The sequence below is a fragment of the Actinosynnema sp. NPDC049800 genome (genome assembly GCF_040656635.1).
Taxonomy (GTDB): domain Bacteria; phylum Actinomycetota; class Actinomycetes; order Mycobacteriales; family Pseudonocardiaceae; genus Actinosynnema.
Genome location: NZ_JBFAMT010000029.1, coordinates 57672 through 105034, shown reverse-complemented (window position 1 = coordinate 105034; position 47363 = coordinate 57672). Strand labels below are relative to the sequence as shown.

The 47363-nt window shown below is 71.1% G+C and carries 48 protein-coding genes, 3 tRNA genes, 1 rRNA gene and 1 other RNA gene (1 of these 53 only partly in view); 34 read left to right on the top strand and 19 right to left on the bottom strand.

Translation table 11 applies throughout. The features are described from left to right. Positions 1–97: ribosomal RNA gene (gene rrf / locus AB0I91_RS27985) — 5S ribosomal RNA — on the top strand; the annotation flags it as partial. A 69-nt stretch (positions 98–166) separates the two neighbouring features. Then, positions 167–1030 carry a GNAT family N-acetyltransferase gene (locus AB0I91_RS27980; protein ID WP_499639590.1) on the top strand — a complete coding sequence of 288 codons (864 nt, stop codon included), beginning with the start codon at positions 167–169 and terminating at the stop codon, positions 1028–1030. Here AB0I91_RS27980 and AB0I91_RS27975 read toward each other — a convergent pair. The 4 genes from AB0I91_RS27975 to AB0I91_RS27960 are packed head-to-tail and all read right to left on the bottom strand — an operon-like array spanning position 1011 to position 2922. Continuing rightward, complete coding sequence (locus tag AB0I91_RS27975; RefSeq protein ID WP_053717423.1) at positions 1011–1217, bottom strand: helix-turn-helix domain-containing protein; 207 nt, start codon at positions 1215–1217, stop codon at positions 1011–1013. The two genes, AB0I91_RS27980 and AB0I91_RS27975, sit on opposite strands and share 20 nt — an antisense overlap. Next, the gene (locus AB0I91_RS27970; RefSeq protein WP_499639588.1) at positions 1214–1822 is read right to left on the bottom strand and encodes a hypothetical protein; all 609 of its coding nucleotides are present in this window, start codon (positions 1820–1822) and stop codon (positions 1214–1216) included. Before AB0I91_RS27970 ends, AB0I91_RS27975 begins: the two co-directional genes overlap by 4 nt. 2 nt (positions 1823–1824) lie before the next feature. Then, positions 1825–2427 (bottom strand): hypothetical protein, encoded by a 603-nt coding sequence (locus AB0I91_RS27965; RefSeq protein WP_498784745.1) that lies wholly within the window; start codon positions 2425–2427, stop codon positions 1825–1827. A gap of 30 nt (positions 2428–2457) precedes the next feature. Further along, the gene (locus AB0I91_RS27960; protein ID WP_053717420.1) at positions 2458–2922 is read right to left on the bottom strand and encodes an Lrp/AsnC family transcriptional regulator; all 465 of its coding nucleotides are present in this window, start codon (positions 2920–2922) and stop codon (positions 2458–2460) included. A 79-nt stretch (positions 2923–3001) separates the two neighbouring features. On the opposite strand from AB0I91_RS27960, the gene AB0I91_RS27955 reads away from it, so the two are divergent. The 6 genes from AB0I91_RS27955 to AB0I91_RS27930 all read left to right on the top strand — a co-directional run bounded on the left by AB0I91_RS27955 (position 3002) and on the right by AB0I91_RS27930 (position 9636). Then, positions 3002–3478 (top strand): rhodanese-like domain-containing protein, encoded by a 477-nt coding sequence (locus AB0I91_RS27955; RefSeq protein ID WP_498784747.1) that lies wholly within the window; start codon positions 3002–3004, stop codon positions 3476–3478. Positions 3479–3493: 15 nt separating this feature from the next. Further along, on the top strand, positions 3494–4231 hold the full coding sequence (locus tag AB0I91_RS27950; RefSeq protein WP_499639585.1) for a type 1 glutamine amidotransferase: 738 nt from the start codon (positions 3494–3496) through the stop codon (positions 4229–4231). Between the two features lie 126 nt (positions 4232–4357). Continuing rightward, positions 4358–5491 (top strand): inorganic phosphate transporter, encoded by a 1134-nt coding sequence (locus AB0I91_RS27945; RefSeq protein ID WP_498784751.1) that lies wholly within the window; start codon positions 4358–4360, stop codon positions 5489–5491. Next, the gene (locus AB0I91_RS27940) at positions 5488–5712 is read left to right on the top strand and encodes a hypothetical protein (protein WP_498784753.1); all 225 of its coding nucleotides are present in this window, start codon (positions 5488–5490) and stop codon (positions 5710–5712) included. Before AB0I91_RS27945 ends, AB0I91_RS27940 begins: the two co-directional genes overlap by 4 nt. 39 nt (positions 5713–5751) lie before the next feature. After that, entirely contained in the window at positions 5752–8694 is a 2943-nt protein-coding gene (locus AB0I91_RS27935) for a bifunctional [glutamine synthetase] adenylyltransferase/[glutamine synthetase]-adenylyl-L-tyrosine phosphorylase (RefSeq protein WP_499639583.1), read from the top strand. 12 nt (positions 8695–8706) lie between these two features. Next, positions 8707–9636, top strand: coding sequence for an NADP-dependent oxidoreductase (locus tag AB0I91_RS27930; protein ID WP_498784757.1), 930 nt, complete (start codon positions 8707–8709; stop codon positions 9634–9636). A 45-nt stretch (positions 9637–9681) separates the two neighbouring features. Here AB0I91_RS27930 and AB0I91_RS27925 read toward each other — a convergent pair whose 3' ends face one another. After that, entirely contained in the window at positions 9682–9897 is a 216-nt protein-coding gene (locus AB0I91_RS27925; protein ID WP_053717413.1) for a hypothetical protein, read from the bottom strand. 189 nt (positions 9898–10086) lie between these two features. On the opposite strand from AB0I91_RS27925, the gene AB0I91_RS27920 reads away from it, so the two are divergent. Together AB0I91_RS27920 and AB0I91_RS27915 are read left to right on the top strand one after the other, a co-directional pair. Further along, positions 10087–10716: a hypothetical protein gene (locus AB0I91_RS27920; RefSeq protein WP_498784759.1), complete on the top strand. Its 630-nt coding sequence runs from the start codon at positions 10087–10089 to the stop codon at positions 10714–10716. Beyond that, entirely contained in the window at positions 10717–11130 is a 414-nt protein-coding gene (locus tag AB0I91_RS27915; protein WP_498784761.1) for a YkvA family protein, read from the top strand. It abuts the gene before it with no gap. Between the two features lie 280 nt (positions 11131–11410). Here the strand turns inward: AB0I91_RS27915 and glnA are convergent, their stop codons facing one another. Further along, a complete protein-coding gene (gene glnA / locus AB0I91_RS27910) occupies positions 11411–12835 on the bottom strand; it encodes a type I glutamate--ammonia ligase (RefSeq protein WP_498784764.1) in 1425 nt (474 codons plus the stop codon). A gap of 194 nt (positions 12836–13029) precedes the next feature. Between glnA and AB0I91_RS27905 the strand changes: the two genes are divergently transcribed. Further along, positions 13030–13503: an RDD family protein gene (locus AB0I91_RS27905; protein WP_498784766.1), complete on the top strand. Its 474-nt coding sequence runs from the start codon at positions 13030–13032 to the stop codon at positions 13501–13503. A gap of 134 nt (positions 13504–13637) precedes the next feature. On the opposite strand, the gene AB0I91_RS27900 is transcribed toward AB0I91_RS27905, so the two are convergent. Then, on the bottom strand, positions 13638–14378 hold the full coding sequence (locus AB0I91_RS27900) for a DUF4191 domain-containing protein (protein ID WP_498784768.1): 741 nt from the start codon (positions 14376–14378) through the stop codon (positions 13638–13640). A 72-nt stretch (positions 14379–14450) separates the two neighbouring features. Between AB0I91_RS27900 and AB0I91_RS27895 the strand changes: the two genes are divergently transcribed. The 4 genes from AB0I91_RS27895 to AB0I91_RS27880 all read left to right on the top strand — a co-directional run bounded on the left by AB0I91_RS27895 (position 14451) and on the right by AB0I91_RS27880 (position 19074). Next, the gene (locus AB0I91_RS27895; RefSeq protein WP_498784770.1) at positions 14451–16508 is read left to right on the top strand and encodes an ATP-dependent DNA helicase UvrD2; all 2058 of its coding nucleotides are present in this window, start codon (positions 14451–14453) and stop codon (positions 16506–16508) included. A gap of 712 nt (positions 16509–17220) precedes the next feature. After that, positions 17221–17619 (top strand): WhiB family transcriptional regulator, encoded by a 399-nt coding sequence (locus tag AB0I91_RS27890; RefSeq protein ID WP_498784772.1) that lies wholly within the window; start codon positions 17221–17223, stop codon positions 17617–17619. Then, a complete protein-coding gene (locus AB0I91_RS27885) occupies positions 17616–17840 on the top strand; it encodes a hypothetical protein (protein ID WP_498784774.1) in 225 nt (74 codons plus the stop codon). The genes AB0I91_RS27890 and AB0I91_RS27885 overlap by 4 nt, the downstream gene beginning before the upstream one ends. 382 nt (positions 17841–18222) lie before the next feature. Continuing rightward, positions 18223–19074 (top strand): class I SAM-dependent methyltransferase, encoded by an 852-nt coding sequence (locus tag AB0I91_RS27880; protein WP_499639581.1) that lies wholly within the window; start codon positions 18223–18225, stop codon positions 19072–19074. A gap of 665 nt (positions 19075–19739) precedes the next feature. Here the strand turns inward: AB0I91_RS27880 and AB0I91_RS27875 are convergent. The 4 genes from AB0I91_RS27875 to AB0I91_RS27860 all read right to left on the bottom strand — a co-directional run bounded on the left by AB0I91_RS27875 (position 19740) and on the right by AB0I91_RS27860 (position 23070). Next, positions 19740–20294 (bottom strand): hypothetical protein, encoded by a 555-nt coding sequence (locus AB0I91_RS27875; protein ID WP_498784780.1) that lies wholly within the window; start codon positions 20292–20294, stop codon positions 19740–19742. 81 nt (positions 20295–20375) lie between these two features. Next, positions 20376–21686: an ABC1 kinase family protein gene (locus AB0I91_RS27870; RefSeq protein WP_499639579.1), complete on the bottom strand. Its 1311-nt coding sequence runs from the start codon at positions 21684–21686 to the stop codon at positions 20376–20378. Positions 21687–21772: 86 nt separating this feature from the next. Further along, entirely contained in the window at positions 21773–22783 is a 1011-nt protein-coding gene (locus AB0I91_RS27865; RefSeq protein WP_499613952.1) for a thiamine biosynthesis protein ThiF, read from the bottom strand. 131 nt (positions 22784–22914) lie between these two features. Beyond that, positions 22915–23070 (bottom strand): DUF5679 domain-containing protein, encoded by a 156-nt coding sequence (locus tag AB0I91_RS27860; protein ID WP_015098458.1) that lies wholly within the window; start codon positions 23068–23070, stop codon positions 22915–22917. 203 nt (positions 23071–23273) lie between these two features. On the opposite strand from AB0I91_RS27860, the gene AB0I91_RS27855 reads away from it, so the two are divergent. Then, positions 23274–23801 carry a M48 metallopeptidase family protein gene (locus tag AB0I91_RS27855; protein ID WP_230572832.1) on the top strand — a complete coding sequence of 176 codons (528 nt, stop codon included), beginning with the start codon at positions 23274–23276 and terminating at the stop codon, positions 23799–23801. A 58-nt stretch (positions 23802–23859) separates the two neighbouring features. Here the strand turns inward: AB0I91_RS27855 and AB0I91_RS27850 are convergent, their stop codons facing one another. After that, a complete protein-coding gene (locus AB0I91_RS27850) occupies positions 23860–25206 on the bottom strand; it encodes a zinc-dependent metalloprotease (RefSeq protein WP_498784787.1) in 1347 nt (448 codons plus the stop codon). A gap of 81 nt (positions 25207–25287) precedes the next feature. Between AB0I91_RS27850 and AB0I91_RS27845 the strand changes: the two genes are divergently transcribed. Continuing rightward, positions 25288–26373, top strand: coding sequence for a YlbL family protein (locus AB0I91_RS27845; protein ID WP_498784789.1), 1086 nt, complete (start codon positions 25288–25290; stop codon positions 26371–26373). Between the two features lie 168 nt (positions 26374–26541). Here the strand turns inward: AB0I91_RS27845 and AB0I91_RS27840 are convergent, their stop codons facing one another. Beyond that, positions 26542–27084: a PPA1309 family protein gene (locus AB0I91_RS27840; protein ID WP_498784791.1), complete on the bottom strand. Its 543-nt coding sequence runs from the start codon at positions 27082–27084 to the stop codon at positions 26542–26544. Between the two features lie 105 nt (positions 27085–27189). Between AB0I91_RS27840 and AB0I91_RS27835 the strand changes: the two genes are divergently transcribed. The 3 genes from AB0I91_RS27835 (at position 27190) to AB0I91_RS27825 (ending at position 30685) form a co-directional block, all read left to right on the top strand. Then, the gene (locus AB0I91_RS27835) at positions 27190–30171 is read left to right on the top strand and encodes a UPF0182 family protein (protein ID WP_499613957.1); all 2982 of its coding nucleotides are present in this window, start codon (positions 27190–27192) and stop codon (positions 30169–30171) included. Positions 30172–30265: 94 nt separating this feature from the next. Continuing rightward, positions 30266–30339: transfer RNA gene (locus tag AB0I91_RS27830), tRNA-Met, on the top strand. Positions 30340–30611: 272 nt separating this feature from the next. Next, positions 30612–30685: transfer RNA gene (locus AB0I91_RS27825), tRNA-Met, on the top strand. A gap of 54 nt (positions 30686–30739) precedes the next feature. Here AB0I91_RS27825 and AB0I91_RS27820 read toward each other — a convergent pair. Further along, complete coding sequence (locus tag AB0I91_RS27820) at positions 30740–30937, bottom strand: hypothetical protein (RefSeq protein ID WP_053717392.1); 198 nt, start codon at positions 30935–30937, stop codon at positions 30740–30742. A 378-nt stretch (positions 30938–31315) separates the two neighbouring features. On the opposite strand from AB0I91_RS27820, the gene AB0I91_RS27815 reads away from it, so the two are divergent. From AB0I91_RS27815 to AB0I91_RS27790, 6 genes are all read left to right on the top strand, one after another. Then, entirely contained in the window at positions 31316–31816 is a 501-nt protein-coding gene (locus AB0I91_RS27815; protein ID WP_077004179.1) for a PadR family transcriptional regulator, read from the top strand. Positions 31817–31867: 51 nt separating this feature from the next. Further along, positions 31868–32968, top strand: a complete 1101-nt coding sequence (gene prfB, locus AB0I91_RS27810) for a peptide chain release factor 2 (protein ID WP_498784796.1) — start codon at positions 31868–31870, stop codon at positions 32966–32968. 67 nt (positions 32969–33035) lie between these two features. Continuing rightward, on the top strand, positions 33036–33725 hold the full coding sequence (gene ftsE, locus AB0I91_RS27805) for a cell division ATP-binding protein FtsE (RefSeq protein ID WP_230572826.1): 690 nt from the start codon (positions 33036–33038) through the stop codon (positions 33723–33725). Positions 33726–33778: 53 nt separating this feature from the next. Continuing rightward, complete coding sequence (gene ftsX, locus AB0I91_RS27800; protein WP_123743905.1) at positions 33779–34681, top strand: permease-like cell division protein FtsX; 903 nt, start codon at positions 33779–33781, stop codon at positions 34679–34681. A 30-nt stretch (positions 34682–34711) separates the two neighbouring features. After that, positions 34712–35188 (top strand): SsrA-binding protein SmpB, encoded by a 477-nt coding sequence (smpB, locus tag AB0I91_RS27795; protein ID WP_498784798.1) that lies wholly within the window; start codon positions 34712–34714, stop codon positions 35186–35188. Positions 35189–35196: 8 nt separating this feature from the next. Then, on the top strand, positions 35197–36042 hold the full coding sequence (locus tag AB0I91_RS27790; protein ID WP_499639577.1) for an amidohydrolase family protein: 846 nt from the start codon (positions 35197–35199) through the stop codon (positions 36040–36042). On the opposite strand, the gene AB0I91_RS27785 is transcribed toward AB0I91_RS27790, so the two are convergent. Both AB0I91_RS27785 and AB0I91_RS27780 read right to left on the bottom strand, forming a co-directional pair. Continuing rightward, positions 36029–36673 carry a response regulator transcription factor gene (locus AB0I91_RS27785; protein WP_499613965.1) on the bottom strand — a complete coding sequence of 215 codons (645 nt, stop codon included), beginning with the start codon at positions 36671–36673 and terminating at the stop codon, positions 36029–36031. The genes AB0I91_RS27790 and AB0I91_RS27785 overlap by 14 nt on opposite strands. Continuing rightward, entirely contained in the window at positions 36661–37908 is a 1248-nt protein-coding gene (locus tag AB0I91_RS27780; protein ID WP_499639575.1) for a sensor histidine kinase, read from the bottom strand. Before AB0I91_RS27780 ends, AB0I91_RS27785 begins: the two co-directional genes overlap by 13 nt. A gap of 167 nt (positions 37909–38075) precedes the next feature. Between AB0I91_RS27780 and ssrA the strand changes: the two genes are divergently transcribed. Further along, positions 38076–38448: a transfer-messenger RNA gene (ssrA, locus tag AB0I91_RS27775) on the top strand. Positions 38449–38579: 131 nt separating this feature from the next. Here ssrA and AB0I91_RS27770 read toward each other — a convergent pair. Genes AB0I91_RS27770 through hrpB form a run of 3 tightly spaced genes read right to left on the bottom strand, consistent with a single transcriptional unit; the run spans position 38580 to position 42008 of the window. Further along, on the bottom strand, positions 38580–39191 hold the full coding sequence (locus AB0I91_RS27770; RefSeq protein ID WP_498784804.1) for an alpha/beta fold hydrolase: 612 nt from the start codon (positions 39189–39191) through the stop codon (positions 38580–38582). Continuing rightward, positions 39188–39613, bottom strand: coding sequence for a hypothetical protein (locus tag AB0I91_RS27765; RefSeq protein ID WP_499639573.1), 426 nt, complete (start codon positions 39611–39613; stop codon positions 39188–39190). Before AB0I91_RS27765 ends, AB0I91_RS27770 begins: the two co-directional genes overlap by 4 nt. A gap of 55 nt (positions 39614–39668) precedes the next feature. Then, positions 39669–42008, bottom strand: a complete 2340-nt coding sequence (gene hrpB, locus AB0I91_RS27760) for an ATP-dependent helicase HrpB (RefSeq protein ID WP_499639571.1) — start codon at positions 42006–42008, stop codon at positions 39669–39671. A gap of 29 nt (positions 42009–42037) precedes the next feature. Here hrpB and AB0I91_RS27755 point away from each other — a divergent pair, with 29 nt between their 5' ends. The 7 genes from AB0I91_RS27755 to AB0I91_RS27725 all read left to right on the top strand — a co-directional run. After that, entirely contained in the window at positions 42038–43138 is a 1101-nt protein-coding gene (locus AB0I91_RS27755) for a glycosyltransferase (protein ID WP_499613974.1), read from the top strand. A gap of 4 nt (positions 43139–43142) precedes the next feature. Continuing rightward, positions 43143–43955, top strand: coding sequence for a GNAT family N-acetyltransferase (locus AB0I91_RS27750; protein ID WP_498786866.1), 813 nt, complete (start codon positions 43143–43145; stop codon positions 43953–43955). A gap of 61 nt (positions 43956–44016) precedes the next feature. Further along, entirely contained in the window at positions 44017–45333 is a 1317-nt protein-coding gene (locus tag AB0I91_RS27745; RefSeq protein ID WP_498786867.1) for an MFS transporter, read from the top strand. Positions 45334–45400: 67 nt separating this feature from the next. Then, positions 45401–46168 (top strand): DsbA family protein, encoded by a 768-nt coding sequence (locus AB0I91_RS27740; protein WP_498786868.1) that lies wholly within the window; start codon positions 45401–45403, stop codon positions 46166–46168. A gap of 130 nt (positions 46169–46298) precedes the next feature. Continuing rightward, a tRNA-Ala gene (locus AB0I91_RS27735) sits at positions 46299–46371 on the top strand. Between the two features lie 280 nt (positions 46372–46651). Then, positions 46652–47023, top strand: a complete 372-nt coding sequence (locus tag AB0I91_RS27730; protein ID WP_499639568.1) for a hypothetical protein — start codon at positions 46652–46654, stop codon at positions 47021–47023. A gap of 34 nt (positions 47024–47057) precedes the next feature. After that, on the top strand, positions 47058–47363 hold the 5' end (the start) of the coding sequence (locus AB0I91_RS27725) for a WXG100 family type VII secretion target (protein ID WP_499639566.1). 330 nt of this gene lie beyond the right edge of the window; only the first 306 of its 636 coding nucleotides appear in the window; it begins with the start codon at positions 47058–47060; its stop codon lies off the right edge, out of view.

Sequence of the window (47363 nt, the reverse complement as noted above, 5' to 3'; positions counted from 1 at the left end):
GGGAACACCCGGTCCCATTCCGAACCCGGTAGTTAAGCCTTCCAGCGCCGATGGTACTGCACTCGTGAGGGTGTGGGAGAGTAGGACGCCGCCGAGCATACTTCACCCTCAGGGGCACTCGTTTACTCGAGTGCCCCTGAGGGTTTTTTGCGTTACCGTCCGTTTCGTGGCCGAGGTGACGAGACACGACGACCTGGCGGAGTTCTGGGCGTTGACGGGCGACTTCTTCAACGCCGACCCGGTGTTCCACACGATCCCGATCGCGGCGGTCGACCGCAGGCTCAACCACGCCGACCCGGAGGACGAGCCACCGCTGCTGGTCAGCGTTTCCGAGGACGGCGTCCTGGTGGCCGCGGCACTGCGCACGCCGCCGTGGCCGCTGACCTTGAGCGGTGTGGCGCCGGAGTGGGCGGAGGTCGTCGCGGACGCGCTGGCCGGCGACGTGGAGCTGCCCGGCGTCAACGGGCCGCGGGAGTCGGTGGAGGCCTTCGTCGTCGCCTGGGCCGCCCGCACGGGCTGCAACGCGCGGGAGCACATGGCGCTCCGCCTGTACGAGCTGGGCGACCTGGTCACGCCCGAGGTCCCCGGCGCCGCGCGCCTGGCGACCCTGGACGACCTCGAACTGCTCAGCCACTGGCGCACGGAGTTCGCCGTCGAGGCGACCGAGCAGGCCCGGGACGAGGGGAGCGACGACCGCTCCCGGTTGATGCTGCGCGTCAGCCTGGCGGCCGGGCACGGTCACCTGATCTGGCACGTCGGCGACACCCCGGTGGCGTGGGCGGCGGCGAACGCGCCGGCGTCCGGCATGTCCCGCATCGGCCCCGTCTACACCCCGCCCGAGCACCGCAGGCACGGTTACGGCGCGGCGGTCACGGCCGCCTGCGCGTCGTGGGCGCGGAAGAACGGCGCCGAGCACGTGGTCCTCTACACAGACCTGGCGAACCCGACGTCGAACTCGATCTACCAGCGGATCGGGTTCCGGCCGGTGGTCGACTCGGCGGAGTTCGTGTTCACCCCGGCCGGTGACTGAGCAGGTCGCCCGGCTGGCAGTCCAACGCCTCGCACAGGGCGGTCAGCGTGCTGAACCGGATCGCCCTGGCCCGGCCGTTCTTGAGGATCGACAGGTTGACCACGGTCACGCCGACTCGGTCCGCCAACTCGGTCAAGGTCATCCCGCGCTCGGCCAGCAGCCGGTCGAGGTGCACCTGGATGCTCACACGGTTCCCTCCAGGTCCGCGCGCATCTCCGCGCTCGTGCGCATGATCTTGCCAAGCGTCAGCAGGCCCACGCCGGTGACCACCGCCCACCACGGCACGGACCAGTCGAACAGGAACTCGACCAGGGGCACGTCGAACGTGACGGCCTGCCTCAGCAACAGCAGGCGCACGACGGCTTCGGCCGACGTCACGACCGGCATGGCCACGAGCGTGAACCACCCGAGTCGGCGCAGCCGGTCCGCGGTCGCCGCCGTGTGGACGCCCTCGGACGCCGCGCGTTCCAGCAGCCTCATCAGCAGGAAGAACAGCACGGCGTAGGCGAACCACGTCAGGGCGCCGTCGAGGACACCGAGCACCCGCTCGGGAAGGCCGGGGTCGTGCAGGCAGTAGCGAAGCTCCGACGGGTAGTTGGCCACACCCTCGCGCAGCGCTCCTTCACCCAGGTACCGCGCGCCGAACCCGCTGGCGATCGCGGCCGAGGAGAAGCACAGGTCGCGGACGGTGTTGCCGACCTCGGTCGTCACCCCGAGCAGGAAGCCCACCGCGGCGACCGACCACATGAGGCGCACGACCTTGGTGAACGGCCTCAGCACGTCCTGCTCCACGATCAGACCGTCCCTTCGAGGTCCGCGCGCATCTCCGCGCCGTCCCGCACGATCTTCGCCAGCGACAGCAGCGCGATGCCCGTGATGACCGCGAACCACGGCGCCTCCCACTCGCCGAAGAACGACGCGAAGCCCGCGTCGAACGTCACGGCGGCGTGCACGAGCGTGGTCCGCGCGATCGACTCGACCATCGCCGCCGCCGGCAGCACCCACAGCAGGTAGTGGCCGAAGCGCCGCACGTCGGCCGCCGTGGCCGGGGTGTAGATGCCGTGGAGCGCGGCACGCCGCAGCAGCAACAGGAGCAGCAGGAGCGCGCCGACCCTGGTGACGGCGGTCGGCGCCTCGGACAGGAAGTCGAGCACGTGCTGCCACGGCACGGGGTCGTCCACGCACAGCGTGACCCGGTCGACGTCGTCCAGCCGGACTCCCGCGACCAGGTCGCGGCCCTCCGCGTCGTGCGGCCAGTACTTGGCGGTGAAGCACACCGGGTCGAACAAGCCGATCGTCAGCCGGATCGCGGTGGTGAGGCCGAACGCCCCCAGGCTCAGCGCGAACACCGCGGACACCACGCCGGTCAACGGCTCCAACGCGTTCCCCCTCGACATGAGATGCCCCCCGCATATCGTTTATCGATGCTATCGAGAAACGATACCCTCCAGCACGTCCCGCGTCACGGGCCGGTTGCGGGCGTGGGAGGAGAACACCAGGGACGTGGTCGTGTCGCCGTACCGCTGGGCCTGCTCCACGAACTCCTCGAGCTCCACCATCGACCGGCACACCACGCGCAGCAGCCAGCAGTCGTCACCGGTCACGTGGTCGGCGTCGCGCACCTGCGCGAGCGTCACCACCCGTTCCCGGAACCGGGGCGTGTCCAGGCTGCGCACCCGCACCCGCACGATGGCCTCGATCGGCAGCCCGAGCCGCTGCGGGTCGACCACCGCGACGTACCCGGTGACGATCCCGGCCTGCTCCAGCCGGCGCACGCGCTCGGTCGTCGCGGGCGCGGACAGGGAGACCCGCTTGGCCAGCTCGGTGAACGTCATCCGGCCGTCCCGCTGGAGCAGGTCCAACAACTTCCAATCCAGATCGTCCAGTTCCACCGTGGAATCGTAAGCGGAACCCGCGCCACGCCTGGAGTTCCGCATGGGACAGAACACGCTGGTCAGCCACGATTTACCCATGACCAACACGCTCCGCTTCCCCGCCGCCGACCCCGCTGCCGCCGCCGCGTTCTTCGCCGCGGAACTGGCCTTCGAGGCCGACCCGGACGACGTGGTCCGGGACCTGAAGGCAGGCACGACCGAGGGCTTCCAGCTCGTCGAGACCCGCAGTCCCGAGGCGTTCGCCCGGGTCCGCATCCCCGGCGCGATCAACCTCCCGCACTGGGACGTGGACGAGACAACCACCGCCGACTGGGACCGCGACCTCGTCTACGTCTGCTACTGCGAGAGCTTCGAGTGCAACGCCGCCACCAAGGGCGCGCTCAAGCTGTCGCGGCTCGGGTTCAAGGTGAAGCGACTGGCCGGCGGCATCACGACCTGGCACGCGTCGGGCTACCCGGTGGAAGGTGACGCGGTCGAGGGTGACGCGGTCGGGGCCGGCGCTGCGGCGGGTGACGGCGGCACGAGCCTGCACGGAATCTCCTGCGACTGCTGATCTACCCTCGGACGGGTGACGCGCCTGCTCGTGCTGCAACCCGACCGCGACGACCCGCCCGCCCGCCTCGGCGAGTGGCTGACCACCGCCGGGGCGGTGCTGGACGTGGTGAAACCGTACGAGGAACCGGTGCCGGGGACGCTCGACGGCTACCAGGGCGTGGTCTGCCTGGGCGGCGCGATGGGCGCGCTGGACGACGTCGCGCACCCGTGGCTCGCGGACGTGCGCAAGCTGCTGTCCCACGCGGTGTCGAAGCGGGTGCCGCTGCTCGCGATCTGCCTCGGCGCGCAGCTGCTGGCCGCGGCCACCGGCGGGCAGGTGCGGCGCAGCCCGCAGGGGCACGACGTCGGCGTGCGGCTGGTGGCCAAGCGGGACGCGGCGAGCGGCGACCCGTTGTTCGACGAGCTGCCGTGGACGCCGGACGTGCTCCAGTTCCACGAGGACGAGGTCGGCCTGCTGCCGCCGACGGCGTTGTTGCTCGCGTCCTCCCCGAAGTGCGCGAACGAGGCGTTCCGGGTCGGTGACCGCGCCTACGGCGTGCAGTTCCACATCGAGACCACGCCGGACATGGTTCTGGGTTGGGCCGAGGGGTACCCCGAGGCGGTGGTGAACGTGCGGCCGGAGGTGCTCGACCCGGACCGTCTCGCGGCCGGTCACGAGGACATTCAGGAGGTGTGGCAACCGTTTGCCGAACGATTCGTGCGCCTGGCCGCCGGTGAGCTGACGATCCACCGGAGCCTGCCGCTGGTGTGATGAACCTCCACCGATGTGAGCGTTCATCGTTCGGACAGGTAGCGTTCACCTCGTCGTCGTGAGTGTTCATCGGCCAGACGGGTAGCGTTTACCTTCGACTGTGTCGATTCAGTTGGAGGAATCAGCGTGGATGCCTCGCTCCTCGTCATCATCGTGGTCATCACGGCTCTGGTCTTCGACTTCACCAACGGCTTCCACGACACCGCGAACTCGATGGCGACCTCCATCGCCACCGGCGCGCTGCGGCCACGCACGGCCGTCGCCTTCTCCGCGGTGTTGAACCTGGTGGGAGCGCTGTTGTCGGTCGAGGTGGCCAAGACGATCTCCGGCGGGATCGTCGACGACGCCAGAATCACCCCTGCGATCGTCTTCGGCGGGCTGATCGGCGCGATCATGTGGAACCTCGTGACCTGGTACGTCGGGCTGCCGTCGAGCTCGTCGCACGCCCTGTTCGGCGGCCTGATCGGCGCGGCCTGGGTCGCCTCGGGCGCGGACGCGGTGCACTTCGCGAAGGTCGTGGACAAGGTCGTCGCGCCCGCGATCGCCGCGCCGCTGGTGGCGGGGATCGTGGCGCTGGTGGCGACCTACCTGACCTACCGGCTGACCAAGAGGGCGCGGAAGTCCGTGACGGACCGGGGTTTCAAGGCGGGCCAGATCGCGTCGGCCGCGCTCATGTCGCTGGCGCACGGCACGAACGACGCGCAGAAGACGATGGGCATCATCACGCTCACGCTGATCACCGCCGGGACGCTCGCGCCGGGTTCGGAACCGCCCCTCTGGGTGATCCTGAGCGCGGCGATCGCCATCGCGCTGGGCACCTACCTGGGCGGTTGGCGGATCACGAAGACCCTCGGCTCGGGCCTGACCACCATCGAGGCGCCGCAGGGCTTCGCCGCGCAGACCAGCGCGGCGACCGTGATCATGGCGTCCTCGCACCTCGGGTTCGCGCTGTCCACGACGCACGTCGCGTCCGGCGGCATCATGGGCTCCGGCCTGGGCCGCCAGCGCGACGGCGTGCGGTGGGGCGTGGCGGGTCGGATGGCGGCGGCCTGGGGGCTGACGCTGCCGGCGGCGGGCCTGGTCGGCGCGCTCGCGGGCAAGGTCGCGTCGCTCGGCACGGCGGGCGTGGTGGCCGTGGCGGTGGTCGGCATGGGCGTGGCGCTGGTGATCTGGCTGCTGTCGCGCCGCGAGCCGGTGCGGCCCGAGCACGTGGTGGACGAGATCGCGGCACAGGCCGAGACGCACAAGGTGGCGGCGTGAAGATCGACTGGGCGGCGTTGGGCGCCGTGTTCGGGGTGAGCCTCGCGGTGGTGCTGGGGCTGGTCCTGCTGTTCTCCGGCGGGCTGCGCGCGCTGTCGGCGCGGGAGGCGGCGCAGGAGCGGCAGGCGTCCACGGCGGCGCCGACGGTCGTGGCGGTGGCGTGCCTGCTGGCGTGCGTGACCGTAGTGTTGTTCGGCATCTACTTGATCGTGGCGGGCTGACGCTTTTTCCGGCGTCCCGGCGGGCTACGGTGTTCGTCGATGACCGATCCAGCCCGCCTGCCCACGTCCCCCGCGCGGTTCGGCCTGACCGAGGCGCGCGGCGGTGAGCACCTGCGCGCCGCCGGGTGGTGGGAGGGGCGGCGGCCGAGCGAGGGCAACGAGCCGATCCTGGTGGCGTTGTCCCGCAGCCCGGACCCGGACCTGGCGTTGCTCGGGGTCGACCGGCTGCGCGTCGCGCTCGGTGACCGCTGGCCCGAGCTGGACCAGGCGCTGCGGGACGTCGAGGCGTTGCGCGGGCGGCTGCTCGCGGTGCTGGGCTCGTCCACCGCGCTGTCGGACTTCCTGGTCGCCAACCCGGACCGCTGGCACGACCTGGTAGACGCCGAGCCGGTGGACGCGGGGTCGTTCGTGCCCGCCCTCCTCGCCGCGGTCGAAGGGCTGACCGGCGCGGACGCGGTGCGCGCGCTGCGGCTCGGCTACCGGGCGCTGCTGTGCCGGATCGCCGCCGACGACCTGGCGCACGTGGTCGAGCCCGACCAGCCGTACGTCAACTACGACGACGTGGCCAGCCTGCTGTCGGACCTGGCGGTGGCCGCGTTGCGGGCCGCGCTGGACGTCGCCGGGCGGCAGGTGCCGCGGTCGGACGAGTGCCGGCTCGCGGTGATCGCGATGGGCAAGTGCGGCGCGCGTGAGCTGAACTACGTCAGCGACGTCGACGTGGTGTTCGTCGGCGAGGGCGACCTGGCCGTCGCGACCCGGTTGGCCGGCGCCGTGATGCAGATCGCGGGCCAGGCGTGCTTCGAGGTGGACGCGGCGCTGCGGCCGGAGGGCAAGGCGGGCGCGCTGGTGCGCACGCTGGACGGCCACGCCACCTACTACCAGCGGTGGGCGCGGACGTGGGAGTTCCAGGCGCTGCTGAAGGCCAGGCCGGTGGCCGGCGACGAGGAGCTCGGCCTGCGGTACATGGACGTGGTGCGGCCCCTGGTGTGGACGGCCGCCGAACGGGAGAACTTCGTGCCCGACGTGCAGGCCATGCGCCGCCGCGTGGAGGACCACGTGCCGGTGAGCCTGACCGACCGGGAGCTGAAGCTGGGCCGCGGCGGGCTGCGTGACGTCGAGTTCGCCGTGCAGCTGCTGCAACTCGTGCACGGTCGCGGTGACGAGGAGCTGCGCATCACCACGACCACCCAGGCGTTGACGGCGTTGGGGCGCGGCGGGTACGTCGGCCGCGCGGACGCCGCCGACTTCGGCCGCGCCTACCGGTTCCTGCGCACGTTGGAGCACCGGTTGCAGCTGCAGCGGCTGCTGCGCACGCACCTGTTCCCGGCCGACGACGACGTGGTCGCGCTGCGCTGGCTGGCTCGTGCGTCGGGGTTGCAGGCCGAGGGCGGGCTGTCGGAGAGCCAGGTGCTGCTCGCCGAGTTCCGCAAGCGCGCCAACCAGGTGCGCCGGCTGCACGAGAAGCTGTTCTACCGGCCGCTGCTGGAGGCCGTCGCGAAGGTGCCGACCGAGGGGCTGCGGTTGACCACGTCGCAGGCCGCGGCGCGACTGGCCGCTCTGGGGTATGCCGCGCCGGACGGCGCGTTGAAGCACATCGAGGCGCTGACCAGGGGCGTTTCCCGGCGGGCGCGGATCCAGACGGCGCTGCTGCCGGTGCTGCTGGACCTGTTCGCCACCACCCCGGACCCCGACCGCGGGCTGCTGGCGTACCGGAAGGTGTCGGAGGCGTTGGCCGAGACGCCCTGGTACCTGCGGCTGCTGCGGGACGAGGGCACGGTGGTCGACCGGCTGGCCGCGCTGCTGGGCACGTCGAAGCTCGTGCCGGACCTGCTGGTGCGCGCGCCCGAGGTGCTGCCGCTGCTGGCCGACACCGACGCGCTCGTCGGCCGCGACCCGATGACCATCGGCAACCCGCTGCGCAGCGCCGTGTCCCGGTACAGCGACCTGGGACGCGCGGTCACCGCCGCCCGGTCCCTGCGCCGCCAGGAGCTGCTGCGGGTGGCGTCGGCGGACCTGCTCGGGCTGGTGCCGCTGCGGACGGTGTGCGTGTCGCTGTCCGAGGTGTGGGTGGCGGTGTTGCAGGGGGCGTTGGACGCGGTGGTGCGGTCGGCCGGTGAGCGGTTGGCGTCGATCGCGGTCATCGGCATGGGCCGGCTCGGCGGGCGCGAGCTGGGGTACGGCTCGGACGCCGACGTGCTGTTCGTGTGCGAGCCCGCCGAGGGCGTGAGCGACCCCGACGCCGCCCGGTACGCGTCGTCGGTGGTGGAGCAGGTGCGGCGGCTGCTCAGCGCGCCCAGCCAGGACCCGCCGTTGCAGGTGGACACCGACCTGCGGCCGGAGGGCAGGCAGGGGCCCCTGGTGCGCACGCTCGACTCCTACCGGGCCTACTACGCGCAGTGGGCCGAGCTGTGGGAGGCGCAGGCGCTGCTGCGAGCGCGGTTCATCGGCGGCGACGCGGACCTCGGCGCGCGGTTCATCGAGATGATCGACCCGGTGCGCTACCCCGAGCACGGGCTGGACGCCGCCGCGGTGCGGGAGATCCGGCGCATCAAGGCACGCGTCGAGGCCGAGCGGCTGCCGCGCGGCGCCGACCCGTCCACGCACACCAAGCTGGGGCGGGGCGGGCTCGCGGACGTCGAGTGGACCGTGCAGCTGCTCCAGTTGCAGCACGCGTGCGAGGTGCCCGGCCTGCGCACGCCGTCGACCGTGCGCGGGCTGCGCGCGGCGACCGAGGCGGGCCTGGTGTCGGAGGACGACTCGTCGGCCCTGATGGACGCGTGGGTGATGGCGACCGAGGCGCGCAACGCCGTCGTGCTGGTGAAGGGCAAGGCCGGTGACCAGCTGCCCACGGCCGGGCGCGACCTGGCCGCGGTGGCGTCGGCGATGGGGCACGCGGGCGACCCGGGCGGGTTCCTGGACTCCTACCGGCGCACGACGCGTCGCGCGCGGGCCGTGATCGAGCGCATCTTCTACGGTTCCTGAACACTGGGGTTCGTGAAAGCGATCGCGCAGACCGAATTCGGAGATGCCGAAGTCCTCGTGGTGCGGGAGCTGCCTGACCCGCCGATCGCGCTGGACCAGGTGCTGGTCGAGGTGCGTGCCGCCGGGGTGAACCCGGTCGACCGGCTGGTGCGCATGGGGTACGTGGCGAGTTCGACGCCGTGCCACTTCCCCCTCGTGCCGGGCTGGGACATGGCCGGGGTGGTGCGCGCCGTCGGGCCCGCGGTGGACGGGTTCGCCGTCGGCGACGAGGTGTTCGGCTACCAGCGCAAGGACCACGTGCAGCACGGGACGTACGCGGAGCTGATCGCCGCCACCGAGCGCGGGTTGGCGCACAAACCGGCGTCGCTGTCGTTCGTGGAGGCGGGCGCGCTCTCGCTCACCGGGCTCACGGCGTTGCAGTCGTTGCGCAAGGTCGGGGTGTCGTCGGGTGACACGGTGCTCGTGCACGCCGCCGCGGGCGGTGTCGGGCACCTGGCCGTGCAGGTGGCGCGGATCCTCGGCGCGGCAAGGGTGATCGGCACGGCGTCGCCGCGCAACCACGGGTTCCTGCGGTCGTTGGGCGCGGAGCCGGTGGCCTACGGGGACGCGCTCGTGGACAACGTGGCCGAGCTCGTCGGCGGCGACGGGCTGGTCGACGTGGCGTTCGACTGCGTCGGCGGCGCGGCGCTCAACGACTCGCCCGCGCTGGTGCGCGACCCGGCCCGGATCGTGTCCATTGTGGATACCAACGTGCTGGAGCTCGGCGGCCGGTACTCCTACGCCAAGCCCGTGCGGGAGGACCTGGACTGGCTGGCCGGGCAGGCGGGCTCGGGCGCGCTGAAGGTGGAGGTGCAGCAGACGTTCCCGCTGGCGCAGGCCGCCGAGGCGCACCGGCTGCTGGAGGGCAAGCACGTGCGCGGCAAGGTCGTGCTGACGGTGTGACGTGTGGTGGAGGGCCCCCGTCGAGGGCGGGGGCCCTCCGGCTGCCTACTCCTCGTCGACGGTCGGGACCGTGGTGAGCAGTTCGACGATCCACTCCTCGACGAGCGTGTCGTCGGATTCCTCGTCCTGGACGAGGCGGTTCGACACCCGGACGCCGAGACCGAGCACGTCGGCGGCGCCGATCGCCTCGATCGCCTCGGCGGCGGAGTCGAAGATGTTGGTGGACAGCACCTGGGCGGGGGTTGCGACGTCATCAGACACGGCGCGACCTTAACCGCCCTCCCCGATCGGGGTAGGAGCAGCCCTGGTGTCGACGGCGTGTTGATCGGGGGCTACACACCGTCGATCTAGGGCCGCCACGCATTGACTATTGGTGTTCCTTATGTCGAGACTAGCGACACTCCTGGGGGAGATTCACGTTCGCACGCGTGCGCCCGGACGAAGGACGTCATGGACGACGAGACCCACCGCAAGAAGAGCAGCGCGGCTTTGAAGATCAGCTTGGTCATGCTCGGCGTGCTGGTCCTGCTCGGGGTGATCCAGGCGGTCACCGCCGGCACGGTCGGCGTCGGCGCGTTGAGCGTCACTCTGCGCGAAACTTCTTCGACCACGCCCACCTCCACCTCTCCCACCTCGGAGGACACCGTCGGCGGCCTGGACGGCGCGGTGGGCACGACCTCGGAGGAAGAAGCGCCGCCCAGCGTGGACACCAAGGTGCTCACGGGGTCGTGGAAGCAGGCGCGCGGCCTGCTCACCGTGGAGATCACGAAGGTGGAGAACTCCGGTGGCCGCCTCAAGGTGTTCGCCACCGCGATCAACGCCAGCAACGCGAAGATGGACCTGCCCCTCGCGTCCATCTCGGCGGTCGACGACGCGCAGCGCGACTACGCCGCGTCGGTGTCCACCAGCCGGTGGCCGGTGTCGATCGCGAAGAACTCCAGCATCAACGGGTACCTGGAGCTGGACCGGAAGGCCGGCGCCGACAGCACGTCGTTCTCGCTGACGTTCGCGGGGATCATCGGCCAGCTCGCGCCGACCGGCGGTGCGGTGACCGTGACCGGGATCCCGATCCCCGAGTAGGTGGACGTCCTCGTCGGTGTGCTGGTCGGGCTGGTCGGCCTGTGGCTGGTGCTGCTCCTCGGTCTGTTCCTGGTCCGGCCCCGCGGCGTGGCGCTGCGGTTGGTGCTGCGGCTGCTGCCGGACGTGCTGCGGTTGGTGACGCGCCTGGCCCGTGACCCGCGGGTGCCGCGGTCGGCGCGCGTGCGGCTGTGGCTGCTGCTGGGGTACCTGGCGCTGCCGTTCGACCTGGTGCCCGACTTCATCCCGGTGCTGGGGTACGCGGACGACGCGATCGTGGTGTGCTGGGTGCTGCGTTCGGTGATCCGTGCGACCGCGTTCGACCTGGTGGAAGCCCACTGGCCCGGTACCGCGGACGGGCTGGCGGTGGTGCGCCGGTTGGCCGGCGTCGGGCCGGGCGGGGCGAGCAGGGGGTAACGCGGTCGGTACGCTGCGCGCCTTTCCGTGCCGACCGGTGACCGTACGACGGGACGAGGCTGAGAGTCCGATGCCGGCGAGCGGAGGGCCGTTCAGGCACCTCGACTCCGAGGCGAGTGAGCCGCCCCTGGTGCGGCCCCGCTCGTCCACGCCGTCCTCGACCTGACCTGCTCGTGGAAGGCCGAAGGCCCGGTGACCGTGGTGGTCACCGGGCCTTCGGCCTGTGGAGGTGTGAGTGGGGCTTCAACCGGCGGAACTGCTGGTCAGAGCCCCGCGCCGATCACACGTCGTAGTAGAGCGCGAACTCGTAGGGGTTCGGGCGCAGGCGCAGCGGGTCGATCTCCTGCTCCCGCTTGAACGAGATCCAGGTGTCGATGACGTCCGGCGTGAAGACGCCGCCCTCCAGGAGGAACTCGTGGTCCGCCTCGAGGCTGTCCAGCACCGCGTCCAGGGACGCCGGCACCTGCTTGACGTCGCGGGCCTCCTCGGGCGGCAGCTCGTAGAGGTCCTTGTCGATCGGGGCCGGCGGCTCGATCTTGTTCTTCACGCCGTCCAGGCCGGCCATGACCATGGCCGAGAAGGCCAGGTACGGGTTGCCCGACGAGTCGGGGCAGCGGAACTCGATGCGCTTGGCCTTGGGGTTGTTGCCGGTGATCGGGATGCGCACGCACGCCGACCGGTTGCGCTGGGAGTAGACCAGCGACACCGGGGCCTCGTAGCCCGGGACCAGGCGGTGGTAGGAGTTCACCGTCGGGTTGGTGAACGCCAGCAGCGACGGCGCGTGGTGCAGGATGCCGCCGATGTAGTGCCGCGCCGTGTCCGACAGGCCCGCGTAGCCGGACTCGTCGTGGAACAGCGGCTGGCCGTCCTTCCACAGCGACTGGTGGGTGTGCATGCCCGAGCCGTTGTCGCCGAACAGCGGCTTCGGCATGAACGTCACGGTCTTGCCGGCCTGCCACGCGGTGTTCTTGATGATGTACTTGAACAGCATCAGGTCGTCCGCGGCGTGCAGCAGCGTGTTGAACTTGTAGTTGATCTCGGACTGCCCGGCGGTGCCCACCTCGTGGTGCGCGCGCTCGACGGAGAAGCCCTGGGCCTGCATGTTGAGGACCATCTTGTCGCGCAGGTCCGCGTAGTGGTCGGTCGGCGAGACGGGGAAGTAGCCGCCCTTGTACTTGACCTTGTAGCCGCGGTTGCCGCCCTCTTCCTCACGGCCGGTGTTCCAGGCGCCGGAGATCGAGTCGATCTCGTGGAAGGAGGCGTTCGCGGTGGTGTCGAAGCGGATCGAGTCGAAGATGTAGAACTCCGCCTCGGCGCCGAAGTACGCGGTGTCCGCGATGCCCGACTCGGTGATGTACTGCTCGGCCTTGCGCGCGATGTTGCGCGGGTCGCGGCTGTAGGCCTCACGCGTGAACGGGTCGTGCACGAAGAAGTTGACGATCAGCGTCTTCTCGATCCGGAACGGGTCGAGGCGCGCGGTGTAGAGGTCGGGCAGCAGCAGCATGTCCGACTCGTGGATCGACTGGAAGCCGCGCACCGACGAGCCGTCGAACGCGAGGCCCTCGGCGATGGCGTCGGCGTCGAACGCGCTGGCCGGGAGCGTGAAGTGCTGCATCACGCCGGGCAGGTCGCTGAAGCGGACGTCGACGAACTTCACGCCCTCGTCGGAGATGAACTTCAGGACCTCGTCGGGATTCTTGAACACCCTCGTCGACTCCTCTGCTGCGGTGGGGGCGTGGTTGTACGCCGCTGCGTGGTGCGGCCTGCCATCGTGGCGAAACTAAGACCGTGGTGTTGCCCAGCCGTCACCCGCGTGTTTCGCCAGTGTTAACGGGCCTCCCAGGTCGGGCAACCCGACCGCCGCTCCTCACCCGCTGAGCACGGCCTTACTCTGGTGGGGTGAGCAAGTGGACCGGTTCGTGGCTGTCAGGACCCCGCTCGGCGCTGGAACCCGGCGCCGACTCCGGAGACGGTACCGGGCAGCGGTGGCGGGGTGAACGCCTCGGCCTGCCCCAGTCCGGTCCGGGCTCCGTCGCGTCCACGGGCCGCCGCGCGATTGCCATCCTGGTCGACTTCGCCCTCTCGGGCGGCGTGGCGGGCCTGTTCACCATGCCCGACCTGCCGCAGAACTGGAGCCTGCTGGCCTGGTTCGCCATCACCGTCGTCGCGGTCGGCCTCTTCGGCTTCACCCCTGGTCACGCGCTGTTCGGGCTGCGGGTCGTGCGGATGGACGGCACGCAGAGCGTCGGCCTGCCGCGGGCCGCGCTGCGGACGGTGTTGATCTTCCCCATCATCCCGGCGGTGGTGTGGGACGCCGACGGCCGGGGCCTGCACGACAAGGCCGCGGGCACCGTCGTCCTCAGGGCCCGCTGACCGTTGAGAGGGCCCGACGGCGGTCGGGTGCCGGTTCGCGTTACCGGGCGCGAAGGGGGCCGCTCATGCGGCAGGCCCGTCCCGGACGACTGCCGGAACGGGCCTGAGCTGCGGAAACGCGCGTCGGTGGCGGCTCAGCGACGACGCATGGCGCGCTGCACGTTGCGCATCTTGGCACCCTGGGGCATCGGGCCCTTGGGCAGCGCCGCGCCGCGACTGGCCAGCGCGGCCAGCCGGTTGTCGATCGTGTCGACCTGGGCGGTCGAGATGTTGCGCGGCAGCTTCATCAGGTGGCTCTGCAGCTTGCGCAGCGGCACCTGGCCGTCCTCGGTGCCCACGACGACGTCGTAGATCGGCGTCTCGCCGATCACCCGCGCCACCCGCTTCTTCTCCTGGGCGAGCAGGTTCTTGACCCGGTGCGGCGCGCCCTCGGCGACCAGCACCACGCCCGGCCGGCCGAGCACCCGGTGCACCATGTCGCCGCTCGTGGTGCCCGCCACGGCCTGCGTGACGCGCCACTTGCCGCGCAGGTTGTCCAGCGCCCACGCCGCCGCGCCCGGCTGGCCGTCCGCCTTCGCGTACACGGTGCGCTGCACCCGGCGGCCGAACACGATGACCGCGAGCAGCGCGCCCACCGCGATGCCCATGGGCAGCAGCACCCACTGCATGTCCCAGATGAGGCCGATCAGGAACGCCGCGGCCGTCGCGCCGAGCAGGCACGCCAGCATCAACGGCACGAGCGCCTTGTCCTCGCGGCGCTGCATCTTGAACGCCTCGAAGATCTGGCTGCGCTTCGCCTTCGATGCCGCGCGCCGAGCCTTCGCCGCTTCCTTGGAGGCCGCCTTGGCAGCCGCCTTGTCCTGCTTACCAGCCATACCCACCAGGATACGGCGCGCCGCCGCGCCCCATGACGGGAGTACTCGCTGACCTCTGCGAGGATGCAGCGCATGGACGGGCTGCTGGAGGGACTCGACCCGGAACAGCGCGCCGCGGTGGAAGCTCCGCGCGGTCCGGTCTGCGTGCTCGCGGGCGCCGGCACCGGCAAGACCCGCACCATCACGCACCGCATTGCCCACCTTGTCCAGCGCGGGCACGTTTCCGCCGGTCAAGTCCTCGCCGTCACGTTCACCGCACGTGCCGCGGGCGAGATGCGGACCCGGTTGCGCGCGCTCGGCGTGCACGGCGCGCAGGCGCGCACGTTCCACGCCGCCGCCCTGCGCCAGCTCCGCTACTTCTGGCCGCGCGTGGTCGGCGGCGAGCAGTGGCAGCTGATCGACCGCAACAAGCTGCGGCTGGTCGCGCAGGCCGCCAACCGCGTCGGCCTGTCCACCGAGTCGGACTCGCTGCGCGACCTCGCGGGCGAGATCGAGTGGGCCAAGGCGTCGCTGGTCGCGCCCGACGGCTACCCGAACGCCGCCGGCCGCACGAGCCGCGACACGCCCGCGCCCGCCGAGCAGGTCGCGCAGGTCTACCGGACCTACGAAGAGCTGAAGAACCAGGCGCAGCTGCTCGACTTCGACGACCTCCTGCTGCACACCGCGGCGGCGCTGGAGGAGCACGGCGAGGTCGCCGAGGAGTTCCGCGACCGGTACCGGTGCTTCGTGGTGGACGAGTACCAGGACGTCACGCCGTTGCAGCAGCGCGTGCTCGACGCGTGGCTCGGTCAGCGCGACGACCTGACCGTGGTCGGTGACGCGAACCAGACCATCTACTCGTTCGCGGGCGCCTCGCCGCGTCCGCTGCTGGACTTCCCGCGCCGGTTCCCCGAGGCCGTCGTGGTGCGGCTGGAGCGCGACTACCGGTCGACCCCACAGGTCGTTGGCCTGGCCAACGAAGTGATCAAGTGGGCGCGCGACCGCCCCTCCGGGTCGAGGCTGCGGCTGATCGGGCAGCGCCCGGACGGGCCGAAGCCGACGTTCACCGAGTTCGACGACGAGACGCTGGAGGCCGCGGCCGTCGCGCGGCGGGTGAAGGCGCTGCTGGACGAGGGCGTGGCGGCCAGCGAGATCGCCGTCCTCTACCGCGTCAACGCCCAGTCGGAGGTCTTCGAGCAGGCGTTGGCCGAGGTCGGCGTGCCTTATCAGGTGCGTGGCGGAGAGCGGTTCTTCCAGCGCGCCGAGGTGCGGCAGGCGATGGTGGCGTTGCGCTCGGCGGCGGCGCACGAGCCGACCGGCGAGCTGCCGAAGGTCGTGCGCGAGGTGCTGGCCGGCATCGGCCTGACCGACGAGCCGCCCGCCGGCGGGACGGCGCGGGAGAAGTGGGAGTCGCTGCTCGCGCTGGTCGAACTGGCCGAGGAGCTGGTCACCGCGGTGGACTCGGCGGACCTGCCGAAGTTCGTGGCCGAGTTGGAGCTGCGGGCCGAGGCCCAGCACCCGCCGACCGTGGAGGGCGTGACGCTGGCGTCCCTGCACGCGGCGAAGGGCCTGGAGTGGGACGCGGTGTTCCTGGTCGGGCTGGTCGAGGGCACGTTGCCGATCCAGCACGCCGACGGTGACGACGCGGCGATCGAGGAAGAGCGCCGGCTGCTGTACGTGGGCGTGACGCGGGCCCGTGAGCACCTGTGGCTGTCGTGGGCGTTGGCGCGGGCCGCGGGCGGGCGTCGGTACCGGCGGCGCAGCCGGTTCCTCTACGGGCTCGTGCCGGAGGACCACCCGGCGTCGCGCACGGCCGTGAAGCGGGAGCCGCTGCAGAAGCGGCCCAAGCCGCAGTGCCGGGTGTGCGGGTCGGCGTTGGTGGACGCGCGGGCGATCAAGCTGAGCCGCTGCGCCTCGTGCCCGTCCGACCTGGACGAGGAGCTGCTGGCCAAGCTGCGGGCGTGGCGGGCGGACCGGGCCCGTGAGCTCAAGGTGCCCGCTTACGTGGTGTTCACCGACGCGACGCTGGTCGCGATCGCCGAGCAGCGGCCCGAGGACGTCGCCGGGCTGGTGTCGATCTCGGGCATCGGCGCGGCCAAGCTCGACCGGTTCGGTGACGACGTGCTGGCCCTCGTGCGCGGCGGGCGTTGACCTTCGCGTTCGTCCCGCGTCGACCTCTTCGCTGCGCTCGCCGCCATGGCCGGGTCGAGGCCGTGCCGACCCGTCGTCGGCCCGTCGTCGAGCTGGCGTTGATCTCGCGATGATCCGCGGCCGGTGACCGCGCCAGGCCCGCCTGCGGGCGGTCTGGTCCGTACGGGTGGTCGGCCGCTAGCGCTCTGTGCAGGGCAAACGCTGAATTTTCACTCAATCGACAGGTATTTGGAAAAACCTGTTGCACGCGTCCTGCGCGGGGTCATAACCTGCTCAGGCCGGGCGCGAAGCGCCCGCTGGGGATTCAAGAGCTAGCAGTCGAGTACGAGCCACCCGAGGAGGTGACCGGTCGTGAACACTCCCACGTGCTTCGAGACGCCCGGTTACCTGATGACCGGGGTGGTCTTGGCTTCAGGCGCTGCTCGTGTCGCGGGGGAGAAGTCTGCCCGCGATCGCCACGCCCTCAAGTGGGGCGCTGAGCGAGTTCAGCTGATCCAGGTGCCGACGCCGCACGCGTCGACCGTTATCCCGACTCAGAACGTTGCGCCGTCCGCGCACGAGCGAAGTACCTGACCACCTTGTAGTCAGGCCACCAAGCTCACGAAGGCCGCGGACCCGTAACCGGATCCGCGGCCTTCGTGCTGTCCCGACCCGTTTTGCGGTTCGAACGACAAACAAACCCCATGCAAGACCCTTGACAGGAGTCCACCTGATGTTGACCGCGACCGTCCCCATAAACGGGACGTTGTCCACCGAGCCGGAGCTCTCCGGGGCGGGTGTCGCCAACTTGATCGACACCGCGCCGGACGCCGGCTTGGAACTTCCTTGCCGTACCAACAACCCCGACCTGTGGTTCGCCGACGCGCCGGCGGAGCTGGAGGAGGCGAAGAGGTTCTGCGCCACCTGCCCCGTCATCGCGGAGTGCCTGGCCGGTGCGCTTGCTCGTCACGAGCCCTGGGGGGTCTGGGGCGGCGAGATCTTCGAGCGCGGAACCGTGATCGCGCGGAAGCGTCCCCGTGGGCGCCCCCGCAAGGACGCGGCACCTGTTGTACCCGCGGCACCCGCCGCGACCGTTGTCCGGGGGGCTAACGACCAGGAGGCCGCCGCGTGACCACGTACCGATCCACCGCAGACGAATCCATGCTGATCGAGGTCAATCCCAAGGGGAACCCCATGCTGCTCGAAGAAAATCTCGCCAGATCCCGAATGCATGACGCGGAGATATTCGCGCGACAGCATCGGCTGGCCCACCGTCTCGTCGCCGCCCGCAGGTGGGGGCGACTGGCCGGTTGGGCCCAGCGCAGGGCTGCCATGAAGGCCCGCGCGATCTGATGCTCGGAGAGGCCCGCCCTACCCGTCGTGCGACGGGGGGCGGGCCTCGCCGCATCCGCACCCGCGCTCGCGCCCGCATCCGCGCCCGCGCCCGGACCCGCGCCCGCATCCGCGCCCGGACCCGGACCCGGACCCGGGCCCGGGCCCGGAAGGGAGTACTTCGAGACCGAGCCACAGACCACCTCCTCGCCGCCCCGGCGACCGTGGCTCCGGCGACCACGGGCCCGGCGACCGCGAGCCCAGGCCTCCGACCGCGCGGAGGGGGATTTTCGATAGGAGGGTTCGGCTCGGCGTCGGTACCGTTCGACGTGTGGCAGCTCACTCTCACAACCATGCCCGTTCCCATGCCCACACTCATGACGGGATCGACTGGTCGTCCCGGTTGAACTTCCTGCGGCAGGCCGACGAGTTGGACGCCGAAGCGCGGCGCGTCGTCGCGCGCAGACTCGTCCGCACGCTGCCCGACAAGCCGACCGTCCTGGATGTCGGGTCCGGCGCGGGCGGGATGAGCGTGGCGCTGGTCGAGGCCCTGTCGGCGCGTGGCGGCGGGACGGTCGTGCTGGTCGACGCCGTGCCCGAACTGCTGGACGCGGCCACCAGCGCCGCCCGGTCGGCGGCCAACTACGAGACCGACACGACCACGGCGACGGTGCGCGTCCGGCCGGTGCTCGCCGACCTGGCCACCGAACGGCCGGTGGAGATCGCCGGGCCCGCGCAGTTGGTGTGGGCTTCGAACGTCGTGCATCACCTCCCTGATCAGCGCGCGGCTGTGGTGGGGTTGATCGAGGCGGTCGCGCCCGGTGGGTGGTTGGCGCTCGCCGAGGGTGGGTTGAGTGGCAAGTTCCTCCCGTTCGACTTGGGCATCGGTGAGCCGGGCTTGCAGGAACGACTGACCGCCGCGCGCGACCAGTGGTTCGTGCGGATGCGGGAGAACACGGCGGGCGCCGTTCGCATGCACGGTGGCTGGAACCTCGTGCTCTCCGAGGCCGGTCTGGTGGACGTGACCGCGTTCAGCTACCTAATCGACCACCCGGCGCCGCCCAAGCAGGCGGTGCGCGATTGGGCGGTCAACCAGCTGGTGTGGTTCAACGAGGTCGCCGGCGACGCGCTCCACCCCGCCGACCGCCGCACGGTGAAGCAACTGCTCGACCCTCAGGACCCCGCGTTCCTAGGGCTGCGCGACGACGTGTTCCTGCTGATCGCCAACACCGTGTACCTGGGCCGCAAGCCGTGACCGACACGTGCGCCCGCTGTGGACGGACGCGTTCGTCGGTCACGGACCCGGCCCAGCTCTTGGCGTGGGTGCGGGAGCGGGAGCGCGGCGTCGACCAGTGGTTGTGCCACGCCTGTGCGCGGACGCACGTCCGGGACATCGAAGGCAAGCTCCCGTCCGACTACTGGGGCGTCGGGTAGGGCACCGGGTAGGGCGGCGGCGGCAGCGGTCGGAGCCCGGCTGCCTCCGCTGGGTCGGCGGCGTGCTGCTGCGGCGGTAGGGGCCGGGGTGCGATCGGTGCATCGAGTGGTCGGGATTGGAGTTGGTCGGCGTGGGTTCGGTGCTGGGCCGGGGGGTGGGGCGGCTCAGGCTGGTTGCTGCCGCTAGGTAGGGCGGTGTGCTTGGTGGCGGGTGCGGGCACCGGGTGAGGTGCGCGGTGCGGGTGCGCGGTGCGGGGTGTGCGGTGTGGGGTGTGGGGTGCGAGGGAAGAGCAGGGGAGGACGGGTCGTCGCACGATTTTGGGCTGCGGGGGTGGGGCGGCTCAGGTTGGTTGCTGCGGCTCGGTAGAGCGGCGTGCTTGGTGACAGGTGTGGGGAGTGGGTGAGGTGCGGTAGGTGGTGCGCGGTGGGTGGTGCGCGGGAAGGAACGGCGGGGAAGGGAAGGGGTGGTTGGTGGGTGGTGGGTGGTTAGCGGAGGAGGGTGGAGAGGAGTTTCAGGGTGGCTCTGGGGGTGGCGGTGCCGCGTTTGCTGCCCGCGTCCAGTTCCCTGGTCAGGCCGGTGAGCGTGCACATCCCGGAGCGGACGGCGGTGGCCAGTAGGTGGTGTTGGCGCAGGGGGTCCGGTTCGTGGCGGGCGGCGTCCAGGACGGCTCTCGTCGGCTCGGCGACGGGCAGGCCGGCTTCCACCACCACCTTCGGTGGGCGGGTGGTGCGTTCCAGCAGCACGTGGTCGGCGCACGAACGGCGGGTGGTGGCTGGTTGCAGCAGGTGTATGCGGGGTGGGGGAGGCAGGGTGTGCAGGCCGTGGGCGTGCAGGGCGTCGAAGCCGGTGACCACGGCCTTCGGCCCGGCGTAAGCCAGCGCGGCCTGCAGTCGCTGGGCACGGGTCGGTGGGCTCGCGCCGAGCAGCACCACGCCCGGCAGGATGCGCTGCCACGGCCCGCCGGGGCGGCACTTGAGGTCGATGACGTAGCCCGGCACGCCGGCTGCCCGCAGGTCCGCTGCCTTGATCACTTGGTCCATGGGGTCGATCTTCCGGTGGTTCCGGAGGGCTTGCCACGGGGTGTTCGTGATCTGTGGATAAGTCGGAGACCTGTGGACAACTCAGTCGTCGAAGCCCGGCTGCCACTGGGCGACGATGGCTCTGGCCTGCACGTTCGCGTCCAGCTGGCAGAGGATGCCGGTCGCGCCCAGCGTCACCCTGTGGATAAGTAGGTACTGCGGCGGGAGGTTCAGGGACCGTCCCGTCTGCGAATCCGGGCTGCGGAGGTCGCCGACGCGCTCCGCCTGCTGCCGCAACCACCGCCGGGTGAAGTGGAACGTCTCCGTCCGCAGCGGCTCGACGAACGGCCCCAAATAGTTCAGCACGTCCTCGGCGTGCAGTTCGGTCCCGGGACGGATGAACCGCTCCGACCGCAGCAGCTCCACCAGGTCCGCCGACCGCCCGTCCAGCGCCAGCCTGGTCATCAGGCCCAACGTCTTGGGCAACCCGTCGGGCAGCCGCGCCACCGCGCCGAAGTCGAGCACGCGCAACCGGCCGTCCGCGCCCAGCATGAAGTTGCCGGGGTGCGGGTCGGCGTGCAGCAGCCCGGACCGGCTCGGCGCGGAGAAGTGGAACTCCGACAGCAGCTGCCCGGCCAGGTCGCGCTCGTCGCGCTCACCCTCACGGATGATCTTCGACAGCGGCGTGCCCTCGGTCCACTCGGTGACCATCACCTTCGGCGAGCTGGCCACCACCCGCGGCACGAGCACGCGGTCGTCGCCGTCGAACGCCTTCGCGAAGACCCGCTGGTTGTCCGCCTCGGTCCGGTAGTCCAACTCCTCCAGGTACCGGTCCCGCAGCTCCTCCAACAGCGGCTTGACCTCGGCGCCGGGCATCACCGCCTGCAACACCCGGCTGAACCGCAGCAACGTGCTGAGGTCGCTCTGCAACGCCTCGTCCGCCCCCGGGTACTGCACCTTCACCGCCACGTCGCGGCCGTCGTGCCACACCGCCCGGTGCACCTGACCGATGCTCGCCGACGCCGCGGGCGAGTCGTCGAACGACGTGAACCGCTTCGCCCACCCCGCGCCGAGCTGCTCGGCCAGCACGCGGTGCACGGTGCGCGCGGGCATCGGCGGCGCGGCCGTCTGCAACTTGGTCAACGCCTCGCGGTACGGCTCGGCCAGCTCGTCCGGCACCGCCGCCTCGAACACGCTCAGGGCCTGGCCGAACTTCATCGCGCCGCCCTTGAGCTGCCCGAGCACGGCGAACACCTGCTCCGCGGTCTTCGCGGACACCTCGGCGCTGACCTCCTCGGAGCTGCGGCCTGCCAGGCGCTTGCCCCAGCCGCCCACCACCCGGCCCGCCACCCCGAGCGGGAGGCTGGCCAGCTTGGCGGTGCGCTGCACGGCCTTGCGCGGGATCTCGCTCACCCGGTGATTCTCCTCCCGCCCGTTCACGTGGTCGCAGTGGTGCACGCCCCTGCCACAAAACCTACACAGCCCTACCTGAGGGTGGATCACGTCGCGGAACGGCACTCGCAGCGCGGGTGCACCGGCGCGATCCGGTGCTCGACCACCCCGGCGAACGCGTCCACCTCCAGGGTCGCGTCCCAGGTGGGCGGCCTGGTCGCGGCCGGCTCGGTCCGGTCGAGCGCCAGCAGCGCCTGCCCGACCGCCACCCCGGCGGTCGCCGTGACGGTGGCCAGGTCGGCGTGCTGGGCGCGGTCGACCAGCTGCGCGGCGATCATCGGCCACGCCGGGTCCTCGTCGGCCGCGTGCCGGTCCGCGCACCTCAGGCAGCTGCTGCGACCCGGCACGACCAGCGGTCCGACCACGCCGAGCCCTTCCCGGACCCGCACGGCCAGGTGCGGTGTGCCGTCCGCGACGAGCCGGTGCAGCACCTCCGGGGCGGGCACCAACGCGTCGGCCAGCACCACGAGGTCCACGGCACGCCCCACCGGGCGCACGGTCCCGCACGCCCGCCGCACGGCGTCCTGGGCGGCCTCGGCACGCGGTCGGCCGACGTCCGCTTCGACGTACCCCGATCCGGTGTCCTCCGGCCCGACCCGACCCCGCGCGACCACCCGAACGTGTGCCACTCCGGAGGCGCCCAGAAGCGCGGCGACGGTGACCGCGAGCCGTCCCTCGCCGTGCACCACGACGGATCGGGCGGCCCGGTCGGCGGGCAGTCGAACGGCACGACGACGGGTCCGCAGCGCCCACCCGGTCACCTCGGCGGCCAGCCGCGGGTGCGGCACGGGCACGGTGTCCTCGACCAGCCCGGCCTGCGCCAGGCCGTGCAGCACGCCGGCGAACTCGGCTGCCTGCCGACCGTGACCGGCGAGGCGTTCCCGCAGGTCGGTGAGGGTGTGTCGACCGTTGAGGCCGAGCAGGAGGGAGGCCATCGGCTCCGGCACGTCCTCGACCAGCATGGCGTGCCGCGGGTCCGTGCCGATCTGCACCACGTCGTCCCGGCGGCGCAGCAGCGGCAGGCCGGGCAGGACCCTGGGGCGGTTGGGGAGATCCACACCGGCAGCCTGCCCGTGACGGCCGGTCCGGCAAAACGCCTGTCCACAGGCTTGCCGGTTGTCCACAGAGGCCGTGAATGGCCTTGACGAGCGGCCGGACGCCCGCGAGGGGCCCGGCCGCCCGTCCTCGATCAGACCTTCGCCTTGCCGAGGATCCGGGTCACCGTGGTTCCGCAGACCGGGCACTTGCCCTTGGCCATCCTGCGGTTGTTGCTCTCGTGCACCTCGCCCGTGAAGTCGCGCTTCTCACGGCACTTGACGCAGTAGCCGTTGTAGGTCTCGGCCACGGCTTCCTCCTCGCTTCGAGAGTGCGGAGCGATCTGCGCCACACTCGGGGGTTGCGCTGAACGCTACCTCCGGGAACGCCCCTCCGCTGCACGCCGCGTCGAGCGTGTCCAGCCGCCTTTCGGTGGAACCTGCTGGTCCGTCCTTCCACAGACCGCCGCTTGGCCGCCGCGGATTGTCGGTCCCTGGCCTTACCGTGAACGCCATGCCCGAACCGCAGGTGGAGGTGCGGCGCAGCGCCCGGCGCCGTCGCATGGTGAGCGCGTACCGCGAGGGGGACACGGTCGTGGTCCTGCTGCCGGCTCGCATGAGCAAGAGCGAGGAGAAGCACTGGGTGGCGGAGATGCTCAGCCGCCTGCAGCGCAGCGAGACCCGCAGGCGCTCGCCGACGCGCACGTCGGACGCCGCCCTGCTGGCCCGGTGCGAGGAGCTGGCGGACAGGTACCTGGACGGCGTGCAGCCGAGCAGCGTGCGGTGGGTGCCGCCGATGCGCACGAGGTGGGCGTCGTGCACGCCGAGCGAGGGCACGATCAGGATCAGCGAACGGCTGCGGGACGTGCCCGCGTGGGTGCTCGACTACGTGCTGGTGCACGAGCTGGCGCACCTGGAGGTGCCGGGGCACGGCAAGGACTTCTGGCTGCTCGTGCACAGGTACCCGAAGGCGGAACGCGCCATCGGGTACCTGGAGGGCCTCTCGGCCGCGGCCGGGCTGGGCATCACCGAGGAGGATTGAGACCCGGCCGGACCCGGGGAGGTCGTCGACGGGCGCGACCTCGCGGGGAGACCGGCTGTCAGGCGTCCTTGGGCTTGTCCTGGTCGTCCTCGGGCGCGTCGTCGCCCTTGGCCTGCTCACCGGACGCGCCCTCGTCGCGCAGGGTGCGCTCCAGCTCCGCCATCGGGTCCTCCAGCGCCTTGCGCGTCTGGCCGAACCGCTCGGCGAACTCCATCGGGTCGTCCAGGTCCTCGGCCGTCGGCACCAGGTCGGGGTGCTCCCAGACGCTGTCGCGCTGCTCGACACCGTGCTGGTCGGTGAGCAGCTTCCACAGCGCCGCCGCCGAGCGGTGCCGGCGTGGCCGCAGCTCCAGGCCGACCAGCGTGGCGAACGTCTGCTCCGCCGGCCCGCCGGACGCCCGCCGCCTGCGCAGCGTCTCCCGCAGCGCGTCGGCGCCGGGCAGCCGCTCGCCGACCGCCTCGTTCACCACCACGTCCACCCAGCCCTCGACCAGGGCCAGCAACGTCTCCAGGCGGGTCAGCGCGGCCTTCTGCTCGGGCGTGGTCTGGGGTTCGAGCATCCCCGACTTCATCGCCTCTTCGATGCTCGCCGGGTTCGCCGGGTCGATCTGGCCGGCCAGCTGCTCCAGCGCCGAGGTGTCGACGGTGATGCCGCGGGCGAACTCCTCCACCGTGTCCAGCAGCCGCTGCCGCAACCACGGCACGTGGCTGAACAGCCGCTGGTGCGCCGCCTCGCGCGCGGCCAGGAACACCAGCACCTCGCTGGTCGGCCGCTCCAGGCCCTCGGTGAACTTCTCGATGTTGTCCGGCAGCAGCGCCGCCGTGCCCTCCGGCCCGAGCGGCAGCCCCACGTCGGTCGACGTCAGCACCTCCGCGCCGAGCTGCGCCAGCGCGCCGCCCAGCTGCGAGCCGAACGCCATGCCGCCCATCTGGCCGAGCATCGACAGCAGCGGTCCGGCCGCCTCCTTGGCCTCGGCCGGCATCGCGTCGACCCAGGCGCCGGACACGCGCTGGGCCACCGGGTCGCACAGCCGCTGCCACGTCGGCAACGTGCGCTCCACCCAGTCGCGCGCGCTCCAGCTCTGGGACGTGCGCGCGCCCGCGGGCAGCGACGTCACGGGGTCGAGCCACATCTCCGCCAGGTGCACGGCGTCGGCCACCGCGCCGCTCTGGTCGGGGCCGAAGCCGGTGCCGCCCTTGCCGGCGAGCTGCTGGAGCGCGATCTGCTTCGCGAGGTCGTAGTTGACCGGCCCGGACGACGTGCCCGCGTTGCTGAACATCGCACCGAGCTGGCTCAGCATCGCGCCGAGCTGGTTGAAGTCGAAGGGGTTCTCCCCTTGGTCCCCGGGTTTGCGGTTGCGGTCGTCGGGGTCCTGCGGGCTGAACCCGAAGGGCAGGTCACTCATGGGTCCACGGTACGCGGCACGGCAGCCCCGCGTGGGACCGGTTCGCCGGCAGCGTGACGCCGTGGTCGTACCCTGTCTGGCGTGACCGAAGGCACCGACACCGTCGTGGACCAGGCACCACCCCCACCGCACGCGCCGCGACGCGGCCTGACCCGGCGGACGTGGACCCTCGTGGTCAGCCTCACGGTCGTGCTGGCGCTCGGCCTGCTCGGCGGATTCGCCCGCGTGCCGTACGTCGCCCTCGGCCCCGGACCGACCTACGACACGTTGGGCCAGGTCAACGGGGGTGACGTGGTGTCGGTCGAAGGTCAGGAGACCTTCCCGACCGGCGGCAACCTCACCATGACCACGGTGTCGCTCACCGACGACGTGTCGCTGTTCGGCGCGCTCGGCCTGTGGATCAGCGGCCGGTACGCGCTGGCGCCGCGCGAGGAGTTCTTCCGGCCCGGCGAGTCCGAGCAGCAGGTCCGCGACCAGAACGTGAAGGCGTTCCAGGACTCGCAGAGCAGCGCCGAGGTGGCCGCGCTGAGCTACCTGGACTACCCGATGAAGGTCGTCGCCGCCGAGATCACCAACGACACCGCGGCCGCCACCGTGCTGGAGCCGAACGACCGGCTGCTGGAGGTCAACGGCAAGCAGGTCTCCAGCGCCGACGACGTGCGCGCGGCGCTGGAGAGCACCAAGCCGGGCGACCGGATCACGCTGACCTTCGAACGCGGGTCCGAGCGCAAGACCGCCACCGTCACCCTCGGCCGCACGGAGGGCCGTGAGACCGGCTTCCTCGGCGTGCTGCCGCTGGACCGCGCGGACGTGCCGTTCGAGATCAAGATCAGCCTGTCCGACGTCGGCGGGCCGTCCGCGGGCCTGCTGTTCGCGCTGTCGATCGTCGACAAGCTCACGCCGGGCGAGCTGAACGGCGGCAAGTCCGTCGCGGGCACCGGCGAGATCAACGACCGGGGCGAGGTCGGCCGCATCGGCGGCATCGGGTTCAAGATGGTCGCCGCCCGCGAAGGCGGCGCCACCGTGTTCCTCGTGCCCGCGGGCAACTGCGACGAGGCGAAGCAGCACGCCCCGGAGGGCCTGCGGCTGGTCAAGGTCGAGAAGCTGGACGACGCCGTGCGGTCGCTCGAATCGCTGAGCAAGGGCGGCGACGCGCCCAGTTGTTAGGCCGCTGCTCCGCAGACGGCGGCGAGGTCGCCTGGAAGTCGACCGCTCGCGCCTGATTTCCGACGATCGAAAAGCGTGATCGCCGGAAGATGAGTCGCGAACGATCGACGCGACCTCGCGGGTCAGGGGGTGCTGGTCAGGGGCGGAGGCCGTCGAGCAGCGGCAATGTCACTGCCGCAGTGTTTCGAGCAGTGCTCGCGTCAGGTTCGGGGCCAGTTCGGGGTGGGCCACGACCTCCTCGGGCACCTCCACGCTGCCCCGGAGCCGCAGCACGCAAGCCGCCGAGCCGTCCCGCAGCACCGCCGCCACCAGTCGCGCCTCCCGCCGCTGGGGGTGCTCGGCGGCGAACTTGCGCGCCTGCTCGTCGTCCAGCTCCTGCTCGGTCAGCTGGGCCTCGGCGTCCGGCGGCAGCACGACGATCTCCTGCGCCAACGCGCACCCGTGCACGACGTCGGGCCACACGATGCCCGCCAGCGCCCGGTCCAGCTCGTCGTCGGGCAGCGAGTCCTGCGCGATCGGCGTCAACGGCGAGGCGTCGGGGTCGAGCTGGCCCGCCAGCTCCGGCTGCCGCACCAGCAGCTCGGCCGTCGGTACCAGCGCGAACAGCTGGGTCGGCTGGTTCCACCCGGCGGTGGACACGAACTCCTCGACCTCGCGGGCGACCTCGGGCAGCACCACGGGTGGCGTTTCACTGGCTGACACGTGCGCCATGGTCGCATCTGGGTAAAGACAAGACCGAACGGGGAACCCCGGGCGGCCTCCGTAGAGTTGGACAGAACGTACGAACGCCACTACCGCGATCCAGGAGCGTGCCCCGTGGCCACACGGCCCCCGGTCGGACTGCCCAGGCTGTCCCGTCGCAGCCGGATTCTGCTCATCGTCGGTGCGGTGGTCCTGGTCGGTCTGATCACCGGCTCAAGGCTGCTCGGCACCTACGTCAACTGGCTCTGGTTCGGCGAGGTCGGCTTCCGCAGCGTCTACGGCACGGTGCTCGCGACCCGGTTCGGGTTGTTCTTCGCCGTGGGTCTGCTGGTCGGCGGTCTCGTCGCGATCAACCTGATCATCGCCTACCGGTCCCGGCCGGTCTTCGTGCCGGTGTCCGGGCCCGACGACCCGGTGGCCCGCTACCGCGCCGTCGTCAGCAGGCGGATGAAGCTGTTCGCCATCGGCCTGCCGGTGCTGGTCGGCCTCATCGCCGGCACCTCGGCGCAGGGCAACTGGCAAGAGCTCCAGCTGTTCCTCAACGCCACCTCGTTCGGCGTGAACGACCCCGAGTTCGGCCACGACATCGGCTTCTACGCGTTCGAGCTGCCGTTCTACACGTGGGTGCTGTCGTGGCTGTTCATCGCCACGGCGGTCGCGTTCGTGGCCGCGGTCGTGGCGCACTACCTGTTCGGCGGCATCCGGCTGGCGGGCCGCGGCGGCCAGCTCTCCGGGCCCGCGCGGACCCACCTGGCCATCGTGGCCGGCGTGTTCATCCTGCTCAAGGCGGTCGCGTACTTCTTCGACCGGTACACGCTGCTGTTCTCCGACCGCAACGACAAGTTCGACGGCGCGAGCTACACCGACCTCAACGCGGTGCTGCCCGCCAAGCTGATCCTGCTGTTCATCGCGGTCTTCTGCGCCATCGCGTTCTTCGCGGGCGCGGTGTTGCGCAACCTCCAGCTGCCGGCGATCGCGACCGTGCTGCTGGTGCTGTCCTCCATCCTGGTCGGCGCCGCGTGGCCCGCCGTGCTGGAGCAGTTCTCGGTGCGGCCGAACGCCATCGAGAAGGAAGCCGAACCCATCGGCCGCAACATCGAAGCCACCCGGCAGGCCTTCGGGTTGACCGCGGACAAGGTGGAGAGCAAGCCGTACGCGGGCAAGCAGAACGTCTCGCTGGACGAGCTGAAGAACGACCAGGCGACGGTGGGCAACGTGCGGCTGCTCGACCCGGCCGTCATCTCCAAGACGTTCACCCAGTTCCAGCAGCTGCGGCCGTTCTACGCGTTCCCGGAGAAGCTGGATGTCGACCGGTACACAAAGGACCAGCAGCTCCAGGACTACATCGTGGCGGTCCGCGAGCTCAACACCGCGGGCATCCCGCAGGGCCAGCGCGACTGGATCAACCAGCACCTCATCTACACCCACGGCAACGGCATGGTGTTCGCCGAGGCCAGCAAGGTGAACTCGACCGCGGACGACGACGGTGACGGCGGCTACCCGGTGTTCGAGGTGGCGCAGGTCGGCCAGGACGGCAAGGTCCAGCCCGGCCCGTTCGGCGTCGAGCAGCCGCGCACCTACTTCGGTGAGCTGGGCAGCCCGGCCGACTACGCCATCGTCGGCGGCCGCGGCGAGGGCGCGCCCGGCGAGTACGACACCGACGGCTCGTCCTACACCTACACCGGCAAGGGCGGCGTCCGCATCGGCGGCCTGTTCAACAAGATGGTCTTCGCCGCCGCCTACGGCGAGCGGAACATCCTGTTCAACTCGGCCATCGGCGACGACTCGCGGATCATCTTCAACCGCCACCCGCGCGACCGCGTCGAGGCCGTGGCGCCGTGGCTGACCGTGGACGGCGACCCGTACCCGGCCGTGGTGGACGGCCGCATCACGTGGATCGTCGACGGCTACACCACGCTCGACAACTACCCGTACGCGCGCCGCACGGCGCTGGGCGACGCCACGAACGACTCGCTGCCGGGCGTCGCGCAGCAGCCGAACCGGGAGATCAGCTACATCCGCAACTCGGTCAAGGCCACTGTGGACGCCTACGACGGCACGGTGACGCTGTACGAGATGGACGCGCAGGACCCGGTGCTGAAGGCCTGGATGGGCGTCTTCCCGGGCACGGTGAAGGCCAACAGCGAGATGTCGCAGTCGCTGAAGGAGCACCTGCGCTACCCCGAGGACCTGTTCAAGGTCCAGCGGGAGATGCTGTCGGAGTACCACGTGGACAACCCGCGCGACTTCTACTCCGGCGTCTCGTTCTGGGACGTGCCGTCCGACCCGACCATCGACAACGCCACCACCGTCGAGGCGCAGCAGCAGGGCGTGCAGCAGCAGCGGGACCGGCAGCCGCCGTTCTACGTGCTGGCGGGCGACCCGACCGGCGACGCGAACAAGGTGAGCTTCCAGCTGACCAGCGCCCTGGTGCGGTTGAACCGGGAGTTCATGGCGTCGTACGTGACGGTCAGATCAGACCCGGACAACTACGGCAAGATGAGCGTCCTGACGTTGAACAACGAGGTCAAGGGCCCGCAGCAGATCCAGACCACCTTCCTGACCAACGGCGAGGTCAGCGGTGAGCTGAACCTGCTCGCCCAGCGGCAGACGAAGGTCGTCTACGGCAACCTGCTGACCCTTCCGGTGGGCGGCGGCCTGCTCTACGTGGAGCCCATCTACATCGAACGGGCCAGTCAGAACACCCAGTTCCCGCAGTTGTTCAAGGTCCTGGTGAGCTTCGGCGACAAGGTGGGCTACGCGCCGACGTTGGCCGAGGCGATGGAGGAGGTCCTGTCCGGCTCGTCGGCCCAGGTGCCGCCCACGGACCCGAACGGCCAGCCGCCGACCTCCACCCCGACCACGGCGCCGACGGCGCCGAACGACGGTCAGGGCGGCACGGAGCTGCAGCAGGCCGTGCGGGACATCCAGTCGGCCCTGTCGCGCATCAAGGCGGCGCAGTCCAGCGGTGACTTCGTCGAGCTCGGCAACGCCTACAAGGCGCTCGACGACGCGACGAAGAGGTTCAACACGGCCGCGGGCACGTCGACGACCCAGCCGTCGACGACCCAGCCGTCACCGACACCGACCGGCTGACCTGCACTGATATCGCCATCGGGTGGCCTGGGACACGTTCCGGGCCACCCGATTTGCATTCCGGTTAACCCCAGGCGTACAGTTCTAAATGCAGCGCGGGGTGGAGCAGCTCGGTAGCTCGCTGGGCTCATAACCCAGAGGTCGCAGGTTCAAATCCTGTCCCCGCTACAAAGTGGGAAAGCCGTGTTCACGGAGAACGTGAACGCGGCTTTTTCGCATTTATACCAGGTGCCCGGCCCCCGGACCCCGGGCAGGAGGGCTTCGCCCCCTGCACCCCCGACCGGGGGCGTTGCCCCTGGACCCCCGGCGGTGCCGGTAGTGCGGGTGGTGGCGGTTCGAGTGGGTCGCGAGCGTGAGAACCGGTCGGGACCTGGGGATATGTGGGTTAAGGGGCCCCGGTGAAAAGGGGTTTTCGGGGCGTGTATAGTTGTACTTAGCAGCGCGGGGTGGAGCAGCTCGGTAGCTCGCTGGGCTCATAACCCAGAGGTCGCAGGTTCAAATCCTGTCCCCGCTACTACCTGAAAGGCCCCCGGAGTCACGACTCCGGGGGCCTTTCGCTTGCGCGTGCTCAGGTCATGTTCTCGGCCCAGTACTGGGCGCACGTGAGGGAGCACACCCGGCCTTCGCCGCTGACCGTGCGGTGCCTGCGGATCTGCTTGCCGCACACCATGCACTCGTCCTTGCCCGCCTGCTCCGGGATCGTGCCGGACGCCCAGGCGCGGGCGTTGCGGACTACCTTCGTTCCCGTCGTCCATTTGATGCCCACAGCTGACCTCCCAGTCGTACGAACACCCGTGGTAATGGTCCCACCACCCGACGTGTTTGCCACGTCGAGAGCCGGACATCACCGGGTTGTGCTATCGCCCGATGGGGCCGCCGGGGCGGGGTGGCAGCGGCGCGTGACGCCGCGCTGCCGTTCGAGTGAACGCAAAAGTGCGGTTTCCCTTGCGCCTCAATGGATTTCCACTTCGCGTGGACAGGCCGGGTCAAGAGGCCGAACGCGTGGCGTTGATCAGCGGGCGGTTACGCAGCGATGTTTGCGTTGCTCCGCTTGGCCCAACTCCACTAGCCCGTGATCAGCCACAGTGGACAGAACGGCTGACCATTGTGGACAGCGACCGGTGAGCGTGGCACCGTTGGTGGTGTGTCGGACCTGAATGCGACGGCGGCGGCCCTGCTCGGGCTGCTGCACGACGGACCCAAGACCGGTGGCCAGCTCGTGGCTGAGGCCGGAGAGCGCTTCGGCGCGTTCTTCAGCGTCACCCGCAGCCAGGTCTACCGCGAGCTGCCCGCGTTGGCGGACGCAGGCCTGCTGCGCCTCGGCAAGCAGGGCCCGCGTTCCAGCCAGCAGTACGTGCTGACCGCGGCGGGCAAGAAGGCGTTCAAGAACTGGCTGCTCTCCGAGCCGGGGCCGGACCACCTGCGCAGCCCGTTGATCCTGCGGCTGGTGCACGCGGGCTCCCTGACCGCCAAGCAGCGGCAGGGGCTCGTGGACTCCGCCCGCGCGAGCTACGGCGCCGAGCAGGAGGCCGCCAAGACGGCGGTGAAGACCGCCGAGGACGCCTACGCCAAGGCGGTCGCCGAGTTCGGCCTGGCGCACGCCAAGGCCGTGCTCAAGCTGCTCGACGCCATCCCGACGGCCTGAATCGCGCCCACCGGTCGCACTCCGCGACCGGTGCCGGCGTAATCTTGGGACGTGAATCCCGACGTCGAAGCAGACATCAAGGACCTCTCCGCCACGCTCACGAGCATCGAGGCGGTGATGGACCTCGATGCGCTGCGCGCCCAGGTCGCGGAGCTGGAGCAGGCGGCGGCCCGGCCCGACCTCTGGGACGACCAGGAGAAGGCGCAGAAGGTCACCAGCCAGCTCTCGCACAAGCAGGGCGAGCTGCGCCGCATCACGACCCTGCGCGAGCGCCTCGACGACCTGTCGATCATGTACGAGCTGGCCGAGGACGAGGGTGACGCGGGCAGTCTCGCCGAGGCCGACACCGAGCGCGCGAAGCTCCGCGAGGAGATCTCCTCCCTCGAGGTCCGCACGCTGCTGTCCGGCGAGTACGACGAGCGCAACGCGCTGGTCACCATCCGCGCAGAGGCGGGCGGCATCGACGCGGCCGACTTCGCCGAGATGCTCCTGCGGATGTACTCGCGGTGGGCCGAGCGGCACGGCTACGGCGTCGACGTGTTCGACACGTCCTACGCCGAGGAGGCGGGCATCAAGTCCGCCACGTTCCGCGTCACGGCCCCGTACGCCTACGGCACGCTCAGTGTCGAACAGGGCACGCACCGCCTCGTGCGCATCTCGCCGTTCGACAACCAGGGCCGCCGGCAGACGTCGTTCGCGGGCGTCGAGGTGGTGCCCGTGGTCGAGCAGACCGACCACGTCGACATCGACGAGAAGGACCTGAGGGTCGACGTCTACCGCTCGTCCGGCCCCGGTGGCCAGGGCGTCAACACGACCGACTCGGCGGTGCGCCTGACGCACATCCCGACCGGCATCGTGGTCTCCTGCCAGAACGAGCGCTCCCAGCTGCAGAACAAGGCCACCGCGATGGCCGTGCTCCAGGCCAAGCTGCTGGAGCGGCAGCGGCAGGAGGAGCAGGCGAAGATGGACGCCCTCAAGGACACCGGGTCGAGCTGGGGCAACCAGATGCGCTCCTACGTGCTGCACCCGTACCAGATGGTCAAGGACCTGCGCACGGAGCACGAGGTCGGCAACCCGTCCGCGGTGCTCGACGGCGAGATCGACGACTTCCTGGAAGCGGGCATCCGCTGGCGCAAGCAGCACCAGTCCTGATCGGTCAAGCCGCCGTGCGACGGGCGAGACGAGGGCTTTACCCAGGCCACGAGTACACTCGCGCCTCGTGATTCGCCTCGAACACGTGTCCAAGGTCTACAAGAGCTCCGCGCGTCCCGCTCTCGACAACGTATCGGTCGAGATGGACAAGGGTGAGTTCGTGTTCCTCATCGGGCCTTCCGGTTCCGGGAAGTCCACGTTCCTGCGGCTCCTGCTGCGGGAGGAAGTGCCCAGCAAGGGCCGCGTGTACGTGTCGAACTTCGACGTGGCCAAGATGTCCCGGCGCAGGGTCCCCCGCCTGCGCCAGTCCATCGGCTGCGTGTTCCAGGACTTCCGGCTGCTGACCAACAAGACCGTGGCGGAGAACGTCGCGTTCGCGTTGGAGGTGATCGGCAAGCCGCGCAACACCATCGTCAAGGTGGTGCCCGAGGTGCTCCAGCTGGTCGGCCTCGACGGCAAGGCCGACCGGATGCCGCACGAGCTGTCCGGCGGCGAGCAGCAGCGGGTGGCGATCGCCCGCGCGTTCGTCAACCGGCCGCTGGTGCTGCTGGCCGACGAGCCGACCGGGAACCTGGACCCCGACACCAGCCAGGACATCATGTTGCTGCTGGAGCGGATCAACCGCACCGGCACGACGGTGCTGATGGCCACCCACGACCACTCCATCGTCGACTCCATGCGCCGCCGGGTGGTCGAGCTGGACAACGGCCGCATCATCCGCGACGACGCACGGGGTGTTTACGGCGTGGGCCGCTGAGCCCGAGGACGCCGGACCCCCTCATCCCCCGACCCTGAGGAACGTTCCCCCCGATGCGTACCAGCTTCGTGTTCAGCGAGGTCGTCACCGGCCTGCGCCGGAACGTCACGATGACCATCGCGATGATCCTCACGACCGCGATCTCGCTCTTCCTGCTCGGTGTCGGCCTGCTGGTCGTCAACATGGTGGGCAAGATGCAGGACGACTACCTCGGCCAGCTCGAGGTGGCGGTCATGCTCACCAACGACATCAGCGTGAACGACAAGGACTGCACGCAGCAGCCCTGCTCGAGCCTGCGCAGCCAGCTGGAGACCACGTCCGGGGTCGAGACGGTCGTCTACGAGAACCGCGACAAGGGCTTCGAGCGGTTCAAGAAGGTCTTCGAGTCGCAGCCGGAGCTGGCGAAGCTGGCCCGTCCCGAGGCGATCCCGGCGATGTTCCGGGTCAAGCTGGAGGACGCGCAGCGGTCCGACGTGATCGTGCAGGCGTTCACCGGCAAGGCGGGCGTCAAGAAGGTCGACGACCAGCGCGAGGACCTGGACCGGCTGTTCGGCTTCCTCAACGGCGTGCGCGACGCGGCGCTGGCGCTGGCGCTGCTCCAGGCGTTCGCGGCGCTGATGTTGATCTCCAACACGATCCAGGTGTCGGCGTTCACCCGGCGCACGGAGGTCGGCATCATGCGGCTGGTCGGCGCCACCCGCTGGTACACCCAGCTGCCGTTCCTCATCGAGGCGGTGGTCGCGGGCGTCATCGGCGCCGTCGCCTCGATCGGGTTGCTCGTGGTGACGAAGCTCTTCCTGCTCAACCGGGTGCTCGGCGAGCTGTTCGCGGCCAACATCATCCCGGAGGTGAGCATGGTGGAGATCCTCTTCCTCTCGCCGATCCTGGTCGGCGTGGCCATCGCGATCTCGGCGCTGACCGGCTACGTCACGCTGCGCCTCTACGTGCGCCTATAACCGCTGGCGTGCTCACGTAAGGTTTCCGTCATGGTCAAGGAACGCGGTCAGAAGGTGATCGCGTCGAACCGCAAGGCTCGGCACGACTACACCATCCTCGACACCTACGAAGCCGGTGTCGTGCTCGTCGGCACCGAGGTGAAGAGCCTCCGCATGGGCCGGGCGTCCCTCGTGGACGCCTTCGCCCAGGTGGACGACGGCGAGATCTGGCTGCACGCGCTGCACATCCCGGAGTACGTGGCGGGCACCTGGACCAACCACGAGGTGCGGCGCAAGCGCAAGCTCCTGCTGCACAAGGGCGAGATCGAGCGGCTGATCGGCAAGACCAAGGAGAGCGGTCTGTCGCTGATCCCGCTGTCGATGTACTTCAAGGACGGGTACGTCAAGGTCGAGCTCGCGCTGGCGCGCGGCAAGAAGTCCTACGACAAGCGGCAGGACCTGGCCAAGCGGGACGCCGAGCGGGAGATCCAGAAGGCGCACGGCCGCGCGTTGAAGGGCCGCTACTGAACGCCGCCGTGCCCGGCCTGGTCGACGTGCACGTGCACTTCATGCCGCAGCGCGTGCTGGACAAGGTGTGGGCGTTCTTCGACGAGGCGTCGCGGCACTACGGCGTCGACTGGTCGATCCGGTACCGGCTGCCGGAGGCGGAGCGGCTGGCCGTGCTGCGGTCGTTCGGCGTGGTCGGGTTCGCGCCCCTGGTGTACCCGCACAAGCCCGGCATGGGCGAGTGGCTGACGGACTGGGCGCTGGACTTCGGCTCGCGCGTGGACGGCGCCGTGCCGACCGCGACGCTGTACCCGGAGCCGGGCGTCGAGGCGTACGTGACGCGGGCGTTGACGGCCGGTGCGCGGTGCTTCAAGGCGCACGTGCAGGTGGGCGACTACGACCCGCGTTCGCTCGACGGCGCGTGGGGCCTGCTGGCCGAGGCGCGGGTGCCCGTGGTGGTGCACTGCGGGCACGGGCCGGCGCCGGGCGCGCACACCGGGCTGGACGTGTTCGAGGACGTGCTGCGCAGGCACCCGTCGCTGGTGGCGGTGCTGGCGCACGCCGGGATGCCCGACTACCTGAGCGCGTTGGACCTGGTCCACCGGTACGACGGGGTGCACCTGGACACCACGATGGTCGGCGTGCCGTTCACCGAGGTGATGGCGGCGCTGCCGCGCGACTGGGCGGCGCGGCTGGTCGACGTGGCCGATCGGGTCGTGCTCGGCTCGGACTTCCCGAACATCCCGTACGACTACTCGGCGCAGCTGGACGCGATCGAGGGCTGGGCCGCGGCCGACGACCGGCTCGGCGAGCCGTTCCTGCGGGCCGTGCTGCACGACAACGGCGCCAGGCTGCTCGGCCTCAGCCCAGGTTGAGGTAGGCGAGCACGGCGCGCACGCGGCGGTGCTCGCTCGTGCTGGGCTCCAGGCCGAGCTTGGCGAAGATGTTGCCCACGTGCTTCTCCACCGCGCCGTCGGAGACGACCAGCGAGGCCGCGATGGCGGCGTTCGACAGGCCCTGCGCCATCAGCGCGAGCACCTCGCGCTCACGCTGGGTGAGCGAGTCGACCGGGTTGCGCTTGGACCGGACCATCAGCTGGGTGATGACCTCGTGGTCGATGCTCGTGCCGCCGTCGGCGACCCGGCGGAGCGCGGCCACGAACTCCGACACGTCCGCCACGCGCTCCTTGAGCAGGTAGCCGACGCCGTTCGCGCCGCCGGCCAGCAGCTCCACCGCGTACCGCTCCTCCACGTACTGCGAGAGGACCAGCACCGGCAGGTTGGGGATGCGCTTGCGCGCCTCGATCGCCGCCCGCAGGCCCTCGTCGGTGAACGTCGGCGGCATCCGCACGTCCACCAGGGCCAGGTCGGGGCGGTGCTCGTCGATCGCGGCGAGCAGCGCGTCGCCGTCCTCCACCGCCGCGACCGTCTCGATGCCCTCGTCGGCCAGCAGGCGTTCCACCCCGACCCGCAGGAGGACCGAGTCCTCCGCGATCACCACGCGCACGGCAGCTCCGTCCGGATCACGGTCGGCCCGCCGATCGGGCTCACCACGACGACCACGCCGTCAATCGTCGCAGCACGGTCCGCGAGCCCGGCGAGCCCACCACCCGGACGGATCTCCGCGCCGCCGTGCCCGTTGTCGGTGACCTCCACGACCACGGAGTTCTCGGTGCGGGACACCTTCACGTGCGCCCGGGTCGCGCCCGAGTGCTTGGCGACGTTGGTCAGCGTCTCGGCGACGGTGAAGTAGGCGGCGCTCTCCACGGCCGTCGGCGGGCGCGGCTCGACGTCCACCTCCACGTCGACCGGGATCGGGGACCGGGCGGCCAGCGACGACAGCGCCGGGTCCAGCCCGCGGTCGCCCAGCACCGACGGGTAGATGCCGCGGGCCAGGTCACGCAGCTCGGAGATGGCGAGCTTGGCGTCGGCGTGCGCCTCGGCGATGAGCTCGCGCGCGCCGTCCGGGTCGGACTCCATCTTGCTGCGGGCCCGGCCGAGGCCCATGGCCACGGCGACCAGGCGTTGCTGCGCGCCGTCGTGCAGGTCGCGCTCGATGCGCCGGCGTTCCGCCTCGGCGGCTTCCACGCCGCGGGCCCGGCTGGCGGACAGGTGCTCCGCCTTGGCCGACAGCACGCCGTAGCGGGAGGGGCCGAGCAGGGACTGGGCGAGCAGCGCGTGACCCCGGCCCAGGGCCTTGAGCAGCCGGTACACCAGGTAGCCGAGCACCAGGCCGAGGACGCTCACCGGGAGCGCCTTGGCGAACGAGTCGATCAGCCACACGTTGCCCTCGCTGAACGTGACCTCCCACGTCACCGGGAGCCAGTGCTGGTAGAAGGGCAGGAACACGGCGCCCGCCACGGCCGACCACAGCGCCACCGTGAGGGCGAACTCGACCGCGCCCAGCGGCAGCATGAGCAGCCAGTAGGACAGGTCGCGCCACGTCGCCGGGTCCCTCGCGATGGCCTTCGCCCGGGCGGTGGCGCCGACCGGCAGCTCCCGGTACGGCCGGGGGATGTCCACGCCGAGGGTCACCCGCAACCAGGCCCGTTCGGCCGACGCCGCGCCGCGCGCCAGGACCAGCGTCAGCACGCCCAGCGGCACGCCGACCCAGATCACCGCGGTGCCGATGCTCACCGCGCCCAGCGTCACCAGCAGGACGAACCAGAAGAGCCCTGTGACCAGGTTCAGCAGGAAGTACCCGCTGACCCGGCCGATGTTCGGGTTGACCCGCGTCGTCATGTTTCCCACCTTCACGCCGGATGTTGCCCCGACCAGCATCGCTCGATCGGGTGGCTGGGACCATCAGGTCCGCCGGCCGGCGTGGGGTGGGGACAGCCCTACCAACGTAATGGGAATGAACCCGGGTCGGCGGCGCGTTATGCTGTGCGGAGCAGGACCCACGACACGGGGGTGAACGGTTTCGACTTTGTGCGTTGATTCAAGGGAAGCGTGCCGGTGCAGGCGAGAGACCACCGCAAGCGTCATCGCAAACCAATAAGCGCCGAGTCTAACGACCAGCGCGCGTTCGCCCTCGCCGCCTGAGGCTAGGAGCGACGCTGTCGGCCCGGGGGCGCCTCCGCCCCGGTCGCCGGCATCAGCTAGGAGGCTCACCACCGTTCCCGGCCACGGGGAACGGTCGGGACACCCACAGTGGCTGGGCTCATCACGGTGACTTGTCCGCGTGATCACCGGGGCCGAGTAGAGATGTAGCGGACTGCGCACGGAGAAGCCTTGATGAGCCGGCAGAGGACCCGGGTTCGATTCCCGGCACCTCCACTCGGGCGAGGTGTGTCCGCGGAACACGCGGACCACCTCGCTCCGTATTTTTTCCGGGGGTGCAACCCCCGGGCCCCGCCCGGCGGGCGTTGCCCCCGGACCCCCATCCGTGGTGCTCGGGTTGGTCGGGTTGGTCAGCGGGTGGCCAGGTAGTCGTTCACCAGGGTGGCGACGAGGGCCGGGTCGTCGGCGACGACGGAGTGCGCGGCGTCCACGCGGACCACCTCGACGTTCGGCGGCAGGGTCGCGAGGTCCCGGGTCAGGCCCTCCTGGTACTCCTCGAACAGGGGGTGTCCGGGCAGCGGTTTGGTGGCAACGGCCAGCAGCATCGGGCAGCGGAGGTCGCGGAAGACGTCGAAGCAGTCGAGGTCCTCCAGGGCCTGTTGCAGTTCGGGTTGGCCGAAGGCGCGGAACTGCTCGCGGAGCGCTGCGATCTTCGGTGCGACGGCGGTGGGGTCCAGGTAGCGCTGGGCCTGGGTCGGCACGCCGTGGCCGTCGATGTTGATCAGAGCCGGGCACTCGGGGTGCCGCCGTCCCCAGAGCGCGGCGATCATGCCGCCGAGGGACGTCCCCAGCACGGCGGGGTTGTCGGTGGCGTGTGGTTCGATCCGGTCCAGGACCGAGTCCCAGCCCCACGGGCCGGTCAGCGGTAAGGCGACGACCTCGTGCTCACCACCCATGGCCGCGATCACCTCGTCCCAGTCGGCCGGTGAACCGCCCGCGCCGTGCAGGGCCAGTACCTTCATGCGTTCAACCTCCCTCGTACCGAGGCGACGGTCACGCCGCCGCCGTCCGTGTTCCGGGTCAACTTCCCGCGTCGCACCAGGTCGTGGACGCCCTGCTTGGTGACGCCGAGCATCGCGCCGGCCACCGAGTACGAGACCGCTCGCGCGGCCGGGTGCCCCATCCGACGTGCCACGACCTGGCCGAGCGGCGTGCGCCACCAGTCGGCGGGCGGGTCGAACGGCGCGTCGCCGGGGTACAGCGCGCCGATGAGCCGTGCGATGGCGTGCACGGCCGCGGAGTCGTCGTCGCCCTGCATGGTCGCGGCCATCCGCCGCGCCACCTCGTCGGCGCGCGACGGCAGGTCGCCGACGTCGTCGAAGAGGATCTCCAACGGGTCGAGCAACCGCGTGCGGATGATCGTGGCGAGCTGTTCTGCGAGCACTCGCGTCACCTCCTTGACGACCATCGTCAAGTACTTGACGCGCGCCGTCAAGTAGCTAGCGGCGGGCCGGGCGGGCGGTCATCGGGTCCTCCGGCCAGCGGTGCTTCGGGTAGCGACCCCGCAGCTCCGACCTGACCTGCGGGTAGCCGGTCCGCCAGAACGACGCCAGGTCGCCGGTCACGGCGGTCGGGCGACCGGCGGGGGAGAGCAGGTGCAGGACGACCGGCACGCGGCCGTCGGCCAGGCGGGGCGTCTCGGTCCAGCCGAACACCTCCTGCACCTTCACCGGCAGCACCGGCCCGGACGCGGAGTAGTCCACCCGGATGCGTGAACCCGAAGGCACTTCGAGCCGGTCCGGGGCGAGGTCGTCGAACCGCGCGGCGGCGGGCCAGGGCAGGAGTTGCCGCACGACCTGCTCGCCGCTGATGCGGGCCAGGTCCGCCTTGCGGCGCGCGTCGCCCACGTCGACCACGGCGAGCAGCGCCTCGTCGTCCACCGAGGGCCACGGGTCGCCGATCACGCGGTGCAGGAAGGCCATCCGCTCCCGCGTGCGCAGACCGTCCGCGTCCCACCTCAGCAGGCCGACGCCCTCCGTGCGCAGGCCTTCCAGGAGGGCGGCGCGGATCGCCTCACGGTCGTGCAACGGCTTGCTGGACAACGTGATCGCGCCCAGCTTGCGCAGCCGGTTCGCCACCACGTCGCCGTCCCACCGGACGTCGTCCTCGGTCCTCAGCAGGGCCGACGCGGCGGTCACGGCGAGCTCCTCGTCCGCCCGCGCGGCCAACCGGATGCGGCCGTGCGCGCGGCCGGCCTCGCGGCCGGCCTCGCGGTCGGCGACGGCCACGGCGAGCCACTCGGCGTCGGCCAACCCGCTGCCCGGCGGCAGCTCCGCGGCCGTGCCGCCGGCCATCAGGTACACCGGCGAGCCGGGGGAACGCCTGCGCGCCAGCCGTTCCGGGTAGGCGAGGGCGACCACCAGGGCCGGGTCGCCCGGACCGGAGCCCGTGCCGCCGACCATCGCGGCCAGGCGGCGGACCTCGCGCGGGTCGGCGTCACGGGTGGCCAGCTCGACCCCGGAGCTCGCGCGGTCGTCGTCCAGCAGCGCCACCACCTCGGCGGCCTTGCGCGCGCCCACGGCCGCCGCGCCGTCCAGCAACGCCCGCGCCAGCCGGGGGTGCAGGCCGAGGTCGGCCATCCGGCGGCCCCGGTCCGTGGCGCCGTTCGCGTCCAGCGCGCCCAGTGCGCGCAGCACCGAACGGCCCGCGTCCAGCGCACCCGGCGGTGGCGGGTCCCACCAAGCGAGCCCTTCGCCGTCCGGCACGCCCCAGCAGGCCAGTTCCAGGGCCAGCCGGGTCAGGTCGGCGGTGCGGATCTCCGGCTCCGGGTAGCGCGGCAACGTGCTGTGCTCGTGCGCGGGCCAGCACCGGTAGACCTTGCCGGCCGCCTCACGTCCCGCCCGGCCCGCGCGCTGGTCGGCCACCGCCGCGCTGACCCGGACCGTGGCCAGGCCCGACAGCCCGCGCCGGTGGTCGACCCGCGGCACCCGCGCCAGGCCCGCGTCCACGACCGCCCGCACACCCGGCACGGTCAGGCTCGACTCGGCGATCGCGGTGGCCAGCACGACCCGTCGCCTGGCTCCGGGCCGCAACGCGTCGTCCTGCGCGGTGGCGGCGAGGCGACCGTGCAGCGGCAGCACGTCCACGTCGTCGCCGATCAGGGCGGCGCACCGCCGGATCTCCGCCACGCCCGGCAGGAACGCCAGCACGTCACCGTCCACCTCGGACAAGGCCCGGCGGATCGCGCGGGCCGTCGTGGCCTCCACGCGTTCCTGGCGCGCCGGCGGGGTGTGCACGACGTCCACCGGGAACGTCCGCGCCTCGACCCGGATCACCGGCGCGTCGCCGAGCAGGTGGGCCAGCCGGTCGGCGGCCACGGTCGCGGACGTGGCCAGCAGCTTCAGGTCCGGCCGCAGCCCGGCCCGTGCGTCGAGCAGCAGCGCCAGCAGCAGGTCCGCGTCCAGGTGCCGTTCGTGGCACTCGTCCAGCAGCACCGTGCCGACGCCCGCCAGCTCCGGGTCGTGCTGCAACCGCCGCACCAGCAGACCGGAGGTGACGACCTCGATCCGGGTGTCCTTCGAGGTCTTGCGGTCGCCGCGCACCGAGTAGCCCACGGTGCGGCCGACCGGTTCGCCGAGCAGGCTCGCCATCCGCGCGGCGGCGGCGCGCGCGGCCAGTCGACGTGGTTCGGCCACGACCACGCGACCCTCCAGCGCCAGCGGCACCAACGTCGTCTTGCCCGTGCCGGGTGGCGCGACCAGCACCGCCGAGCCGTGCGCGGTCAGCGTGGCCGCGATCTCGCCGAGCAGCGGTCGGATCGGCAGGTTCGGCAGTTCCACGCCGCCCAGTCTTGTGCCACTGTGGACTCATGGGGAAATGGGGGATCCTCGGCGCGACGGTGGCCCTCGCCCGCGCGGCCGTGACGATCAAGGTCTGGCAAGAGGTGGAGCGGCTGCCGGCGGCACAGGTCGACGCCGGTCCGGTGACCGTCGTCGTGCCCGCGCGCGACGAGGAGAGCGTGATCGACCGGTGCATCACCGGCCTGCGCAAGCAGGACTACGCGGACCTGCGGATCGTGGTCGTGGACGACGCGTCGACCGACCGCACCGCCGACATCGTGCGGCGGCACGCCGCGGAGGACCCGCGCGTGCGGCTGGTGAGCAGTTCCGGGCCGCCCTCCGGCTGGGCGGGCAAGGTGCACGCCCTGCACGTGGGCACGGCCGACGCCGACACCGACTGGCTGCTGTTCATGGACGCCGACACCGAGGCCGCGCCCGACCTGGTCGGCAGGCTGCTCGCGGGCGCCCGGCGCGACGACCTCGACCTGGTGTCCACGTCCGGGCGCGGCGCCGGGCCGAGCGCCGGGTGGTGGCTGCTGCTGCCGCCGGTGAACCAGCTGCTCTTCGAGACGACGACCGTGGACGGGCGGCGCGGCATGGCGCTGGCCGTCGGGCACTGCATCCTGGTCCGCCGCACGGCGTACGAGCGGGCCGGCGGCTGGGCCGCGATCGCCGGGTCGCGCGCGGACGACGTCGGCTTCGCCACGCTGGTCCGCGACACCGGCGGCCGGACGCGGTACGTGGACGGCGCGGACTCCCTGATCACGTCGGGCCTGGACACGTTCGGCGGCACGTGGGCGTCGATGCGCAAGAGCATGGTCGCCGGCACGTCCCTGTACGCCAAGGGGCCCGCCAGCGCGTTCCTGTCGCTCGGGTCGACCGGTCTCGCGCACATCGCGTACGGGGTCGTGCCGGTGGTGACGGCGTTGCGCGGGTCGAAGCCCGGCATGCTGGTCTGGCTCGGGCAGTCGCTCGCCGAGTGGATCTTCCTGCGGCGGAGCAGGCAACCGCAGTCGGCGGCCGTGCTCGCGCCGCTGGCCTACGTCACGTTCGGCGCGATGACGCTGGACGCGGCGTGGCGGGCGTTGCGCGGCACCACGAAGTGGAAGGGCCGGGACGTGCGAGGCTGACGTCGTGGTTGACCCGCTGCGCGATCCCGACGACCCCGAGCTGCTCGACCCGTACCGGGCCCGTGACCTGGCCGGGCTGGTGGAAGCCACCCGGCTGGCCGCCGGCGCCGTCCGGTACGGCAAGGTCGGCCGCGTCGGCGTGGCCCAGGTCGTGGTGAACCGGGACAACCCGCTGCCCGGCGGCAACCACGCGTGCGGCGTGTACGGGTCGTCGGCCGAGGTCGCGGGCACGTTGATGCGGCTGGAGCAGACGTTCGCCGACGTGGGGCGCGCCGAGGCGGTGCTGTACGCGTCGCCCACCACGGTGGCCGAGATCGAGGGCATCGCCGACGACACCGGGTGGCACGCGGTGGAGGAGTCGTTGGCCGTCGTGCACCGGGGCGAGGTGCGGCGGTCGCCACTCGTGCGGCCGGCGCGGGACGGCGACCTCGAAGGCATCGCCGAACTGCTGGCCGACGACCTCGGCGTGGACGGGCCGCGGTTGCTGAGGCACCTCGGGCAGCGGGTGGACGACCCGCGGTGCGTGTTCGTGGTGGTCGACGACGGCGACCGGATCGGCGGGTTCGCGTCCGGGTTCGGCGAGCGCCGGGTCGGGTTGGTCGAGCACGCGGTCGTGCGGCCGGCACGTCGTCGTCGCGGGTTGGGCAAGGCGCTGGTCGACGGCGTGGTGGCCGAGCTGCGGGAGGCGGGCGCGTTGCTGGTGGCCTCGCACGTGGCCGAGGGCGGGGCGGGGGAGCGGTTCGTGGAAGCTTGCGGCTTCGACGTTTGTTATCCGGTAACGGCGTACGCACGCAGGGTCGACGAGCTGCTCGATTGAGTAATTAGTTGCCGTACCGCATATCCTTAGCACGGCTAACGGAGATCGGAAGGGGCGCACAGTGCTGGGGACCGGGTCCGACGTGAAGGTCAAGCCCCGGCTACCCGGCGAGGTGTGGGTGCTCGTCGTGGCGAGCTTCATCATCGCCCTCGGGTTCGGCATCGTGGCGCCCGTCCTGCCCGCGTACGCCAAGAGCTTCGACGTCGGCACGTTCGCCGTGTCCGCCGTGGTCAGCTCGTTCGCGCTGGTCAGGCTCCTGTTCGCGCCGATGAGCGGCCGACTGGTCAACAAGTTCGGCGAGACGTGGGTCTACATCGTCGGCATCCTCATCGTGGCCGCCGGCACCGGCGCGTGCGGCTTCGCCACCGCGTACTGGCAGCTCATCGTGTTCCGGTCGTTCGCGGGCATCGGGTCGACCATGTTCACCGTGGCGGCCGTGGGCCTGCTGATCCGGATCACGCCGGCGCCCATGCGGGGCCGGGCGTCCGGGCTGTGGGCGACCGGGTTCCTGCTCGGCAACATCGGCGGCCCGATCGTCGGCGCGGCGCTCGTGGAGATCTCGATCCAGGTGCCGTTCGTCACCTACGCGGTGGCGCTCGTGGTGGCCGCGGCGTTCGTGTGGTGGTTCCTGCGCCGGTCCACGCTCGCCGCGGCGTTGGACAAGTCGGTCGAGCAGGAGTCGATGCCGGTGCGCGCGGCCGTGCGGCTGTCGGCGTACCGGGCGGCGTTGGCCTCGGGGTTCGCCAACGGCTGGGCCGTGTTCGGCGTGCGGATCTCGTTGGTGCCGCTGTTCGTGGTGGAGGCGCTGCACAGCACGCCCGCCATCGCCGGCATCTCGTTGTCGGTGTTCGCGGCCGGCAACGCCGCCGTGCTGATGATCTCCGGGAAGCTGTCGGACACCATCGGCCGCAAGCCCGTCGCCATCGCGGGGCTCGCGGTGTCCGCGGCGGGCACGGTGTGGCTCGGGTTCAGCGTCGGCGTGCCGATGTTCATGGTGGCCTCCCTGGTGGCGGGCATCGGCGCCGGTCTGCTCAACCCGCCGCAGAACGCCGTCGTGGCCGACGTGATCGGGTCGAAGGCCAAGGGCGGGCCGGTGCTGGCGGCGTTCCAGATGGTCGCCGACTGCGGCGCGATCGTCGGGCCGCTGCTCGCCGGCGTGCTGGTGGACCAGTTCTCGTACCAGGCGGCGTTCACCCTGACGGGTGCGATGGCCGCGGTGGCGCTGGTGTTCTGGGTGTTCTCGCCCGAGACGCTGCCGAAGGCCGAGGAGACGCACGTCGCGTCGGACGTGGCCGGTGAGTCCGGGTGCCTGGACGAGGGGCCCGAGGTGCCGGTGGGCGAGCGCGTGGCGGGTCGTCCGCGTCAGCCGGACGCGTGAGCGCTCAGGTTCCGCTCAGCATCTCTCGGTAGCCTGCGGGCCGGGTTGTGACCGGGAGGGCAGTGCGGTGGGTGGCGCGGAGCGCAACGCTCGGAAGAAGAAGCAGCAGCAGCGTGCGACCAAGGCGGTGGTCGCGGCGCGCGGTGCGTCCAACGACCGGACCAAGGTCATCATCGGGGTCGTGGTCGTCGTGGTGCTCGCCGTGGCCGTGATCGGCGGGGTCATCTGGTCGTCCTCGGACTCGGGTTCGGGCTCGGACGACTCGCTGGCCAACCCGCCCGCGGTCAGCGGTGTGTCGGCGCCGATCGTCCGCGAGGGCGGTGCGGTGGTGGTCGGCAAGGACGGCGCGAAGGTCACCATCGACCTGTACGAGGACTTCCTGTGCCCCGCGTGCGGCGCCTTCAAGAAGGCGTACGGCGAGCAGATCAAGCAGGAGATCGAGGCGGGCAGGCTCAAGGTCCGCTACCACGCCCTGCCGTACCTGAACCGGCTCTCGGACCCGGAGGGCTACTCGCGTGATTCGGCGAACGCGGCGTTGTGCGCGGCCGATGAGGGCAAGTTCTGGGAGTACCACGAGACGTTGTTCCTGCGGCAGCCCGAGGAAGGTGGTCCGGGGCACACCAAGGAGGAGTTGGTGAAGCTCGGCACGGACCTCGGGATCACCGGTGACGCGTTCAAGCAGTGCGTGGAGAGCGGTGCGCACGAGCAGGCCGCGCAGGCCGAGCTGGACGCCGTGCGGGCGACGGGCAAGTTCGAAGGCACCCCCACCGTGATGAGGGACGGCGAGATCGTCTCCTGGGACGACCGCGACTGGCTGACCAACCTGCTCAAGTAGCCCTGCCACACCCCCGCTCAGCAGCCCGGATGCCGAAACCAACCCCCCGATTTCGTCCCTGCGGGTGCCGTGTTGTACGGTATTGCCACACGAGAACGGCGGCCCCAACCGCCGGGAAACGTGCAGGCAAGGGGCTGTGGCGCAGCTGGTAGCGCATCACACTGGCAGTGTGAGGGTCAGGGGTTCGAGTCCCCTCAGCTCCACAAGTTAATAGTTCGACTGATTCGCCCGCTGACCTGCGGTAATGCAGGTGGCGGGCAATCTTGCTTTTCCGTCCACTGTGGACTGCGGTGGTCGAGCTGGAGCAAATCTGGAGCAGGCGGTCGCTCCGCACGAAATGTTGTCAGCCGTGTGCTCCAGGTCTCACTAACCCGGCTGGGTGGATCCGTCTGGCGACTTTTCGGTGCCGCTTCGTCATTTCGAGGGTGGCGGTTGATGCCTGCTGCTACATTGCGGAACGAGATGGTCGCAGGGGGTGACGAAGTGGGGACTCCCGGTAAGGGCTATGCGCTGGACCCGGCTGAGTTCGAGCAGCTGAAGGCCAGTCTCAGAGCAGCTGGGGAGGCGCTGGGGTTACAGGACTTCCGCACCAAGGCCGGCCTCGAGGGCAGCATGACGGTGCAGTCCGTGAGCCCGCACGAGAACATCGAGGAGACCGTTGACGAGGTGATCCTGGCGTTGACGAAGTTCGTCGACCAGGACTACGCCCGGACAAGTCAGGCCGTGCAGGACTTCATCAACCGGGTCCACACCACGATCGAGACGGCGATCGACGGCGTCCATCGGACGCAGCAGGAGTACGTGGGCGCCGAGAAGCTCATCGGTGAAGGGCTGCGCCGGATTCACCCGGAATGACCAGGGGGAGGAGCACGGGGGCTTTCTGCAGACCGTGATCACGGACTCGTTGCTGTCGGACGCGGGGGAGATCGACGGGTTCGCGGCCCGGCACGCTCCGGGTCTGCCGTCCGTCCAAGCCACCTTGAGGGTGATCAGGGACATCGACCCGGAGTCGTTCCGCCGGATCGGGCGGGACGTGTGGGGTACTGGGCAGTCCGACGGGGCGGATCAGCTCGGTAAAGCGATCGACGGCTGCGTCAAGGGCTTGGAGACGGCGGCCAACCAGGCTTCGGCATGGACCGGTGAAGCGAGCAACGCCTACACCGAGCGCATCAACCGAATGAAGCAGGCGCTGGGT

Excerpts from the sequence above, each read along its gene's own strand:
- AB0I91_RS27965 (WP_498784745.1), bottom strand. The coding sequence starts at position 2,427 with ATGTCGAGGGGGAACGCGTTGGAGCCGTTGACCGGCGTGGTGTCCGCG.
- AB0I91_RS27955 (WP_498784747.1), top strand. The coding sequence starts at position 3,002 with ATGACCAACACGCTCCGCTTCCCCGCCGCCGACCCCGCTGCCGCCGCC.
- AB0I91_RS27935 (WP_499639583.1), top strand. The coding sequence starts at position 5,752 with ATGACCGATCCAGCCCGCCTGCCCACGTCCCCCGCGCGGTTCGGCCTG.
- AB0I91_RS27920 (WP_498784759.1), top strand. The coding sequence starts at position 10,087 with ATGGACGACGAGACCCACCGCAAGAAGAGCAGCGCGGCTTTGAAGATC.
- AB0I91_RS27900 (WP_498784768.1), bottom strand. The coding sequence starts at position 14,378 with ATGGCTGGTAAGCAGGACAAGGCGGCTGCCAAGGCGGCCTCCAAGGAA.
- AB0I91_RS27895 (WP_498784770.1), top strand. The coding sequence starts at position 14,451 with ATGGACGGGCTGCTGGAGGGACTCGACCCGGAACAGCGCGCCGCGGTG.
- AB0I91_RS27890 (WP_498784772.1), top strand. The coding sequence starts at position 17,221 with ATGTTGACCGCGACCGTCCCCATAAACGGGACGTTGTCCACCGAGCCG.
- AB0I91_RS27875 (WP_498784780.1), bottom strand. The coding sequence starts at position 20,294 with ATGGACCAAGTGATCAAGGCAGCGGACCTGCGGGCAGCCGGCGTGCCG.
- AB0I91_RS27855 (WP_230572832.1), top strand. The coding sequence starts at position 23,274 with ATGCCCGAACCGCAGGTGGAGGTGCGGCGCAGCGCCCGGCGCCGTCGC.
- AB0I91_RS27850 (WP_498784787.1), bottom strand. The coding sequence starts at position 25,206 with ATGAGTGACCTGCCCTTCGGGTTCAGCCCGCAGGACCCCGACGACCGC.
- AB0I91_RS27840 (WP_498784791.1), bottom strand. The coding sequence starts at position 27,084 with ATGGCGCACGTGTCAGCCAGTGAAACGCCACCCGTGGTGCTGCCCGAG.
- ftsX (WP_123743905.1), top strand. The coding sequence starts at position 33,779 with ATGCGTACCAGCTTCGTGTTCAGCGAGGTCGTCACCGGCCTGCGCCGG.
- smpB (WP_498784798.1), top strand. The coding sequence starts at position 34,712 with ATGGTCAAGGAACGCGGTCAGAAGGTGATCGCGTCGAACCGCAAGGCT.
- AB0I91_RS27780 (WP_499639575.1), bottom strand. The coding sequence starts at position 37,908 with ATGACGACGCGGGTCAACCCGAACATCGGCCGGGTCAGCGGGTACTTC.
- AB0I91_RS27770 (WP_498784804.1), bottom strand. The coding sequence starts at position 39,191 with ATGAAGGTACTGGCCCTGCACGGCGCGGGCGGTTCACCGGCCGACTGG.
- AB0I91_RS27755 (WP_499613974.1), top strand. The coding sequence starts at position 42,038 with ATGGGGAAATGGGGGATCCTCGGCGCGACGGTGGCCCTCGCCCGCGCG.